Below are 57,671 nucleotides of genomic sequence, written 5' to 3'. Positions count from 1 at the left end.
TCCAGTTGTTTTCTACGTATCCATTTTGGCTAGGTAAAAGTATCTCATCCGAACCAACTGGTGATAATTTGCCGTAATTGCCTTTACTATAAGGCGTAGTTACTTTATTTATTGAATATGTTTTATATGTACCGCTATTTGTATCAAAAAGAGTCATACCTTTAGAGCAATCATATTCATCACAATTTATATAGGCATCATCATTAGGTTTATAACTGCTATATGCATTCATATCTAATATATGGGATTCATTCTTTGGATTATCCGGATCTGAAAAATCAAACTGACTATCTACTAACGTAGGCATAAATCCCCACTTTAGCCATGTCTTAACTTCCCCTCCATATTTGTCTACCATTTTTCCGTCTTTGTTTATATGAAGGCCAGATGGATTTGAATTTCCCGCGCAGTTATCGCCTTCGCAATACTCATCCGTTCTCGCTTTTAGCTTAATGTGTTGCTTGTTATAGCTAAATTTCAAGCTATCCCATAAAGGCGTTTCATCGAAATTCTCGTAAGTGAACGAATAGTTTTTTCTTTCGCTTCTATCGTTGGTATGTCGTATGTCATTAGTCAAGGCTCCCCAAGGAGTTTGCGTATTATAAAGAGCAAATTGATTCGACCAGTCTATTCCCTCTGATTTTATATTAGACTTATCGTATCCTAAGCTAAATCTATCGGTATCGGTAGGCTGAAAGCCAAATTTTACCAATGTGCTTTTTTTGTAAATTCTATAAGGATCAGGCTTTTCTCTAACTTTTCTTATAACAGTAGGATCATATTTTTTATATCCCCAGTTTTTTAGTTCATGTCCTTCTCTATCGGTGTGAATAGCCAAGAGATCAAACCACTTAAACCTAACTGCAGCTGCGTGGCTTTGCCAGTTTTGTCTATCCGCACTTTGATACCCGCGTTTAAATCCGTAATACCAATCCTTCTCCGTTAGATAATCTCTCGCATCCTTTGTCTCAAACGCTACTGAGCCACCTAGCGCGCCCGAGCCTCTTTTTACCGAATCTGCACCTTTAGTGATATCTACCTGTCTTACGTTTTCAACCTCAACGCCGTTTCTAGTATTATTAAAGTTTCCATATCCTTCAAATAGATCTTTAAAACCTTGCGAGCTTAATGTTTCTGCTTGGCGAAGTCCATCTATGCTTATATCTACGCGGTTTTCATCTACTCCGCGGATCGAGTAGCCACTAGCACCGAATCTTCCGCTTTCGACAACTGAAACGCCGGTTTCGTGACGAACCATATCTCTGCTATCGCTAACTTGCTCTTTAGCGAGTTGCTTGGCGCTCTTTTTAGTTTCGCCGACTTTTTTGGTAAGCGGGTCGCTTTCTACGTTTCCCGTAACATTGATCTGCCCTAAATTTTGGGAGCCACCTTCGCTATCATCCTGTGCAGCTAAAGTGGCCGCGCATAAACAAAGCGCCCCCCCCGCTGCAATAAAAAACCTAAATAAGCTCATTTTGATCCTTTTATAATACTATTTCTCATAGGCGTTATTAAAAAAAGCAGTATATTAGTGAAAAATTCTTTAAATTTAAATTAAAAAGAATTTTATTTATCATTTATAGTTATAGAACTTAATTAAATTTAAAGAATTCCCAGGTTTACGCCTTTATCTCTTAAATTTACATTTTTTAAAATTACAAATTTTTACTTTAAATTTAAAAGTATTTTTATGAAATACTAAACGATGACGGGTAAATAAATTTTGAAATTTTAAGTTAAAAAATTTTAAAATTTTATTATAAGCAAGCGGAATTTTATCTACGCACGTAGTATTTCGGGCATCATGGCGGACTGGCATTTTTACGAAGCCGCGCTCGGTAAAATTTATAAAATTTCGAATTTCCGTAAATTTACTGCGCGTTTGCGGCGCAAAATTCCTCATTTAGCATCTATAGGCTCGGGTTGCGCGCGGGCTTAATGCGTTGCTAGCCCTGGCGCAAACCGAACAGAACCGCGTTAGCTCTCCTTCAAAAGCTTGGTTAGCGCCGTGTCGCTTTCGTCGTGCTTGCGGATGTTTTTATAAATTTTATTGAAATAAATTTCTAAAAATTCCTGATCGTCGATCTTTTCTTCGCCCTTTTTCGGCGCGATCTTTCGGTACTCGCCGCTGCTTTGTAGCTCGAATGCAAGCTCGTTATCACTTAGCTGAAGTTTTAAAATTTCTTTGAGCTTGTTTTGCAAATTTTCGTTGTAAATCGGGCTCATTAGTTCCAGTCTGCGCTCCAAATTTCGCGGCATCCAATCCGCGCTCGCGATGTATAGGCTGGGCTGGGCGTGCGCGAAGTAAAAAATTCTAGCGTGCTCCAGGTATTTGCCGACGATCGAGATCACGCGGATATTTTCGCTAACGCCCTTAAGTGCGGGGCGCAAGCAGCAGATGCCGCGCACGATGAGATCGATCTTTACGCCCGCAGCGCTTGCTTTATACAGCGCCTTGATCATATCGCCGTCGACAAGAGCGTTCATCTTAGCGATGATCCTGCCGGCAGAGCCTTGCTTTTCCTCATTTTTTATCATCGCCAGGAGCCGCTCTTTGATCTGCATCGGCGACATAGAGAGGTTGTCCAGCTTGCGGTTTTTGTTGTAGCCCGAGAGGATGTGGAAGAAATTCGTCGTGTCCTTATCGAAGCGATCGCCGCAGGTAAAAAAGCTCACGTCGGTGTAAATTTTAGCGCTCGAGCCGTTGTAGTTGCCCGTGCCTAAGTGGATATAAAATTTTAACTTACCGTCCTCTTTTTTGATGATCTGAGTTACCTTGGCGTGGACTTTAAAACCCGTGATGCCGTAGATCACGTGCGCGCCCGCGTCTTCGAGCGCTTTCGCCCAGTGCAGGTTGTTTTCCTCATCAAACCTCGCCTTAAGCTCGACCATTACCGTCACCTGCTTGCCGTCGCTTGCGGCTTCGATCAGGCTTTGAACGATCGGGGAGTTTTTCTCCACGCGATACAGCGTCATGCGGATCGAGATGACTTTCGGATCCTTAGCTGCTTCTTTGATGAGCTTTTGGACAGGATCGAAGCTCTCGTAAGGATGGATCAGCAGGATATCCTCCTTCTCCATCGCGCTCATAACGGAGGTGTTTTCGTTAAAGGGGGGCAGCGTCTTTGGTAGATACTGAGGATGGGCTAGAAAGGAAAAATCCTTATTAGAAGCGATCTCCCAAAGCCCGTCCAGCGTAAGTGGCACGGCACATTCATATATATCTTTGTAAAAAATTTTAAGATGGGAATTTAGAAATTCTAATAGTTCAGCATCGGCGTCCTTTTCGATCTGAAGCCGTACGAAAGCCCCCTTGCGGCGCAGCTTAAGCCCCGCTTCCAGGATCATCATAAAATCGTCCGCTTCCTCCTCCTCGATTACGATATCTGCGTTTCGCGTGACGCGGAAGGCTGCGGAGCTGATGAGCTTGTAGCCGGGGAAAATTTCCTCCGCGTGGCGCTTTACGATAGTGCCGATCGGCACGTAGGTATTTTGCGCGACCTGCACGAAGCGCGGAATCACGCGCGGAATTCTAATCATTCCAAAATGCACCGACTCGGGAGCGCCCTCATCGCAGAGCTTGACCGCAAGGGAGAAGCTGAGATTATTTAGATGCGGAAAAGGATGAGTTGCATCCACTGCAATCGGGACGATGACGGGCATTATCTGCGAGAAGAAAAACTCGTCCGCCACGGGCTTTAGCTCGGGCTGCAGTTCGTCGTAGCTTTTGATAAAAAGCCCGTTTTTGCAAAGTTCCTTTTGGATGCCGAAATACTGCTGCTCAAGCTCGGTTTGTTCGTTTCTTAGATAGGAGCGGATCGCGCGTAGCTGCTCAAGAGGCGTCATCTCATCGTCCCCGCTGGTTATAACGCCGGCGGTGAAAAGCTGCTTTAGACCCGCCACGCGGATCATATAAAATTCGTCTAAATTCGTGCTGTAAATGGCTAGAAATTTTAATTTTTCAATTAGCGGGATATCCTTTTTGCATTGTTCCAGCACGCGAGTATTGAAGCGTAGCCAGCTTAGCTCGCGGTTTATAAAATTATTTTGTGTTTGCATAAAAACTCCTTTTTGAATATTAATTCTAAGATTATAGCCCAATTAAGATTAAATTTTAAAGTCCGAATTTCATGAGCTTGCAAGTGGGGCAATTTAGTATTTAAAATTCTGCTCTAATTCCCTATTTTTCCTAAATCCTTGCACATTTGCGCGTCGCCGTCTTTGCAGCCCAGCTTTAAATACCGCCTCAAATATAAAATTTGCTCTTCCTCCTCCTCGCTCATATCAAGCACCCATTTGCACGCCTCCTTTACATTACCCTTATCGCAAGCCTTCTTGCAAAAATTTTTGCCTTTATTTTTATCTACTTTAGCCCACAACAGCAGTCCGTAAGCGTAGCACGAAGGGTAATGCTCTCCGTTGCAGCCGATTTCATAAAATTTCATAACCTCATTTATATTCTCATTCTCTCTGTTTAACGATGTGGCAAAGTGCCCGCATCCTGCGGGATTTCCTGCATTGCAGGATTTTTTAAAATACTCTTTTGCCGCAAGCTCATCCTTTTTTACGCCCTCGCCGTAAAAATATAAAAGCCCGTAATCGTCGCAAAATTTCGCGTCTAGCTCGCAAGCTCTTTCGTAATATGTCTTGATTTTCGCGTGTTTTTCGTCCAAAGAAGTAAGCGAATACGCTTGTCCCATAAAAATGCAGCCTTTGGCATATCCCAAACTGCATGATTTTTCAAAAAATTCTAATGCCAAATCGTCGTTTTTTCGTGCGCAAGATTTATTATTTAGAATTAAAGCCGCCAAATAGCATGCTTCGCCGTCGCCGCTATTACATTTCTTTAAATTTAAATCGTAAATATCGCACGCAGGCGCCCCTAGAGAATAAATTTCGCTTACGCTCGCGGCTTTCAAAAACAGAACCGACGCTAGTACAAACAATAGTGCTTTCATTTTAATCCTTACGAATGATATAAATTTAAATTTAGATCGGCAGGCGACGTAAATTTTATCTCTTTGCTATCGGCTACGCTTTTGTTGGGTTCTGCCGCGGCTTGCGTTATTAAAGGCGCCAAAATTGCTGGATAAAATTCTTTCATTATCGCTCTTTGCCCTTCTTTGGATTCGCCATCTTTTACTCCTTTGTTGAATTTGCGTTGTATTTATCAGTTATTTCTTCAAATGCTTCTATCGCACACTTTACGGGATCGTGTTCCTCCTCATCTCGTAAGCAGTTTTCTAAAGCTACCTTTAACGCGCAAGATCTTAGTTTAAATATTCTTTCTTCTTCCAAGCGTTCTGAATACTTTTCGCAAGCTATAGTGTAGTTCATTACAGCCTTTTTAATGTTGCCTCTTAAACCTATATCATGAATTCCGAGGTTAAAACAAGAGGCTGCAACACCCGCCTTGCAGGATTTTTCTAAGGGCACAAAAGCCGCTTCGCGCATACCGAGTTCAATACCCAATATAGAACCAAGATCCGAGCATCCGATCATATCTCCGCCATCACATTTTTTAGATAAAATTTCTATTAGCTTAGTACAAGAGCTATATTTGCCGTTTCCTTTATAGCATTCGTTATAAAGATTTTCCTCTTCAGCCGTATGCTTACCAGCCATTACGATAGAAGCTAAAAATATCATAGAATAAAATACAAAATTAATTTTCCCCATACAATTTCCTTTCGACACCTTCAAAAATAATTTTACCTTTTTTTATAGGGTTACACTCTTTGTCTTTCAGGCAAGCTTTCAGTTCCTCGATATTTTTGCAAACTATATCTCTATCTTTAAGATCGCTATTACAAACTTTTTCAAGACTTTTAATTGCTGCTTGCATATTACCGTTTACATATATATCTAGCGTACCCAATATAAAACAGTGATATGTACTATTAGAATCACACAGCTTAATCAGATATTTCGTAGCTTCCTCTATTCGGCGTAATGATCGCAAAAGATCACTCTGTATAGCACATGAGCGCATATCACCGCCATCGCACTCTTTAGATAAAATTTCAACGAGTTTATTGCACGAACTATATTTTCCGTCACCGTAATCGCAGGATTTCAAAAGCGCTCTTTGCTCTTCGCTCCTCAAATCTTCTAACTTTTTAAACCTGTTAAAGACGATTGTGCCGCAGCAGGGATCGCCGAGAATACCGTTATAAACGCAAATAACGAAATTTTAAGATAAAATTTTTTCATTATTGCTCTTTGCCCTTCTTTGGATTTGCCATCTTTTACTCCTTAATTAAAAATTTTAATTTTGCATTATACTTTTAGCCGTGTAGTAAATACTTTCTATCACTTTCAATGGATTACATTCGCTATTGCTTAAACACTCTTTTAATTTATCTTCGGCCATGCAAGATACTTGTAGAAGTTTTTCATCTTTAAATGCCAAGCTTGCAAGCTTTTGAAAAACTAGCATACGCTCTATTTATATTATCTGTGCGCCCAAGCTCATCTGATCCTAATTTAAAGCAATAAAACGCCAAATCCGCATCGCAAGCTTTCTGTAATGGTGCGATAGACTCTTCGGTCTTGCCTATCTCATATAGCACATATCCGAGCTCTCCGCATTTTTCGGCATTGTCAATATCGCAATGCTTTGATAATATATCCGTTAGCTTCGTGCAAGCACTATATTTCCCGTCGCCCTTATTGCAAAGCGAATGTAAATTTGCTAAATCCTTTTCTTTAAAATCGAAACCTGCATACGCACACGAGAATGCCAACATCGCTATCAATACCAAACTTTTCATATCATTGCTCCACTATCCAGTTTAGAAGCTCTTTGCCTCTTTTTATCGGATTACATTCCGTATCTTTTAAGCAAATTTCAAGCTCGCTTTTAAATTTGCAATATTCCTCACTGCCATCAATTTTGGCATCGCAAATTTTATCCAAGCTTCTTATCGCCCTATCGATATTTCCCGTAGCTACTATATCCGTCGTCATTAACGAAACGCAAGATAACAGTAAATTTGCATCGCAAGCCTTGCTTAAAGGAGCGATAGCGTCTCTGTATCGTCCGAATGCAGATAAAAACTCTCCCGCAATCTCGCAGCTCCTAAAATCTTCATTATCGCATCTTTTGGTTAAAATTTCAGCCAGTTTCATACACGCGCTGTATTTCCCATCGCCGTCATCGCAAGAGATCGCTAAATCTTTTTCCTCTTGCGTTTTGAAGTCGTCTATGCTTACTTTTGCCGCCGCAGGGATGGCTATTAATACCGCCATAAACGTGAGTATATAAATTTTAAGATAGAATTTTTTCATTAACACTCCTTGTTTTAAGCGGCGATTATATATAAAAATTTTTAGCTGCTTCTTAAAATTTAAGAGGCGCGGTAGCGCAATAAGTGCGCCGTAATCCCGCCCGCCGCCCACACTTAAATGAAATTTTAAAATTTCGCCGCCCGCCGCCCGCTACGCACGAAAGCTCCATAATCCGCCGTAAAATTTCGCTCGCAACGGGTCTAAATCGCGCGGGCATAATCCGCCGCCTACCTCCCGTCTAAATTTAAAATTTCACTCGAAATTTCATCTATCGTCGCGTTGAAATCCTCCGCCAGCGCGCGCTTTAGCTCCTCTTTCGCCGCCATCATATCGCGCACGATCGCAGCTTCAAACTCCTCTCGATTAAGCGCCTCGTCGCCCTTAGCAAACGCAAAATCCAGCCCAAACCACGTAGCCACGGCAAACGCAGGCACGCATACCACCGCGCCCGGGCCGCATACGAGCCCTGCGCTACCGCTAGTCGCGCTGGCGCCCGCCTTGGTAATGGTCTTCGCGCCCGTTTTAGCCGCAGTTTTAGCGAGGCTCTTGCTTATCAGCTTTGCGCCCAGCACGCCGCCCAGCGCCCCTAGCCCCGTCCCGCTCGCGCGATACGCCTTGCTTTTTAGGCTGAAGCTCTGCGTGACGTTGAGATCAACTTTCGCGCCGTATTTTTTGAGCGTAAAATTTAGCGAGCTCTCATAATTTTTGACGTTCGCCGCAGCGATTTTAGCGATATTTTCGCCAAAATCTTTCGGAAAACTCTCGCTCACGAAGAGCGCAAATTTCTCATTCAGATACGCCCCCGCGTCATCGTCCCACACGCCGTGCCACAGCACCAGATAATCGCTCAGAAACGAGTAATTGAAATCCGCCATTTTCTGTGCGCTAAGCCTCGCGCCCTCGTCGTAAACGGCGTCGATGTAGCTATTCAGCGCGGATGCGGCGTTTGCTTCCGCGGCGAAGCGCGTAGCGTTTAGCTCGCCTCTTAGAACGTCCGCCTCGCGCGCGCTTAAGATCAGCCGCTCGCCGCTTTGCAGCACGATCTGCACGCTCGTTTCGACCGCGCTTTTAGGATGTGTGCTCTCCGCTCCGCTGCCTGCCGTGCGCGTCTGCGCGGCGCAGATCAAACACAGCGTGACGTAGGCAAGCGCAAATATCGTGCCGCTAAAGCGCCCTATTTTGGGCGCGGCTGCGGCTCGCGGCATAAAAAGCACGAAGGCGCAAAGATGCAAGATCGCGCAGTAAAAGAGGAAATCTCCCGCGCAGATCAGAAACAAAAGAGCGATTTTTAGCGCGCTAGGGCTCTGCGACAGCGCCAGCTCGAACAGCGCGTTTTTATAAAATTTCAAAGCGTAAATTTCATTTAGCAGAGCGGATTTGAAGTGCGCTTGCGGCGCGGTAGATTTTAAAATTTCAAAAATTTCAGCTACCGATGCGGGGCTTGGTGCGGAATTTTCAGCCAAATTATCGGCGGACGCGTTCGGCGTGGCGGGAGTTGGAGCTAAATTTAAATTTTGTACTGCGGCTGAGCTTGCCGTAGAATTTTTAGCGAAGGTTTGCGGCGCAGCGGCGGGATCTGCCTTAGAATTTTCAGCCGAGACCTGCGCTACCGTGACGGAGCCCGCTTTAAAATTTGCGGGCGAAGCGGTGAGATTTTTAGCGGCATCCGCTGCGGGCTTGATAATGCTATTCGCCTCGGAATTTCCAATAACTATGGCGGCGTTATTCGCAGCGGAATTTTTAGCGGCATTATCTGTTGTAAAATTTCCGACGGGCGCGGAAGCGTTGTTTGTCGCGAAGTCTTCGGCGGATGAAGCGGTGCGGGCGGGCGGAGTAAAATTTATCGCGGAATTTTGAGAGTGCGCGATAGTATCTGCGCCGTCCGCAAGCCGCAAATAGGCTAAATTTATGGCAAAATTTACCGCTACGGCAAGCGCGGCGAGCAGCAAAATGCTAAGTTTGAGCGATAAAATTCTAGGATTTTTAATCTCTTTTAGGCTGAGCTTAAGCACCGCCAGACGCATCAGAGCAAGAGCTGCAGGCAGTGCCGCGAGCGTCACGAATAGCTCTGCGCCGCGCAGATCCGCTAGGCCTAGCGCCAAAGTGGCGCTTAAGAGGATTGCGCCCGCGAAGGCTAAAACCCCGCTTATCAGCCTGCCTCTAAAAATTTTAATCAAAGTCCCGCCGCTGCGAAATAGCGCCGCATTGGCGCGCTGCTTCGCCTCGTAAAAAAAGCTAAATAGCACCCTAAATTGCGCGTAAGCCCAAAACGCCGCCAGCGCGCAAAAGCCCGCGTCACTGAAATCCTGCGCGTAAAGTGCGAAACAAAAAATGCTAACGATCAGCGCTAGCCTAAGCGCTATTTCACAGATCCAGCGGCGCGTCGTCGTCATCGAGCCTGTTTGCCTCATTGATCTTTGGAATGCCCATTTCTTCGATATTTAGAGGCGGTGCGGGTTTAAATTTCGCCTCGTCCTCTTGCGGTTCAAAAGGCGGCTCATCGCGCTCGCCATTTTCAAAATACACAGCGTCCTCTTGCTGCGTGTTCTTTACGCCTTGTGATATGCTCTCTACGCCTTGCTGTGCGCCTTTTATGCCCCGCGATGTGTCTTTTACGCCTCGCGGAGTGCCTGCTAAATTTTTATGCACGTCTATTTCTGGTACGACGCCGCCCGCTCTCGCATCATCTAAATTTTGCTCCTCAAATTCTTGCTTTTGCGGTGCGTTCTGTGCCGCGCGCTGTACCTCTGCCAAGCCCTGCTCTACGCTAAATTTAGACTCGCCGTCTATCTCCTCGCCGTCCTGCGCATCGCTTTGACCGAAGCTAGGCATCTCGTCAAAGTCGATATTTACACTGGAATTTCTGGCGCTCGCGGAGCTTTCATTTAAACTTACGCCGCTATTTTGCGCTTCGTTAAAATTTTGGGCTTCATTAAAATTCTGCGTTAAATTTTGCTGCAAATTCTGAGCTGCACCCTGCTGCGCCGTATCAAGACGCGGCGCAACAGGCTCCTCAAAGCCCTGATCTTGCAGCTGCGAGACGTAGTCGAGATTGTCGTTTTCGTTAAAGATCGCGCTCTCGCTGGGCTCGCCGCCGAAGCTCGTATCGACAAAGCGGGTAAATCTGCCCTGAAAGCCCACCTCGATCGTCCTACCCGCCTCGCCCGAGCGGTTTTTGCCGACGATGATTTCGGCTTTTTCCTGATAGTCGTTGCGCCTAAATACGGGCTCGCCCGCGTCCTTGCCCTCGGCCTCCAGCCGCGAAATGCGCTCGCGCTCCATCTGCTCTTTATAAACCTCGTCGCGATAGACGAAAAGTATGATGTCGGCGTCCTGCTCGATCGCGCCGCTTTCGCGCAGATCGCTTAGCATCGGGCGTTTGTTCGAGCGCGCCTCGAGCGAGCGGTTTAGCTGCGACAGCGCGATGATCGGGATGTTTAGCTCGCGCGCCAAGAGCTTGAGTCCGCGTGAAATTTCGGCGATTTGCAGGTGGCGCTCGGAGTAGTTGCTCGTGCTCGTCATAAGTCCGATGTAATCGATCACGCAAAGCTCGATGTTGGCATCCGCGGATTTGAGCTTGCGCAGCTGGGTGCGGACCTGGTGGATGTTCACGTAGCCGCTATCATAGACGAAAAGCGGCATATTCAGCACCGCGTCGCAAGCGTCGTTGAAGCGCGTCCAGTCGTCGTCGCTGAGCTTGGCGCTCATTATGTCGCTTAGCGGGATCGAGCTAAGCGCGCTTAGTATGCGATACATCAGCTGCACGGAGGGCATCTCGAGCGAGAAAAATACGACGCCTTTGCCGCTTTGCAGCGTTTTCATCATCAAATTTAGCGCAAATGCGGTCTTTCCCATGCCGGGACGGGCGGCGATAATGATAAGCTCGCCCGGTTTCAGCCCCTTCGTGCAGTCGTTTAGGAAGCGAAAGCCCGTATCCAGCCCCACGAGCTCCGAGCCTGCGAGCGCCTTTTGGCGTTTCAGCTCCTCTACCACGTCGGCGATAATCTCGTGCGATTTTTTGATGCCGCCGTGGCACTCCTCGTCGATGAGCTCGTAAATCTTAGAGCTGATTTTATCGGCGGTGTCTTTGCTGCGCACGGCTTCATTTACCATCGAAGGGATCTCGTGCGCGACCTTGATTAGCGAGCGCTTGATCGATTTTTCACGCAGCTCGAGCGCGTATTTTGGGGCATCGACCACGCCGCTAGTGGCTACGACCTCGGTAAATGCGCCATCGTCGTAGCGCTCGGCTAGCCATTTTTTAACGAAGCTCGGCGCGATCGGCTCGTTGTGCGAGGAGCACTTGACGATCGCCTCGTAGATATCGGCGTGCGGCTTGTAGAAAAAATCGCCGACCGAGATTATCTCGCTCAGCTCGCCGTATGCGTCCTCGTTTTGCAAAAGCGAGCTTAAGATCGCGCGCTCCATATCCAGATCGTATAAATTTGCAGGCACATTCTGCTTCGTTGCCATCGCTTCCCCTCGTTTCGCGCGCTTTTGCGCGTCTAAATTTTAAGCTCTATAAAATCGTAAATTTTAATCCACAGCCCCGGTACGCGCTTTTGAAAAGCGATGCGGCTTTGAACGCTCGTCGCGATCTTGGAACTATCGCGGCTTTGAAAGTTTTGTGCTTCCGAGAGCCCGCGAAGCTCGAAGCTTTGCGGCTCAAAATCTCGCTAGATCAAACAGCTTGCGATCTTAAAAGCTCGAACGCTTTTGAAACTTAACGCTACCAAAAGCCGCGCAATTTTAAGCTGCTACGCTCTTATGCCGCATATACCGCGGCGACTTTAAGGCTACACCAAAGGCTACGGCAGCGGATTTAAAATTTTGAAATTTCATAGAGCTTGAAATTTCGCTAGGGCTTAGAATTTTTTAAAATTTTAAGCCCGCCCATTAAAATTTAGCGCCTCGAGTTAGTGCGCCAAATTTTATGCTCACTCCGTAGCGAGCGAATGTTGCTAAATTTAAACCGAATGTCGCGACTTGAAATTTCCCAAGCGCCTTAAATAGTGGGCCGAAGCCGCGGCATTTAAATTTAACATTCGCCCGCTGTTTCGCAAAACAGCATGTCCGGCGCTTACGCGGCTCATCTAAGCGCAGGGCCCGCACGGCTGTCGTGAGCGTGAGCGCATTAAATTAACGCGACTGGTCTTGAACGCCAAATTTTAACTCTACGCAGCTGAGCCCTACGGTTTAAAATTTTGTGCCTTAAAATTTCACACTGCAAATTCTGCTCTATAAAATTCCGCTTCAAATCGCGAGGTTGAAATTTTAAAATGAAATTTCAAGACGAAATTCCAAAGCTACAATTTTAAACTCAAAAATTTCACACGAAATTTCAGCGCTAAAATTCCAAACCGAAATTCCAAGCCGCACTCCCCAAAGGCTCAAATTTAAAAGCGCCGCCTTAAGGATGAAATTTTAAAATTTCACGCCAAGACGCGCTGTACCTATAAACCTAAACGAACCGCGATGAGCCCAAGCGCGCCTTAAAACGCCAAGCAAACTATAACTAGCCAAGCGCGCCAAAATTCAGAGCCGAGCCGCCCAAGAGCCACGAATCATAGCGACATTTAAACTGCTAGGCGCCGCAGCCCTCACGCTCCTTCTCGAACCCGCACCTCGTCCTCGACCTCTTGCAAAAACCGCTCCACGAGCTTGCTCTCATCGAGTTTGGCGACCACTTCGCCGTGGCGCATCACGATGCCGCGCCCGTTGCCGAACGCGATCGCCACGTCCGCGCCTTTCGCCTCGCCGATCGCATTTACGACGCAGCCCATGACGCTGATATTTAGCGGCATTTTGATATGCGCGGTTTTTTCTTCGACGATTTTGATCGCGCTTAGTAGATCGCTTTGCAAACGCCCGCAGGTAGGGCACGAGATGATATTGACGCCGCTTTTTTGCACGCCCGCATCCTGCAGGATCGCGCGCGCGACGCGGATTTCCTCCTCAAGCTCGCCCGTGATACTCACGCGCATTGTATCGCCGATCCCCTCCATCAAAAGCGTGCCCAGCGCGATTGCGCTCTTGATGCTCGCGTGAAATTTCGTCCCCGCCTCGGTCACGCCCAGATGAAAAGGATACTCGCATAGCGGGCGCAGCGCGCGATACGCAGCCACCGTGCTCGGCGCGTCGGAGGTCTTAAGCGAGATCGCGATGTCGCTAAAGTCCTCATCCTGCAGCAGCGCGGCGTTATACAGCGCGCTTTGCACCATTGCCTCCACGTTGCGGCCGTATTTTTGCTCAAACTGCTCCTCGAGTGAGCCCAAATTTACGCCGATACGGATAGGCAGGCTGCGAGCTTTACACGCGCGCACGACCTCTTTAATGCGGTCCTTGCCACCGATATTGCCGGGATTTATGCGGATAGCATCGACGAATTCCGCAACCTGCAGCGCCAAGCGAAAATTAAAATGGATGTCCGCTACGATGGGAAGCGGCGAGCTTTTTTTGATCCGCGCGAGCGCGTCCGCGTCCGCTTTATCGAGCACGGCGCAGCGCACGATGTCGCAGCCAGCAAAATACAGGCGGTTAATTTGCTCTAGCGTGCCCTCCACGTCCTTGGTCTTAGAAAAGCTCATCGACTGCACGGAGATGGGCGCGCCGCCGCCGATTTTGACGGAGCCGACGGAGATTTGGCGGGTCGGATAGCGATTTTTCAAATTTAAGCCTTTAGAATTTTTTGCGCTATTTTATTCAAAACGGGGTTAAAATTTAATAATTCGCGCTCGCTAGCCGCCGTAGAATTTCGCCTGCAGGATTTTACCCACTAAATTTTACTTTCGCGCTTGCAAAAAATTTCATTTCGCCGCGAAATTTGAGTGAATAGAGTCTATAAAATTCCGCCATCTAATAAAATTCTAAAAATTCCAGTAGCAAGCGAAACTCTACAAAATTTGATGGCAAGTAAAATTTATCAAACCACGCAGCCAAGCAAAATTTCGCAAACTTGGCAGGCAAGCGAAATTTAATAAACCACGTAGCCAAGCAAAATTCCGCGAATTTAGTAGGCTAGGCAAGCGAAGTTCTCGACATAAAATTACGAAATTAAGCTCTTGAAATTTCGGCGAAATTTTACTTGCAGTATCGTCGCAGTGCCCGCTCGCGCAAAACTAGTGCAGTCTGGTTTATCCTAGCAGCGCGGCATGCAGCCGTGAAATTTCAAAGCGCATGGATGAAATATGAAAATTTTATCTTTAATTGCAGCAGTAGGGCATTTTTCGCACGGCGGCAAAGCCGAAAAAACGTCAGCCGTTCGTGTTTTTGCAATGCAAGCGCCCGTATCGCGATCTTACATAGGCAGCGAAATTGATCCGCCCAAGTATATGAAATTGCGTCGGCGTGCCGCCTAGGCTAGCGCACCAGCTCCATATTCACCTTGACCCTGCTCATCTTATCCTGCAGCATATCCATCACCGACTCATTGCGCGACGAAGCGTCATCCGTCGGGGCTTCGTGCTGCTGCCACTTGCTTTTCGGCGCGGCGGGGCCCCACTGCGACGAAAATATCAGCCCGCGCTTTTTCTCGGTCTCAGGCGCAGGCTCATAAGGCTGTGGAGCGGGCTTCGCCCAACGCTCATCATAACGCATCGCGGCACCTTGTCCTAGCGCATTACCCCGCTTTGGCGACGACATCTTACCAAGCGCGCTACCGCTAGGGCGCCCTATCGCACGGCTAGAGCGAGCAGATGTGGGAAGATAGGGCGCGCGGGCATTTTGACGAGCCGTATATTTCGTGGCGCTCGAATGAGATGCAGCTGCATGCCCCATAGCGCTAGAACGAGTTGCACTATAGACGCGGAGAGCTTGCGGCTGTGCAATTCGAGTCGTCGTTAATTTGCGAGCTTGTGTGTCTACGGTTTTGCCGGTCTGATCATCCGCGCCTCCGTGAGTTTGCGCGCTTACGCTTCTCCGCATATCTGCGCCTCTGTAAGTTTGCTCCGTATCGTGAGCGCTTGACGCCTCATCCTCATAAATACGAGTCTTTGGCAAACGCATCAGCGTCGCGACTAGGCTCTTGCTAGCTCCATTCTGACTGCCTGATTGATTAGCTGGGCTCATAGATGCTTTATTTCTCGCAGAATGCGATGCGAAATTTTGCCCAGAATTTTTAGTAAAATTTTTCACACTTTTTTGCGTGGAATTTTTAGCGAAATTCCTAGACGCACGCGTATTTTTTATGAACTTGGGATTTGAAAGGCTTTTAGCATTTGCAGGTTTTTTAGCATGCGGCTCGGCAGAGGATTTTACCGAGGTATTTTTACTCGGATGATCTTTGGCTCGCAGATTTTGAGATGAAATTTTAGATTTATAGTTTTGCAACGCGGCGGGCGATTTGTGGCTTTGCTCCGCGGCAAAAACGCTAGAGAAGCTCGCCAAAATGAACGCGATTAAAAAGATACGAGCTAAATTTTTCATCGTTTTCCTTTCAATGGATTTTAGGCGAAATTTAGCAAAGCTTAGATTAAGCCGCGTTAAATTTAATGAGTGAGGCTATAAAATTTCAGCTCTAATTCAAAGCCGTATCGCCAAACAAAAGCCCGAATAAAGGCTAAGCTTTAAAAATTCCGCAGCTAGGATTCTGTTTGGCAATAGAATTTTATCACACTAAAAATATGACGCCACGAAAAAATTTTATCTTGTAAGCGTTTAGGTGGGATAGCTGAAAATTTTAAAGTTTTAGAATTCTGCGCTTAAATTTTGAGTGGCAAGTCAGAATTTAAGGAAAAAAGCAAGCTCAAATAAAGTTTTTAAATTTAAAGGATAATGCGGCAAAACCGTAAATTTGCGGTGAGATACGAAATTTATAAGATCATGCAGTGACTAAAAATCACACCACTTAATCGTTAATTCATAATAAATCGCCGCGCTTCAGACGTATCTAAAACGCGGCACATATCATTTTAGCGGCGTGTAGCTACAATATCGCCGCACATAAGGCATTGCGGAACGCTGCAAAATCTCACAGCGCCACAGCAAGGCGTATAGGAGCGCCGAATGACGCTCCTATGGGACTACATCATTCCGCCCATGCCGCCCATTCCGCCCATATCAGGCATTGGAGGCATTGCAGGTTTCTCCTCTTTGATCTCGCTGACGGTCGCTTCGGTCGTTAGAAGCAGGCTTGCTACGGAGACCGCATTTTGAAGCGCAATGCGCTCGACTTTGACCGGATCGATGATACCTGCGTCAAACATATTGACGTACTCGCCATTTGCGGCGTTGAAGCCAAATTTTTTATCTGAGCCTTGCTCGACCTTATTAGCTACGACACCCGCGTCAAATCCCGCATTCTCGGCGATCTGGCGAAGCGGAGCGAAAAGCGCGCGCTTAACGATATCTGCGCCGATAAGCTCGTCGCCGCTTAGAGCTAGCTTTACGCTAAGTCCAGCTCTGATTAGCGCAGCGCCGCCGCCGATTACGATACCCTCGTCTACGGCTGCTTTGGTTGCGTTTAGAGCATCGTCCACGCGGTCTTTTTTCTCTTTCATCTCGGTTTCGGTCGCAGCGCCCACCTTGATAACCGCAACGCCGCCGCTAAGCTTAGCCATGCGCTCTTGAAGCTTCTCTTTGTCGTAATCACTCGTAGTCTCGGCGATTTGAGCTTTGATCTGCAAAACGCGCGCGTCGATATCTTTTTTCTTGCCCGCGCCGCCTACGATAGTGGTGTTATCTTTGTCGATCACGATGCGCTCAGCTTGTCCAAGATCGGCCATAGAAGCACTTTCTAGCGTTCTGCCAAGCTCCTCGCTGATGACGGTGCCGCCCGTTAAAATCGCGATATCTTCAAGCATCGCCTTTCTGCGATCGCCAAATCCCGGAGCCTTGACCGCGGAGATATTTAGCACGCCGCGAAGTTTATTTACGACCAAGGTCGCAAGTGCCTCGCCCTCGATATCCTCGGCGATGATTAGAAGCGGTTTGCCGCTTTTTTGAACCTGCTCCAAAACCGGTAATAGGTCTTTTAAATTTGTAATTTTTTTGTCAAATAGAAGCACTAGCGGCGAGCTTAGCTCAACTAGCATTTTCTCGGCATTTGTAATGAAATATGGGCTTAGATAGCCGCGGTCAAACTGCATTCCCTCGACTACGTTTAACTCATCGTTGATAGATTTCGCCTCTTCAACGGTTATGACGCCGTCCTTGCCGACTCTTTCCATAGCGTCTGCGATCAGATCGCCCACCGCGCTGTCGTTATTGGCAGAGATCGTAGCGACCTGAGCGATCTCTTTTTTGACACTTACTTTTTTGGATGATTTTTTTAGCTCCTCAATAACCGCAGCGCTAAATTTATCCATACCGCGCTTAACTTCGATCGGATTTGCGCCCGCAGTTACGTTGCGTAGACCCTCTTTAAAGATCGCGTGAGCTAGTACGGTCGCAGTCGTAGTGCCGTCGCCTGCTTGATCGTTAGTTTTGCTCGCTACTTCGCGCACCAAGGAAGCGCCCATATTCTCTAGCGTATCTTTTAGCTCAATCTCTTTAGCGACGGTTACGCCGTCTTTTGTGATCGCCGGAGCGCCGAAGCTTTTTTGGATTAAGACATTGCGACCGCGAGGTCCCATCGTAACTTTTACCGCGTCGTTTAGCTTTCTAACGCCCGCGTAAAGCTTGTTTCTTGCGTCGTCTGAAAAAATAATCTCTTTTGCCATTTTCAATCCTTTTTATTTAATTATGCCTAAAACATCTTCTAAATTTAAGATAAGAAATTTCTTATCGTCTAAGCTGATCTCGCTACCTGCGTATTTTGCAAACGCTACGGTATCGCCATTTTTGACGCCTTCACATTCGCTGCCGACGGCTACGATTTTGCCGGTCGAAGGCTTCTCTTTTGAAGCATTGTCGGGGATGATGATGCCCGAAGCGGTCTTTTTTGTTTCCTCCTCGCGCTCTATTAGAACGCGCTTGCCAAGTGGTTGAAATTTCATTTCAGTCCTTTCTTTGATTTGTGATTTCTAAAATTAGCACTCAATGTGTTTGAGTGCTAAGATTATATGCAAAATTTAAAATCTTGTCAATAGTTTATGAAAAATTTTTATAAAACTTTAGTGATTTAAACTCAAGTATTGAGATTTCAAACGTTAAATTTTAAGGGCTATAATACCCTCAAATTTTAAATTTTAAGGGGACGAAATGAAAATTTTCGGCATAATCGCAGGAATTTTAATCCTGCTTATCGTAGGCGCGGGCTGCATATTTTTCAGCGATTTTGGCAACAATCTTGCTAAGCCTTATATAGAAAATTTGATCAAAGAAAAAAGCGGCCTTGACGTGAAACTTGAGAAATTCGATCTAAATTTCGGCGATCTGGACATCAGCGCTAACGTAAATGACGCTGCAAATGTAAACGTAAAGGGCAAATACTCGCTTTTTGCGCGCTCTTTCGATCTTAACTACGACGCAAACGCGCACGATCTAGCCAAGCTCGGCATCAAAACGAGTGAAGGGCTAAGCCTCAAAGGGCAAATTTTAGGCGATCTTGGCAAATTCGGCGTCAACGGCAGCGGGCGGATTTTTGATAGCAACGTAAAATTTTTAGCAAATTTAAAAGACCTTAGTCCGCTTGATCTGCAAATCGACGCTAAGGGCTTAAACGTCGAAAAAGCCCTTGCCGTGGCCTCTCTGCCGATCTACGCCAAAGGAAATATCGACATTCTCTCAGACATCAAGGCTAGCAGCGGCGGCGCAGAGGGCAACGCGAGCGTCAAGAGTTCAAATTTGATCCTAAACGAATCTGCGTTTAAAGATATGAATATCTCCATCCCAAAGGGCGTGCAGATCACGCTAAACTCGGACATTACGGCGCAAAATGACGTCCTGCGAGCAGCAAGTAAGATCGATTCGACGCTAGGCAAGATCAGCGCCGAAAAGTCGGAATTTGATCTGAAAAGCAAAACTTTAAATTCCGATTTTAATCTAAATTTACCGGATCTAGCGAAGCTCGAAAGCCTTATCGGGCGCAAAATTTCTGGCGACGTTAAAGCAAACGGAAATTTAAAGACCGATTTTTCTACGCTTGAGCTTTCAAACTCGCAAATTTCAGCGTTTAAAGACGCGCTTAAAGCGGATGCGGAGGCTAAATACGATCTTAAAAACAAAAACGGCGAGCTGTCCGCAAAGCTAAACGCAAACGATCTAGCCGCGCTGCAAAACGTCCTGGGAGTGAAGCTGCAAGGCAAAGCAAACGGCGAGCTTAGCGCAGCTCTAGCGCAAAATGAGCTTAAAAATCTAAGCTTAAATCTAAACGCGATGGGCGGCAACCTGAATGCGAGCGGAAATTTAAGCGATCTGAAGCTTAAGGCGAGCAATCTAAATCTGGCTGTGCTTTCGGCTCTGTTTTATGGCAATGCGATCGGAAACGGCGCGATAAACGGCGATGCGAAGTTAAGCTTAAAGGACGGTATCAACGGTACGGCGCAAATTTCGCTCGCTAACGGCGTGATTTTTAAGAAATTTTTAGACGGCGCGACGGGCAAGAACTTCCCGAATGATCTAAAAGCGGACGCGCAGGCGCAGACAAATATCAAAAACTCCGTCGCGACCTTTAGCGCAAGCGCGAACTCCGATCTGGCGCAGCTTCAGAGCTTAAACGGCACTTACGAACTTAAAAACAAAGCGCTTAAGGCAAACTACGCGCTGCTGATCCCGAGCCTGCAGCGACTGGAGTTTTTTCTAAATCGCAGACTAAACGGCAAAATTGCCGCTACCGGTGAGCTTTCGCACGACGGCAAGAGCCTGTTTGCGACCGTAAATTCCAAGGTCGCGGGCGGTGAGCTGAACGGACAGATCGCGGGCGATGAAGTGAACTTTAAAATCCAAAATTTTATCGTCAAAGAGCTTACGACACTTCTAAATATCGACCACGTTTACGACGGCACTGGTAACGCAAATCTTACGTATAATACAAACTCGCACAGCGGCAAATTCGACGCGATCATCAACAACGGCCGCCTTCCTAGCGGCGGATTGATCGATAAAATCGGCAAAATTTTAGGCCGCGATCTAGGCGGCGAGGTCTATAACGACGCCAAAGTAAACGGCACGATCAAGCAAAATTTAATCAATTTCAACGCCGATATGAGCGCGCAAAAAAGCAAGCTAAACGTCACCGGCGGCACGCTGGATAGCAAAACGGGCGCGATTTCGGTGCCGGTTAAAGCAAATATCGAAAAGACCGATCTTGAAATAAACATCACCGGCACGATCAAGGAGCCGAAATACAATATCCAATCGGATTATCTAAAGGGCAAGCTCGACAAGCAGATCGGCAAGGGCATCGACAAGCTTTTTGGTGTGAAAAAGGACGATAACAGCAGCAAAAACGACGCAAAAAAGGAAAAATCTGACGCGATTAAGGGGCTGATAAATGGGCTATTTTAGCCCATTTGCTCCCATTTGGCGCTTAAAATTTATGGATACTGCTAAACGAGTGCGAAAATTGAAATTTTGAAATTTTGAAATTTCGCGCTAGCCGGCGTAGCTAGGGTCGCAAAATTTCAAAACTCGGCGGACGCTATTTATCGAAATTTTAAATCTCGTTTCGGTCTGTATTTTAATGACGCTCTGAATTTATCGCCGTAAACTTAGCCTGCTTGCGCCGCTATCCGCAATGAAATGCACGCCGCAAGCCTAGCGTCTTTTAAAGTGTTTCGTATCGATATTGCGCGCCGTGTTTTCTTGCTGCCGCTAAAATTTCGCGGCGCAACGTTTATTGCAGTTGGCGCCATGCTTGATAAAATTTACCCGCCATAATCGCAAGAAAAATGAGTGTCAAAGCTCCAAATACCATAGCCGTAAATTTATCATCCGTCGTAGCGTATTTGTCATATCTGAATTTCATCAGATACTCGCGCTGCGGAAGATCGACGCTCGCATTATAATCCAAAAATAAAACCTGATACGCCGTGCCGCGACCCTGAAACGGAAACGGACGGCTTTGATACCAAGCTTTAACTCGCTTGCCTTCCAGCCATTCGTATGCGATTAGCGAGATAGAAGGCTTGATATTCACGCCTTGCCACTCGTCCGCTCCTGAGCGCTTAAAATTAGCTTCAGCAATTGCTGCATTGAGCAAAATTTTATTTTTATAAAAAGAGGTTAAGTTATCCGTATCGCCATTTAAAAAGACTTTGATAAATTTGCGCTCGTCCGTAAAAATCTGCATATATTCGCGCCCATCATCGCTTCCGACATCTATGATTATTCCATTTGCGATTTTCAGATCATCTAAGCTTTTAGGATTCAAGCTAAAAAGAAATCCGTACCACATCGCCGCCAAATAAAATGCGATCATAAATAGATCAAACTTACGATCTAAGTTATACCAAATTTCGCCGAGCTTCATCGATCATTACATTGTAAGTTTCGCTGCAAGATACGGAATTTTACGGCTTTTATGATCGCGAGCTATGCTGCATCGCAAGCGCCTCCATCGCCCCGACGGGCAGAAATAGCACTACGCCCACGATTACCACTGGTATAGCCACGATGATGCCTAGCGTATCCAACAGGGCGTTGCCCTCGCAGCCCTCCGGCAAAACCTCGATGTTTGCGGCTATCGGGGAGCGCAGCCTATCGCTTGGCTTCATTATTTCGCTCAGATTTTTGATCTGCACGACGCGCGCGCGGAAGTAGAAAACAGCTTCGATCTCGCCTTTTTTCTCATCGATTTCGATGCGGTTCGCTAGAGCTTTGATTTTGGCGACGTCTGCACCGGCTGCGGAATTCAAAAATGCGCTGAAGCTACCGCGCACCTCGCCGTTTTTAGCATCGGTTACTTCGATCTGCACAAACTCGCGCTTAAGCCCCTTGGCGTATCCGCCATCGTAAAATTCCGAGATATTCTTAAGCGACGAACCGTTCGTTAGCACATAGCTGAGTTTCTCGCCTACGATGTATTCCTTGCCATCGTTTATGAAAAATGCCGTAATCTTTTCGGGCGTTTCATTTGCCCCAGGCACTACGTTTTGTTTGCACTGGCATCCCACAAGCAGGACAGCTAGTAAAACCGCGATAAATTTTTTCATGATGATCCTTTAAAAATTTTAAATTAGCGTATAAATTCCGCAACCAAAGCTCTATCTCAAAAAATTTCAGCGGTGAAATTTTACGTCGATACAATTTAGCCGTAGCCGAAATTTAGCCTCAAATGCAGGCTACTTCAGTGCCGCCTTGACCGCCTCGCTTAGGCGCTTGCCGTCCACGCTTGAGCCAAGCGCTTCTTTGGCGGCTTTCATCACGCGCCCCATATCCTTTGCGCCGCTCGCACCGAGCTCGGCGATTAGCGAGCTAACCTCGGCTGCAAGCTCGGCATCGCTTAGCTGCGCTGGCAGATAGGACGCGATGATCTCGATCTCACCCTGCTCTTTTTGCACCAGATCTTCGCGACCGCCCGCGCGATACTGCTCCACAGAGTCGTTTCGGCGCTTGATCTCGCTTTGAAGTATGCTAAAGACGCGCTCGTCGCTAAGGCTGATGCGCTCGTCCACCTCAACCTGCTTAAGCGCGGCGTTAAGCATCCGCAAGCTGTCTCTGCGGAAGTGATCGCCGCTCTTCATCGCCGTTTTAATGTCTTCTAAAATTTGCTCTCGCACACCCATTTTCTACTCCTTGAGATTGAAATTTCGGTGGTAATTGTAGCAAATTTAAAATTTGGCTCGGGTAAATTCAAGAGGATGAATTTTAAAATTTTAAAGATTTAGCGCGATTTGCGGCTAAGCTTAAAGCTCGCGCTGATATAGTCCGCGGCAAAGACTCGCGCGCAGCTCCCCTTTGCGGAAAAAAGCTCGCGCGAAGCGCGCTAAATTTAAAAAGCCTCGTAAGAATATAAAATTCCTACGAGGCAAAGCGAGTAATAGAAGCTCGCGAAAGCTCTATTTAGCGCGTGAGAATATCATTCGCACGATTTGAAGCAAGAAGCACACGCTTCCTACCAAAAAGATCGTATCACCGATGATTCGCGCCCAGCGGAGCCCATAGAGGCTATCTTTTTGCAAGAATTCCGCACTTCTTGCGTACCACATACCCACATCGATCGCCGCGAACGCCTGCAAAATTCCAACCGGTAGAAGCGAGATTAGCACCATCAGAAGCAGACCTGCATTTAGCGCCCAAAAGCCGATCTTCATCAGCGTATCGTCAAAGCTTTTTTGCCTGTAGATATACAGCGCCACGAGCCACACGAAGCCGAGCGCTAAAAAGCCGTATACGCCAAATAGCGCCGTATGAGCGTGCACTGCGGTGGTATTTAAGCCCTGAATGTAAAACAGCGCAAGCGGCGGGTTGATTAAAAAGCCGAAAACGCCCGCGCCCAGCATATTCCAAAACGCCACGGCGATGAAGCAGTAAAGCGGCCATTTTAAACGCTTAGCCCAATCCTGCGCGAATTGAAGCTTGTAGTAATGAAACGCCTCTGAGCCCAAAAGCACCAAAGGCACGACCTCAAGCGCCGAGAAGCTCGCACCCACAGCCATTATCGGCGTAGTGGTGCCCGCAAAATAGAGGTGGTGGAAGGTACCAGGAATTCCGCCGATTAGGAAAATCGACGCGCTAGCAATCGAGGTGTAGGTGGCAAATTTCTTGCTTACTAAGCCCAAGGACGCGAACACGAACGCCAAAGACGCCGTTGCGAAAACCTCGAAAAATCCCTCGACCCAAAGGTGCACGACCCACCAGCGCCAGTACTCCATTACAGGGATCGGCGAGCGCTGTCCGTAGAATAGTCCTGCGCCGTAAAAAAGCCCCACGGCGATAACCGAAGCGGTAAAGATCGCTAATAAATTCTTATCACCCTCGGCTCTAAAGCCCGCGATAAAGCCGCGAAGCACGAGCACCATCCAGATTACAAGGCCCACGAATAGTATCAGCTGCCAAATTCTACCGAGGTCTAAATACTCGTATCCTTGATGTCCGATCCAGAAGCTACTGCTTGGATCCATCTTGCCCGCAATCGCCATGTATTCGCCCGCGAAGCTGCCGACGACCAAGAAAAGAAGCGCGTAGAAAAGCACGTCCACGCCGAGCTTTTGAAATTTCGGATCCTTGCCGCCGTTGATGATCGGAGCCAAAAACAATCCTGCCGCTAAAAAGCCCGTAGCGATCCAGAAAATGGATGCCTGCACGTGCCAGGTGCGCGCTAGCGAGTAAGGGATATACTGCGAAATATCAAGCCCGAAAAAGGACTGACCCTCGATCGTATAGTGCGCAACAAAGCCGCCGATGAAGGCTTGAAATGCAAACAATGCAATCGCTACGAAAAGGTACTTGCCGAGCGCCTTTTGCGACGGCGTAAGCGCTAAAGCGGCGATCGGATCGGCGTTTAGCTTTGCAGGAGCCTCGAAATCCTCGTCCTTTTTGCCGTAGAAATTTCCAAACCATACTAAAAGACCGATGCCGGTAAGCAAAATAACGAGGCTTGCGATCGTCCAAACGACGTTTTCCGTGGTAGGGACATTGTCTATCAGCGGCTCGTGCGGCCAGTTATTGGTATAGGTCGCCTCTCCGCTCGGACGATCCGTAGAAACGGCCCAAGCAGTCCAAAATATGAAATCCATAAGCTCGGCGCGATGCTGCTCATTTGCGAGCGTGTTTTCCTTCATCGCGTAATCCTCGCGAAGCTTTTTAAAGCGCGGATCGTTTCCGAAAACGCCCATGTACTCGTCTTTTACGACCGCCATAGCCTTTAAGCGATCATCGCTTAGCTTAACGGCGCCGTCTTTTACGGTATTAGTGCGGTACTCGGCCTTGGTAAGAGCCTTGATCTGAGCCTTTTGTTCATCATTTAAAGCGTCAAATTTAGCTCCGAAGCGCTCCTGCGCCTTGATATCCATAAACGCGACTAGCTCCTTATGCAGCCAATCTGCACTCCAATCGGGCGCCTGATACGCGCCGTGACCCCAGATAGAGCCTACCTGCATACCGCCGATGCTCTGCCAGGCCTCCTGCCCGCGGTAAATACGCTCGGTGCTGATTAGCTCGTTGCCGCTAGCATCGGTAAATTTTACCACCGGCGGAGACTGCCTATACACCTCGCCGCCGTAAAAACCCAAGAAACTAAAGCCCACGATGAGCACCGCTACAAGCGCCATCCAGAGCTTCTTAAATTCTGCCATTTTCACTCCTTTAACTGAAATTAGGAGAGAATTCTACCCATTTAAATTTCTATAAGCATTGAGGTCCGTCAATAAAAAGATAAAATTTATCTGCTTAAGCTGGAATTTATTAAAATATACTGAAATAAAGGGTTTTAAAAAATTTTATATAAAATTTATATCTATAAATCTATTCCTGATCTCAATATTATCAAGATTTAGATTTAGTTTGTCTTTTAAATACTTTTTCAAATTTACTCGTTCATACTCACTTAACATAGTTAGCGGAATGGCAAAATAATTACTATGAGTACTATCTAATAAAATTAGAACATTTAAATTTATGCTATCTATTCTTCTTAAAATTTTAAGTACACCGAAGCAAAGAAGATTTATCGGATGCAAAGCGTACAATAAAATTAGCAAAAGAAATTTTTTAAACCTAGTTATATTGGCATTGTATTTGCAAGCGTCTTCAATCACGAGTCCAGAAAATTTATAAATAGCGATTTTATCGAAATTAGAAGCCTTTACACTTTTATGTACCGAATATACATCGTTATAATTTTTGCATAAAGAATTATATTCTATTCTATCGGAATAGAAATTTAAAAATTTATGTTTATTAATAAATAAAATTCCCACTAAAAAAGTAACAGCTCCTAAAAATTGATATGCCCGAGCACTTCCTCTGCAGAAAAATAGAAATATAACTAAAAATACAGCTAATGTTAAATAACATTCTGTGCTGATTTTAGTCCAATAATCTTTGATCATAAAAAGAGGCATTTCAGATTTATGATTTGAAAACTCCATGAAATAATACCTGAATCTTTTAAAAATTTAGTCATCATTTTACTATTGCTCAACTTAAATTTATTATAAATCAATCTTTTTATACTATACAATTTTAAAGTTGGTATTTTTACCAAAAGAGCCTTTACTATTTTTAATCTTTATAAAATTCCAATACCAAAATCCGTCGTTCGCACACTCCTAATCTATAATTTAAATTACGCCTAAACTAAATTTACAATGATCCGTCGCTGCTACTTTCGCGAGGTTTAGGAAGCGGCGAAATTTTAGTGTAATACTCGTCTTTGCCGTTGTACTGGCGGCTAAAAACGCCGTCTGGGACGGTGAAATTGCGCCTGGTTTGCGGATATTCTTTTAAATAGGCATCTAAAAATTTTGCAAATACCGGTGCTGCAGTACGCCCGCCACCCTCGACCTTTCGCATGGGTTTATAATCGTCATTGCCGTACCAGATGATGATCTGCAGATCGGGCGTAAAGCCGCAAAACCACGCGTCTATGCTATCGTTTGAGGTGCCTGTTTTGCCTGCTATGTCGATGCCCTGTACGCGTGCGCGAGTACCGGTGCCGCGCTGCACGATATTTTTTAGCAGCGTAGTCATCAGATATGCCTGTTCAGGGCGCAGCACGCGACGTCGCTCAGGCTCTATAAAGCGAGTTTTGCCGTCCTTATCAGTAATCGAAACGATAAATTTTGATTTTGCTGTAATTCCAAGCCCCGGAAACATCGAATACATTGTGGAGTATTCAAGCGGCGAAATTCCGTAGCTGCCGATAGCCACCGATAGAGCGGGCGGGACGTTTTTAAAGCCGAACTCGCCAAGCTTTTTTACCGCGCGATCAACGCCAATAGATTGCATCAGATTGATCGAGGCAAGGTTGCGCGAGCGAGTTAAAGCTTCTTTGATCGTGATGTAGCCGCTGTAAGTCTTGTCGTAATTTTTCGGCTTCCACGTTTTATCGCTGCCATCGTCGAATTCTCTAGCTATATCGGGAACTTCGGTCATCGTCGAGTAGCCCATATCAAGGGCGATTTGATAGACAAAAGGCTTAAAGCTGGAGCCGGTTTGGCGCTGGGATTGGCTGGCGCGATTGAAATTTGATTTCGAGTAATCCACGCCGCCTACTAAGGCTAAAATTTCGCCATTTTGCGGATGCGTGACGACCATAGCGCCATTTACATTGCTTGCATTAGCGTCTTTGTTGCGCTTTAAAATTTCATTGTAGCCGAAAACTAATGCCTCTTGCGCCATCGCTTGCGCCTTTAGATCAAGGCTCGTATCTATGCGGTATCCGCCCGTGCGGACGTCCGGTAGAATTTTTTCGGCTTCTTTTATGATCTCATCTACGGCATACGGCGCTACGTTTTGCGTGAGCGTTTCGTTGTAGATCGTAGGCTGCTCGTTCATCGCAAGCTCATATTCGGTCTTATTTATCCAGCCGAGCTCATGCATCCTATAAATCACGTTATTGGCGCGCGAAAGCGACAAATCCAGGTGCTTAGTAGGATCGAAGCTGCTAGGAGCTTTCGGCAAGCCCACTAAAATCGCGATCTCTTTAAGGCTTAAATCTTGCAAATCCTTTTTGAAATATCCTAAAGCCGCCGTGCGGATGCCGTAATATCCGTGCCCGAAATATACTTCGTTGAAGTAACGCTCTAGAATTTGTTCCTTACTTAGGGCGTTTTCTATCTTAAGCGATAGGATCGCTTCTTTGATCTTGCGATCAAGCTTCTTTTCGCTCGAAAGAACTAAATTCCGCGTGATCTGCTGTGTAATCGTGGAAGCCCCTTCGACGAATTTCATCGCTTTGACGTCCTTAATAATCGCCCTAAAAATCGCCTCGACATTCACGCCGCCGTGTTCGAAAAACGCCGTATCCTCGATAGCTACGAGCGCCTCGATCACGCGGCCTGGAATCTCGTCGAATTTTACGTAAATTCTATTTTGTTCATTGAAAACGTTGGCTATCAAATTACCGTTGCGATCATAAATTTTAGTCGTAAGCTCGGGATGATAATCGATGATCGAGTCCGATTCCAAGCGGATTTGCGAGTAAAAATACAAAAAAATCCCGCCTGCGGCAAACGCACAAACTGTAATAAAACTAAATAAAACTCTTACCATACAAACCTCTTTAAAATTTTCAGATCAAGCCCCATCGCCGTGAATTTTGACCCACGCGAGCTTTTGATATATTTTTCATTAAAGCCCTCGATACTCATCGCACCCGCCTTGCCGCGCCAATCACCGCTAGCGATATAGCCTTTTAAATCCGCTTCAGTAAATTCCGCAAATTCAAAGCTTGCGACGCTAAGTGCCGAAAGCTCTAACGCCTTACTACAAAAAATCATCGCAGTATAAACGGCGCAGCTAGCACCGCTTTGAGCTCGCAGCATCCTTAACGCGTCCGCTTCATCCCGCGCCTTGCCTAAAATTTTACCGCCGGCAAGCACGGAGCTATCGGCAAACAGCACTCTATCATAATTTTTATAAATTTTAAAAAACTGCGTTTTCTTAGCCAAGACAACGCGGTAAGCATAGGTGCGTGCATCGTCCTTACTAATGCCGCTTTCGTCGAAATTAAAAGGAATTTGCGTAAATTCTACGCCGTTATCCTTTAGAATTTGCGCTCTAGTAGGCGAACTGGAAGCTAAATAGATCATCAAAACTCGCCCACCGTCACGCCTAGATAAACGCAAATCAGCGTGACTACGATATTTAGCGGGATGAAATATTTAACGACGATGATTAAATGCTCATTCGCCTCAAGCTCATCTCCCGCATCCAAAGCTCGCTTCAAAGATAAAATTTTATAATGCATGTAGATAAAATTTAGTAGTATAAAGCCGGCGCCAGCCCATAGCGTCGCAATCGCGCCTTTTACCATAGGATCTGAAAATTTAAAACCTCCGCCATCCGCAAGAAAAAATCCACTTACGCAAACGATCACCAAAAATAGCGCAAAGAACTGCTCATAGCGTTTCATATATCGCAAAATTTCTGCAAATTTTATATCCTTCGCATCTACTTGGCTTTTACTGCTTAAATTCATAAAGATCCGCACGATCAAAAATACGCAGATCTGCGCGCAGACCAAAAAAATCACGCTTAAAATGTGAATCAGCGGCAAAATTTGCGAGGCTTTGATGAAGCCGGTATCGATTTCGTTCAAATTTTACCTTTTGCGTAAGAGATCGCCTCTTTGATCGCTTCTTCGATTTTTAGCACGTCCCTGCCGCCTGCGGTCGCAAAATCATCGCGTCCGCCGCCGCCACCGCCTAAAATTTGCGCCGCGAGCTTAACCCACTCGCCAGCTTTAATCGGCGCGTTTTTAACACCTGCTGCGATTGAAATTTTGCCGTCGGTGTCTACTTGCATCAGCATTATCGCCGCCTTTTCGTGGCTATTTTTAAACTCATCTATCATAGTTTTTATATCACCGCTTTCGACTGAGGCTACGCAAAGTTTGGTATCACCGATATTTAGAAAAGCCAGTGCATGAGAACTGCTTGCATGCTTGATCTGATCTTTTAGCGATCTGATCTCATCTTTTAATTTCTCAATCGCGCGGAGAGGCTCAATCCCTTTTAGCTCCGCAGAAATTTCAGCAAGCTTAGCGCGATTTTGAAGCGCCAAATTTAAAGCCGCGCGCGAACAAACTGCCTCGATACGCCTAACGCCCGCACTTACGCCGCTTTCTTTGACGATAAAAAACGACCCTATTTCGCTTAAATTACGCACGTGAATTCCGCCGCAAAGCTCCTTACTAATCTCTCCGAAGCTCACAACGCGCACTTTTGAGCCATATTTTTCGCCAAAAAGCGCAATCGCGCCGCTGTTTTTAGCATCATCTATATCCATAATCTCAGTTTTTGCCGCACAGCCCTTGCAAACGGCGTTATTTACAAATTCCTCGATTTTAGCTAGCTCCTCGTCGCTAAGTGCCTTAGGATGCGAGAAGTCAAATCTTAAGCGGTCTGCTTCGACTAAGCTTCCTGCTTGAGCGATATGAGCCCCTAGCACCGCACGAAGCACCGCGTGTAAAAGGTGCGTCGCGCTGTGATGACGTGCAATCTGCTCACGCTCCTCAGAAACCTTAAGCCCGACGATATCGCCGATTTTCAGGTTACGATTAAGGCGCAAGTGGGACAAATTTAACCCATAAAATTTCTGCGTATCAAACACATCGGCTATGGACTCCACTTCGCCGCTATCGCCAGTCTGACCGCCACTTTGTGCATAAAACGGAGTGACATCAAACATCGCCCAGCCGATATCGCCGGCTTTGAGCTCATCCACTTCCGCAAAATCCTCGTTAAGCAGCGCTAAAACCTTGCTCGTGCGGCTAAGCTCTTCGTAACCGCTAAATTTATTCTCACCAAATTTCTCTAGCAGTGCCTTAAAATCGCCACGGACGTTTTTATCGCCACTGCCCTTCCATGCGGCTTTAGCTATCTGCCTTTGCTCGCTCATAAGCGCGTCAAATTTAGCTTCATCCACGCGCAAATTTTTCTCGCGCAGCATATCGGCGGTCAGATCGAGCGGAAAGCCGTAGGTATCGTATAGTTTAAACGCGACCTCGCCGCTAAAAACTTCTTTAGTGCGCGCAAGCTCCTCGTTAAAAAGCTCGATGCCGTTTGCCAAAGTGGCGAAAAACCGCTCCTCTTCGAGTTTAATCTGCTCCTTTACGGCTTGCTTTTTCTCGTTCAGATAGGCATAGTGCCCGCCCATCAGCTCGCATACTTTATCCACGAGGCGATACATAAAGGGCTCTTTTATACCGAGCAAATAGCCGTGGCGAACGGCACGGCGCAGAATTCTACGCAAAACATATCCTCTACCCTCGCGATTAAAATTCGTTCCCTGTGCTAGCAAAAACGTAACCGAGCGGATATGATCGGCGATGACGCGATAGCTCGCGCCGCTTTCATAAACGTAAGGTTTGCCGCAAAGCTTTGCAACCTCATCAATTAGTGGCATGAAAAGCGAGCTGTCGTAGTTGCTAAACTTGCCTTCTTTAATCGCTGTGACGCGCTCAAGCCCCATGCCCGTGTCTATGCTAGGCTTTGGAAGCGGGCTAAGCTTGCCGTCTTTGCTACGCTCGTACTGCATGAAAACTAAATTCCAAATCTCTAAAAAGCGGTCGCCGTCGCCGCCCATATAATCCTCGGGCGAGTGAAAATGCTCCTCACCCTGATCGTAAAAAATTTCGCTGCACGGCCCGCATGGCCCGGTATCGCCCATCGCCCAAAAATTATCGTGATCGCCGAAGCGATATATGCGCTCCTGCGCTATGTGGCGCGCCCAGAACCCAAACGCCTCATCGTCCTTTTCGTGCACAGTGACGTAGAGTTTGTCTTTTGGAAGCTTTAAAATTTCAGTGATAAACTCCCACGCATAGGCAATCGCCTGCTCTTTGAAATACTCGCCGAAGCTGAAATTTCCAAGCATCTCAAAAAACGTATGGTGGCGCGCGGTATAGCCGACGTTGTCTAGGTCGTTGTGCTTGCCACCCGCGCGGATGCAGGTCTGACAGCTCGTGCGGATAGGCGGGATCGGGCGCGGAACGGCTCCTGTAAATATGCTTTTAAACGGCACCATGCCCGCGTTTGTAAACAGCAAGCTATCATCATCTGGCACCAGCGGCGCACTAGGAATGATCTGATGCCCCTTGCTTGCAAAGAAATTTAAATATTCGCTTCTAATATCCATGATTTGTCCTATTTCAAGTTAAATTTTAAAGGTGCATTTTAGCTAAATTAGATTTTAAAAATTATAAATTTTAACCATTCTTAGTTATAATGGCGCGAAAGATTAAATTTAGGGCATGGCGATGAAAAAAAAGATAGCGATCATAGGCATGGGCGAGCTTGGTCAAAAGCACTTCAGCGAGCTAAGAAGGAGCGATTATTTCGAGCTTGTAGCACTTTATCATAAGGGCAGCAGTGAAAATTTCGGCCCGCGCTATCCGATCTTTGATAATCTAACCGATCTTTTTAATACCGCTAAGCCCGATGCGGTGGTCATTACGGCTCCCCCGCCATCGCATAAAGAGCTGATTTTAAAATGCCTGCCGTTTACCAAAAATATCTTTGTAGAATCCCCACTCGCACAAAGCCTAGCCGAAGCTAGAGAGATAAACTACGCAGTCACCACTAACGGTACACGCCTAGCCGTAGGCTACTCCGACCGCTACAATCCTGTCATCGTATCCTTGCTACGCGAGCTTGCCAAGGGGGATAAAATTTTTTCGATGAGCTTCGTAAGCGGCTTTGCAAACGACGATAGAGCGGATATCGTCGCCAATGCCCTTTTTAGAGATATCGATCTTGTGCGGCTGCTTTCTCACAGCGAGATCGCCTGCATAGAACTTAGCAAAAATATCTCTAAAGAGCGCACTCTAGCCGCATGCGCGACGCTTCACACAAAAAGCGGCTGCTATTGCACGCTAATGCAGTCCAATCTCTATCCGATCAGGCGCCACGGTATAGAGATTTGCACCGACAGCGGTGTGTATTTCGGCGATCTAATCTCAATAACTCTTTTTAAAATTACGCCTGACGGGCGCGTAAATCTGCGCGTCGATCGCGACGATTTTTCGCTACGCCGCGAACACGAAGCGTTTTGCGCGATGTGCGACAGCAGCACTAACGCAGGTCTTGCAAGCGTAGAGGATGCGATAAAAATCAGAGAAATCATCTCATGAAAAAAGCCCTAATTTTACTCAACATGGGCGGTCCGAACAATCTGAGCGAGGTTGAAGTTTTTTTAAAAAATATGTTTAACGACCCCTTTATTTTGAGCGTTAAGAGCGATTTTTGGCGTAGCGTTTTAGCCTCACTCATTGTAAAAAGTAGAGCGGCGGCGGCGCGCAGCAACTACGAAAAATTGGGCGGGCGCTCGCCGATATGCTCCATCACCGAAGCGCTTTGCGAGCGGGTAAATTTACTCGCGCGAGCAAAATTAGGCGCGGGATTAAAATTTGAAAATGCAGCGGATGCGGGCGCCGCGAATGAGCCGCCGCAGAGCATCCCGACACAGAGCGAGGTGCTGCAAAATGAAGCGCCGCAGGATGAAAAACCAATAGACGAGCTGGTTTGCGATTATGCGATGAATTACACGCCGCCCTTTGCGGAGGACGTGCTTAAAAAATATGCGGATTTTGACGAGATAATTTTGATGCCTTTGTATCCGCACTTCTCAAAAACGACGGTGCAATCGAGCCTGTGTTCTGCCGAGGCAGCACTTAAACGGCTCGGTACAAAAAATTATAAAACCATTGACATCTTCTACGACATCGCCGCTTACAACGAAATTTTACTAAATTTAATTGCCGGATGCGTCGCAAAATTTAGCGCGGATGAAATTTCGCAAATTTCGCTTATATTTTCTGCGCATTCGCTGCCGGTAAAAATGATCACCGCGGGCGATCCTTACGAGGCACAGGTAGAGGCACACGTAAAAATTTTAAAAGATCTGTTGGCTACGCGCGGGATTAAATTTAAAGAGATTATTTTGGCGTATCAATCGCGCCTTGGCCCCGTAAAGTGGCTAGAGCCCAATATCGCGGACGTCTTGCGAGATCTGCAGAGCAAAAAAGCGCTGATATTCCCGATCGCGTTTTGTGTGGATAACTCCGAGACCGATTTCGAGCTGGATATTTTTTATAGGGCCCAGGCGCGCGAGCTGGGTTACGAATACTACGAAGTGTGCAAATGCCCGAACTCCCGCGAGGATTTTGCGAAATTTATACTCGCGCAAGCGCTGTAAATTTAGGAATTAAATTTAACTTTTCTATTCGAATTTTTTATACTTTTGCGGAGTTTGCAAGCCTAATACAATGCCGATAAAATCGGCGAAATTTTATCTTTTTTTAAACAATCTCCGCTTATTATATCGCCATATTTATTTTGAAAATACTTTAAATCAAAATTAATCTCTAACATTTTTTGGCAAATCAGAAAAATATTCTTATAACAATTTAAGACTACCTGTAATAGGTGCCCATTTTATCAACGCTTTCTCTACTCATCTACATCTCCTTTATTAAAATTTGATTACATAAAATAATTTACTTTATCAATAATATCGATATTAAGCTTATTTAAAAAATATTCTCTTACCTCTTTTGTATCTTTTTTTGAAACCAAAGGAACTATCTGTTTTCCGGTTCTTGTTTTAATGCATAAATATCCTGGATTATAAAATTCAAATTTTTTATTTTGGAGTATCGAAAAAAGGAATATTGGCAAAAATCTAACGACAAGTATAGAAACGATAAAAATAATTTCTTGATAGCCAAAACCTGACAATAGGGAAATCAAACACAAAATAAAACATAAAACATTTATTTTCAATTTATAGTTTTCCTTGATAAAATTATCATTGTTTATTTTAAAAATTTCCAACCCGCTTGATATGTTTTTAAAATATGTTATGTGCGAATTGTTGATAATAATATCATTTTCTTTTGCAAAATAGCAATACAAGGCGAACAGGCACAAAAATAAAACACTTAAAATAAAAATTGAATTTTGATTATATAGCAAATATGTTCTACCGCCATAATATAAATCTATCAAACCTTTGTTATATAAAATTTTTATGAAAATAGACGGAATAATGATTGCTATGATGATATAAAACTGCAAGTGCATAATGTTGTAATTTTTTATAACTATCGGATCTTTGTCGTAGTCTCTAGCCCCAGTTTTAGAATTTTTATTAGAAGCGGCATCATCGGAATTTGAATTTTGAAATTTTCTACAGCATTCTACGTTTAAATTTAGTTTATCTGAATTTTGATCGTTAGAATTTAAAGCTTTAGAATTTGTACTGTTTAAATCCAAGGCATTAAAATTTGAAGCATTTAAATTTGAGCTAACGGATTTTGAAGCATCAAAATTTTGAGCATTAAAATCTTCTTGCAAACCTTGCTCTAAATTTTGATGCCGTTCGTTTAGAATTTTCTTTAGCTCTTTGAGCCTTGCTTCATTCATCCTTATCCCCGCTAAGCTACTGATTTAGAAGTCTAAATTTAAACCCCAAGCAAATCTCAGAGCTTTCCTTGCGCGCCTTTATAGACGTTTTTCACGTCGTAAACCAGCGAGCCCGTGTAATCAAGCTCGAAAAATTGCTTATGCGCCACGGCGATTACGACGCAGTCGAATTTACGCAAATCAGGCTTTTGCAGCAGATCGATGTCGTAGTATCTCTTGGCGTCGGCGGCGCTAGCCCAAGGATCATAGACGCTTACTTCGCAGCCGAAATTTTTAAGCTCGTTTATCATATCCACGACGCGCGTATTGCGGGTGTCGGGGCAGTTTTCTTTAAACGTAAGTCCTAGGATCAAGACCTTTGCGCCCTTTACCTTTTCGTCGTATTTTATCATCATCTTGACGACCTCCGTAGCGACGTAGCTTCCCATATTATCGTTAATGCGGCGGCTTGAGAGGATGATTTCGGGGTGATAGCCCACCTCGGTCGCCTTCTGCGCCAGATAATACGGATCGATGCCGATGCAGTGTCCGCCCACGAGGCCCGGACGGAAGCTTAAGAAATTCCACTTCGTAGCCGCCGCGTCGATGACGTCGTTGGTATTGATACCGAGCTTGCCGAACAGGATCGCAAGCTCGTTGATAAAGCCGATATTGATGTCGCGCTGGGTGTTTTCGATCACCTTCGCGGCCTCGGCGACCTTGATGCTGCTAGCGCGAAAGGTGCCGTTTTGCAGGATGCTAAGATAGACGCTATCTACGACATCCAAAGCCTCCTGGGTGCTTGCCGAGACGATCTTTTTGATCTTCGTGACGGTGTGAATTTTATCGCCCGGATTGATCCGCTCGGGCGAATATCCGCAGAAAAAATCGCGGTTAAATTTAAGCCCGCTGACTCGCTCTAAAACCGGTACGCAGTCCTCCTCCGTAGCGCCCGGATAGACGGTGCTTTCATACACGACGATGTCGCCCTTTTTAAGCACGGCTCCGACGCTTTCGCTAGCTTTGATTAGCGGCGTAAGATCGGGGCGATTTAGCCTATCTACGGGCGTCGGCACGCACACGATATAAAAATTGCTCTGCCTCATATCATCTAGATTTGCGCTAAATTTAAGCCCGTTTTGAATCGCCGCAGCAAGCTCCTCGTCGCTAAGCTCCAGCGTGCGATCGTGCCCGCCGCGCAGCTCGTCTATGCGCTCTTGCGAGACGTCAAAGCCCACGACCTCGTGTTTCGCGGCAAACGCCGCCGCTAAAGGAAGCCCAACGTAGCCAAGCCCGATTATCGCTATTTTCATTTTTCCCTCATTTGCTTTCATGTTTTCCTCTTTTCTTTGCGTTAAATTTCATCGTTAAATTCCGCAGCCAAACTCGCTAAATTTCATACCCGCGCAGACATACGGCGCGAATTCATAGCGCTGCGTCTTAAAAATTTAAAGCTATAAGCTCACTCGCCATTTTGCTTGCATTATTTGCGCAACGGCAAATTTAAAATTTTGCCTTGATACGGAATTTTACGCCGCACCGAATCCCACATCGCGATAAAATTCCATCTTCGTGCCGTTAAAATTTACGCCACGAAATTCTATCCCGCCAAAATTCCGCGCCGTAGAATTTAAACGTCGCCAAGCCTTACGAAGCCGCACCGAATTCCGCGAAATTTAAACGCTGTAAAATTTCAAAAAACCTCGCGAAATTTAGCAAATTTAATCTTTAATTTCAACTGCTTCATCCTTGATCTCGACCTTTTGCGTAGCGTTTGCGTCGGCTGCGGGCTTTAGATAGCCCTCCTCTATCAAAATTCCCACTGCCCGCTTAAAGATCGGCAGCGCGTTTTGAGCAGCGTAATAGCTGCCCCTTTTAGGCTCGCGCACCAAAACGCCGATCGTGTAGCTGGTATCTGCGTCGTTGGCAAAGCCGAAAAACGAGCTGTTATAGGCGCTCGAATAGCCGCCTCCCTTAGCGATACGCGCAGTGCCCGTCTTACCGCCGATTTGCAGCCCCGCTACTCGACCCTTGCGCCCAGTGCCGCTCTCGACTGTCTTGATTAAAATTCCTTTGATTACGTCAGCTGTAGGTTTAGAGATTACCTGGCGGGTTTCGCTTTCGTTGACGATGTAAGTTTTGCCGTTATTTTCTAGATTTTCGACTAGGCGCGGGCTAATCATGACGCCGCCGTTGTTAAAGACGGTATAGGCATTGAGCATCTGAAGGAAAGTCATCTGCGCGCCGTAGCCGTAGCTGATCGTGGCTTTGTAAATTTTATTATTCAGGCTTTTGATACTAGGTATATTTCCGCTTTGCTCATATGGCAGATCGATACCCGTTTTTTGCGACATACCAAAATTCATAAGCCCATCATAAATAGCCTGCCCCTCCAGCCGCTCTGAAATTTTAATCATTCCAATATTTGAGCTGTGGATGATGATCTCCTCGCCGCTCATCTGCTTAGCCGGGTGCGTGTCGCGGATCGTGCGAGTACCAAGCTTATAGCTGCCGTTATAGGTATTGATGATCTCGCCCGGTTTGACGGCTTTGGCGTCGTAGGCAATTGCGAAAATTATCGGCTTCATAATCGAGCCCACTTCGTAGGCGTATTCGCTCGCGGTAAAATTTAAATTCTTAAGATCGTTTTTTGTTATATTTGAGGGATCATAGCGGGCATTGGTCGCGAGGGATAAAATTTTGCCCGTTTTGGAGTTCATAATGCCCACAACGATTTCTCGCGCATCGTAATTATCAGCGCCCTCATCGCTTAGGCGCTCTATCTTTCTTTGCAGCGTTAGCGGCACGCTTAGGCGGACATTATAGCCGTCGATCCTGCCCGTTTTTTTGCTGCTGCGCTCTAGAATGATGTTGCCGCCGATATCGCGCGGGCCCACGATAAACTCATCTCTAACCGGCGCTAGATAATACTCATAGTACTTCTCGATCCCTTTGATGCCGCTAACCTTGGTGATACCATCAACCTCTTTTTTATTGATATAGCCAATTAACGGAGTGAGCGAATCACCGACATTGTAGCTGCGCTTCTCGCCGCTTTCGCTCACGCTCATGCGGATAGGCGGATTTAGCCTGCCGTTTGAGCCTATGAAGCTAACGAATACCTTTTTTAAATTTAGCTTATACGCAAGCTCTTTTAGATGCACGGCGGTTTTGGCGTCGATTTTATACGACAGCACGGTCGTGCCGCCAGAGCCCTCGATCGCGCTTTTGACGCGCTTTTCACTATCGCCCGTGTAGATGCAGTATAGCCGTACGAAAAGATCAAGCTTGTTTTTATCGATGCTGCGCGCATCGACGCTAACTTTGTAGAGTTTGACGGAATTTGCCGCGACGTAGTTATCCTCTGCGATTATCGCGCCGCGGATCGCGCTGTTGGTTTCATTGACATCCAGGCGCGGTAGCTTGCGCTCAGTGCTGCCCCAAAAATATAAAATCGCCAAAAATACAAAAAGCGCCGCCGGCACGAATATAAACATCACGATAATCATACCGACCGAGGAGCTTTTATCTCTTTGCCACATCTTATTTCTTTAAAATTCTAAATTCCGCGTATTTTTTACGCTGCTGCATTTCAAGCTTTGACTCAATGCTGCGCTCCGCGCGGAACTTTAAGATCCGCAAAGCGCTCAAAGCCGCTATCTTGCGCACTAAGCTCAGCAAATAGAGCGAGGAATTCCGCTCGCGGCATCTCTTTAGCACCCATAAATTTCAGATGCTCGTTCATAATCTGACAATCGATTAGAAAGCCGAAATTTGCAAGCACCTCACAAAGCCTAATCAGCGCAACTTTCGAAGCATTGCTCTTTAGGCTCAGCATACTCTCGCCGCAAAACACACGCCCAAAAATTAGTCCGTATAGCCCACCCACAAGCTCGCCGTCCTCGTACGCCTCGACGCTGTGAGCGTAACCGTCTGCTGCCAAACGCGAGTAAGCCTGCACGATCTGCTCGCTGATCCACGTGCCGTCGCTCTCTTTTTTTCGTACGTCTTTGCAGCGCTCGATGAAGCCCTTAAAATTCGCGTCAAATTTCACTTCATATCGCTTAAGATAGGGCTTAATGGACTTTTGCACACGCACTTCGCACGGATCAAGCACTGCACGCGGATCGGGCGACCACCATAAAATCGGCTCATCCTCGTTAAACCACGGAAATATCCCTGCACTATAAGCACTAAGCAAGCAATCCTCGCTCAGATCGCCACCACTTGCAAGCGGCGCAAAATCGGGCGCATCCATAGGATCTGGAAAATCGTAAAACCGAGCCATTATTTAACGACACTGCTTTGAGCTAGTGCGGGTTGCTTTTTTTCTATCTGCGACAAAGGCGTAGAAGCAAAGCTAAAGCTTAGCTCGCCATCTTTTACGCTCACGCTAACCAAGCCGCCCTCTTGCAGCGCGCCAAAAAGCAGCTCGCCGCTTATATGATCGCTGATCTGAGAGCTGATCTCGCGCTTTAAATTTCGCGCTCCAAACTCGTCTGAATAGCCACGTGAGATAATCAAATCTTTTGCTTCCTTGTTTAGACTAATCTTTACGTTCTTTAGCTGCGACTCCAGCTCACCGATAGTTTTATCCACGATCTTTTCTAAAATTTCGCCGCTTAAGCGGTTAAAATTTATGATTTTATCGATGCGGTTGCGAAATTCCGGCGCAAAGAAGCTTTTTATGGCGCTATCTACTTTATAGCTCTCGTCCTTCGTAAATCCAACTTGCGGCGCTTCTTTCGTGCCTAAATTCGACGTCATTATTATGATAGTATTTTTAAAATCGGTCATAACGCCGTTGTTATCGGTAAGACTTGCGTTATCGAAAATTCCTAAAAAAATATTCGTCATGCTAGGATGAGCTTTTTCTACCTCATCAAATAAAATGACGCTGTAGGGGTGCTTTTTAATGTTATTCGTTAAAATTCCGCCATTTTCAAAGCCCACGTATCCAGGAGGTGCTCCGATGAGCCTAGAGACGCTGTGAGCTTCCATATATTCGCTCATATCATAGCGCTCAAAATGCACTCCAAGCTGCGCGGCTAAGACCTTGGCTAGCTCACTTTTGCCCACACCGCTGCTACCTGCAAATAAAAATACGCCGATTGGGGAGCTTGCGCCTCCAAGCCCGGCGTAAGAGCGCAAAAGCGCCTTGCAAAGGCTGCTAACCGCCTCGTCTTGACCGAAAATTTCGCGCTTGATATTGGCTTCCAGATTTTTTAGTACCTGTTTATTATCGACACTACTACTTAAATTTGCGATATTTGCGCTAATCGAAAGCGTATTTACTAAATCGTCCTTGCTGATTTCAAGCGGAGCTTCGTGCGGCTTAAATGCAAAGCTAGCGCCCACCTCGTCGATGAGATCAATGGCGCTATCGGGAAGGAATTTATCGCTTTGATATTTTTTAGCAAGCGTTACGCTATCACGCAAAATTTCGTCGCTAAATTTCACGCCGTGAAATTCCTCATATTTTTTGGCTACGCCTTTTAAAATTTCGACGCTATCGTCAATGCTAGGCTCGCTTACATCGATCTTGCAAAACCTGCGGCTAAGCGCTTTATCCTGCGAAAACGAGCGGTATTCGCCGTATGTAGTAGCGCCGATGACCGATAGCTCGCCGCTTGCAAGCGAAGGTTTTAGGATATTTGACATATCAAGCTCGTTGCGATTGCCCGTGCCTGCGCCAACGATCGTGTGAATTTCATCGATAAATAAAATCGCGTTTTGATTGGCGCTAAACTCGTCTATGAGATCCTTTAGCCTCTCCTCAAACTCCCCGCGCAGCGTAGTACCTGCGATTAGCGCGCCAGCATCAAGGGCGTAAATCACCTTGTTTTTTAGCTTTTCTGGCACTTCGCCGAGGACGATTTTTAGCGCGATACCCTCGATGATCGCTGTTTTACCAACTCCTGCTTCGCCCACTAAGATAGGATTGTTTTTCTTGCGGCGACAGAGGGTTTGCAGCGTCTTTTCGATCTCTTTTTCGCGTCCGATGAGTGGATCGATCTTACCCTCAAGCGCAATTTTATTGAGATTCGCTGTATAAAGTGAGCTAGGCGAGTCTTTTTTAATATCGCGCTCGTTTATGGCGTCCTTTTCGCCCTCAAACGCAGGCTCAAATTCCGTATTCTGCCACTGCCTGCGACTTTCGTCGTAATTCATCGCATGCGTGATATCATCGATATCGTATGAGTTTAGCTTAATCGCTGCGGCTTCGTCGCGAGAAACGACCTCATCGCGGTGATCGAAAGCAGATTTGTACTTTCGCACGATAAGCTCAAAAATCGCGGCATTGATACCGTAGTGATTTAAAATTTTAGTGCAGTCGTTTTCCTTATCATTTAAAATTTTAAGCATAAAATCAAGCTCGTTTTTAGGCTCTTTGGCATTATTTAATTCAGTATAGAACTGCTTAAATTCTATCGTCTGCGCCGGATCCTTGCCGCTTGATTTAGGCATCATATCCAAAAGCCCGCCCAGATTATCCAAGATATTTAGGTAGTTAATATCCGGAATTTCTTTGGCGATGAGCCCGTGAAAGGGCTTATTGTATTTAAAAATCGCGTAAACTACGTGCGAAGTGGTGATATATTCGTCCTCGCCGTCGTTTGCGACGCTGATTGCTTGTTCAAAATGTTTGTTTAAAAAAAATCCTATCATTGCTTTCCTTTAAATTTAATCCTCTTCGATCTCACATCTAAGAGGGAATCCTGCGGCCTTTGCCGCTTGTAAAACCGCTTGTTGCTTGCACTCGGCTATCTCTTTAGGATACGCGCCGCAAACCGCGCGACCCTGCTTATGAACTTTCATCATTAAATCTACGGCGTCGTTAAAGTTTTTGGCGAAAATCTCCATCAAAATATAAACCACGAAATCCATCGTCGTCACGTCGTCGTTTAGCAAAATCACCTTATACGGACGAGGCACGAAAGATTTTGTTTTGGCGCGAGTGTGAATCTGCACACCGGTTTTAGTTGCCATTTTTTATCCTGGCGATATCGCTTTTTATCACATCAGTATCGACCATGCCTAAGTAATACGGCTTGCCCCGCTCATCACCCTCGTTAATGTCGGTAAGCCTTTGATATTTTCCGTCTTTAAGTACTACTTTAAAAGGGATCGAAAGCGCATGGCGATAACCGATGTCGCTTAAAATTTGACCCACTATACGCTCGTTTTGTTTCGAATTGGAGATGAAATAATACGCATTGAACTTTTTCGTAAAATTTTCGATCACCTGCGCATCGGTAATATCCTCAAAATAAATCAAGCCGACCATCAGAAAATCCGCGGAATTTTTTAGCTGAAAGTCCATCAGATGCGGCGCTTCGATGCGGCACGGCTGACAGTATGTACCAAAAATATCAAACATTAAAATTTTATCGCTGTCCGCAAGCTTAAAGCCCTTTTCTGTGCGCTCGATCGTTACCTCACCGCCTACGACGCTTTTAAGCGTAAATCGTTCGCCCGTTTTAAACGGCGTAAAAGCTACCTCCTCGCCACTTTCTCCGCCAATACGCTCGCCATTTTTATCTTGAGCGGAATTTTTTGCCATCTGATTCTCGCTCGCGGCAGGATTCTCGCCAGCAGAGCCCGTCTTTTTCTGCGAATCATCTCCGCAGCCACTTAAAACAAAAATTGTCAAACATGATAGTAAAAATTTCTTCATTGCATTTCCTTCGGGTTTAAATTTAAGCCCGCATTTTAACCAAAGTTTTGTGAATTTAAAATGAATGCTTGTCGTATCGCTTCATCGCGCTTTGCGCTTCGCGGTCGGCTTCCTTGCGCTTTAGCGATTCGCGCTTATCGTGCAGATTTTTGCCACTAGCCAAAGCGATGCGCGCCTTTACGCGGTTTTTATCATTCAGATACAGCGACAAAACCACGATGGTAAGGCCCTCTTTGCTAACCGCGCCAAGCAGTTTGTCGATCTGCTTTCGGTGCATCAAAAGCTTTCGCGCCGCCCCTTCATCGGGACGAAAATGGGCGTTGGTGCTTTCAAGATAGCTGATATGCGCGTTTAGCAAAAACAGCTCGCCGCGGATCACGCGACAAAAGCTATCTTTGAGATTGCCCCTACCCGCGCGCAGAGCTTTGACCTCGCTGCCCTTTAGCACGATGCCCGCTTCAAAGCTTTCAAGTATCGTAAAATCGTGAAATGCCTTGCGATTTTTACTCAGTTCTTTCATCTTTTTCCTTCTAAATTTGACCCTAAGCTTAGCCCGTTTTTGCTTAAATTTAAAAGCGGTCGCGACGGAATTTTAAATTTTATCTTTTAAATTTTAACCGTGCGCCTTGGAATTTTTATTTTAAGAAAAACACGCTACTGCCGCTGCCGCTTAGAAACATATCGCGATACTTGCTCATCTGCGGATATAGCTTTATGCACGGCGCGAAAAGATCGTTTAGCCGGGGGCCGCCGTATCGCGCTAGCAGCTGCTCGCTGCTTAGGCTAAGCATCTGCCGAGCCTGCGCGGCATTTATGTTTTGCATAAAGCTTGCGCGAAACTCGTTATAAACCGCCGCCGTGGAGCAAAAGATCGCGGGCGTTAAAATTTCGATCGCGGGCAGGCGGTCCTCGAAAGGCTCGATGATCTCGCCGATGCCGCGCACGTTTGCGACCTCAAGCCCGCTAACAAAAAACGCGACGTCCGCGCCGATATTTTGCGCGATCGCGATGAGCCGCTCGCGTGGAATTTTTAAATTTAATTCCTCGTTCGCAAGCCGCAAAAACGCCGCCGCATCGCTACTGCCGCCCCCAAGACCCGCGCCGATCGGAATACGTTTTTTAAGAACGATCTTGTGCGAGCCGAAAAATTCCGCAAGCTCACGCGCAAAGCCCGCCTGCTCGAGCGCCGCCTTGGCTTTTAAAATTATATTATCCGCGATCTGCGCGGCGTCGCATTCAAGCGCAAAGCCGCTCGCGCGCTCGAAGCTTATCTCATCAAAAAGCTCCCTACGCAGCACGAAGCGCGAGGCGATCTCGTGGTAACCGCCGCGCGTGCCGACGACTTTTAAAAAAACATTGATCTTTGTATAAGCCTTCAAATTTTACTCCTTCTGTGCTTTGGCGCGCTTGCGTTAAATTTCAGCCTGCGACATGCCCATCTATAGCGCGATTAAATTCCGATCCGCGCGCGAGTTAAATTTCAGCCTGCGGCGCGCCCCGTCCAGTGCGATTAAAATTTCAAAACCGCGTGCCGTGAAGTGCGCACCGCGGAATTTAACCCGCGATCGCAGCGCCCGATACGTAAATTTATAAGGCGCGGAATTTAAATCCGCAACGCACGCAGCTAAATTTCAACTCGCAGCGCAAATCTATCTTAGCGATTAAAATTCCGAGCTAGCAAAATTCTAACCGCACCGCTGCACGCCGCACTAGGTCATAAATTTAGTTTAGCGATACGCCGCCCGCTACAAAATCAAACCCATCGGCACAGACTACGCATTACCGCAAGCCGAAATTTCATTCGACAAAAGCTGCTTGCTGCGCCGCAATAAGCCTAACCTGCGCGCTTTTTAAATCGCGAAATTTTAATCTCGCAGTGCGTCGCCGTCGCGCGGCAAAAAGCAAATCAAAACGCCGCTTGGTCGCGTTTAAATTTAACCCCATGGATTTATTCCTTTTCACAAGCGAACGTCGCCTGCCTAGTCGCACGTTTAAATTTACGCCGCCCGATGCCGATTTTGCGATCTGTGCGCAACGAAAAAGCGTGATCTCTCACTCGCTGCTCCGCACGATAAAATTTAACCGCGCAGGGAGGCGTGCTATGCTAGCAAATTTAAAACGCGCCCTATTTATAACCGCTCAAATTTCAAGCCAGGGCCGCCCGATCAAAATTCCGTCGCAGGCTGGAGCCGCTGATTAAAACGCGCCGCCCGCGATCGGAACGTCATTCCACAGATACCTCACCTCTCCCGCGCTAATCTCGATGATCGAATAAAAATCGCCGCAGATAAGCAAATAGCGCCCGTCCGCGCGGCTCGCCAGATCCTTTGCAGCGAGCTTCTTGCCCAAGATCACGTCGCGCGCATCGCCGTCGTAAAAGTTCGGCTTAAGATCCAAAAACTCGAGCGGATTTAGCGCCGCCTCGTCCGCAAAGCGCGGATCTTTCAAATCAAAAGCCCCCTCGCTTTCCCGTCTAAGCGCACTTAGCGTACCCGTAACGCCTAGCTTCTCGGCAAAAATTTGCGCAAAAGAGCGCACGTATCCGCCCTCGCTAAGCGCAACGCGAAAGCTTACGAAGGGGTGAGCGTAACTTAAAATTTCGGCATCAAAAACCCGCATCGAGTTCTCTTTCAAGCTCACCTCTTCGCCCGCGCGAGCGAGCTTGTATGCGCGCACGCCGTCAATTTTCTTGGCGCTGAAGGCGGGCGGGATAAATTTTATCTCGCCGCGCATTTGCGCCATCGCGACGTCTAAAACCTCGCGCGAAAGCGGTGGAATTTGCTCCACGCGCCCTATGTTTTCGTTATCGCCGCTTGGGCTTTGCGCGCCCAGCCACAACGTCGCAGTGTAAACTTTTGGCTCCTTTTTCAAAAACCTAAAAAAGCGCGCGTATTGCCCAAATGCCACGATCAGCGCGCCGCTTGCGAAGGGATCGAGCGTGCCGCTAAAGCCAGCCTTTTTCACGCCGTATTTGCGCTTAAGAGCGCTTAAAAATTTATTGCTGCCTATGCCCGCGGGCTTGTCCGCCAAAAACAATCTATTCATAAGAGCCGATCTTTTCTACGAAATTCGACATTATTACGCGCGAAATTCCGCCGAAATTTATAGTGAGCCGATCGCCGTTTACCGCCGTGATCTGTCCGATACCGAAGAGTTTGTGTTTGATCAGCTCGCCCTTGCTAAAGCCGCTGCTTTGCTCGCGTGGAGGCTCTTTAGCCACCAAACCCGCCTCGGCTATAAACCTGCTCGCATCAAGCCTCTCGCGCTTGCCGCGATAAAAGCGGCTAGCGGCAAAGCTAAGCGTAAGCGTGCGTTTGGCGCGCGTAATCGCTACGTATGCGAGCCTACGCTCCTCCTCGATGTCATTGCTGTCACCCAAAAGCGGGAAAAAGCCCTCCTCCAGTCCGATTACGAAAAGGTGCGAAAACTCAAGCCCTTTGCTCGCGTGCACGCTCATTATATTTATCGCATCGCCCATGATCGCGTCTTGATCGCTAAGAAGGCTCAGCTCGTTTAAAAATTCCGCCAGATCAAAATCGGGCTTATTGCTAGCTTCGTCCTTTAGCATAGCCAAAAACTCGTCGATGTTCGCTACCCGATCAGCACCGTCCGGAAGCGAGGCATAGTAAGCCTTTAGCCCGAAAGCGGGCTCCAGCGCGTCTATTTTTTTGATCGTATCGGCTAGCGCGGAGATAGAAGCGATGCCGCTTTTAAGCTCCGCTAGAGCCTGCGCCGCCTTGGCGCTAAGCCCCGCATCAGGCTCGCTAAAAGCGTCAAATAGACTGATAAGTCGCAGGCGCGAAAGCTCATCGAGCTTTGCCAGCGAGACCTTGCCGATGCCGCGCTTGGGCACGTTTATGATCCGCCTCATCGAAAAGTCGTCGTGCTCGTCATTTGCTAAGCGCAGATAGGCGATCGTATCCTTGATCTCGGCGCGCTCGTAAAATTTCACGCCGCCTACCATTTTATACGGGATTTTGGCTCGATTTAGCCCCTCTTCCAGCGCGCGCGAAAGAGCGTTTACGCGGTAAAGCACGGCGATTTGAGAGGGCGCTACGCCGCTTGAAAGCAGCTTTTTGATAGCTTCTGCGATCTTTGCCGCCTCGATACTCTCCTCGTCCGAACGCAAAATTTCGATCTTTTCGCCGCCGCCGTTCATGCTAGTAAGGCTCTTGCCGAGGCGGTTTTTATTATGCGAGATAAGCTCGTTGGCGGCATTTAAAATTTCATCCGTAGAGCGGTAGTTCTGCTCGAGCTTGATAAATTTCACGTTTGAGAACTGATCTTTAAAATTTAAGATATTTTCTATCCGTGCGCCGCGCCAGCCGTAGATACTCTGATCATCATCGCCCACCACCGCGAGGTTTTCATGCGTGGTACAGAGCTTTTGCAGCAGCTTGAATTGAATGTCGTTGGTGTCCTGATACTCATCCACCGTGATATAGGCGTAACGGCGCGAAATTTCATCGCATAGCCGCTCATTGGCGCTTAAAATTTTATAAGGCAATATCAGCAGATCATCGAAATCCACCAGATTATTCGCCGCCAAATACGCCTCGTAGCGCTTGTATGCATCAGCGCAATGCGCGTAAAATCCGCTATACATCCTGCTTAGCTCGTCCTCTTCGCCCTTTAGAAGCTCGTCGATATCTTTGGGGCCGATCAGAGAATTTTTGTAAGTTGAAATTTTAGCCGCCAATAGCGACGTGGGCAAATTTATCTCAAAGCCCTTGATGATCTTTTTCTTATCGTCAGTATCGATTACTTGGAAGTTTGCGCTACGCCCAAGCTCACTAATATGAAATTTCAAAAACAAAAGCCCAAATTTATGAAAGGTGCACAAAAGCGGCACGCTGCTTAAATTTAGCCCGCTTATCAGATTAAGCGCTCGCGAGCGCATCTCGGCGGCGGCTTTGTTCGTAAACGTAAGCGTGAGAGTATTTTCCGCAGGCACGCCGTTTGATAGCAGATAGGCAAGGCGCGCGGTGATCGTTTTGGTTTTGCCGCTGCCCGCACCCGCTAAGATTAGCATCGCTCCGTCCACGTGGCTCGCAGCCTCGCGCTGAGCGGGATTAAGACCTTCTAAAATATCACTCATTTTGAGAAAATTTTACGCGATTTTTCACGCTTAAGCCACTCGGATTCGGGACGAGAAAAATTTACCGCGATGGGCTTGCCGTCCACGACGATCTGCAAGACCGCATAAAACGGCACGCTAAGCGTGCTTGCAAAATCCTGCGGCCCAAAGCCCGCCTCGAAAACCAGCTCATCCTTGCTAAGATGCGCGCTAGAAAGCGTGTATTCCTCCAGCTGCAAAAAGATCGCGGGCATTTTGAAGCTTTTTAAAATTTCCTCCGGCAGCGGCGGGTCAAATTTTATCTGATCCGTCCTCGCAACGATGCCAAATCCATATCCAAGAGCCAAAACGTAATCCAAAACCGCGCCTATATTTGCACTGCTCGCAGCGATAAACTTATCGTCTTTTAAAATTTTATCTATCATCCTAACCCCTCACAAACTCATCTACAAGCGCCGCGACCTGCTCTATGCCGATGCGCCAAAACTCGCTTTTATTGATATCAAAGCCGAATTTCGCCACTAGCTTTTGCGGCTCGTCGCTGCCGCCCGAGCTTAAAAACTCGGTGTAAATTTGAACGAAATTTTCGAGCCTACCGCTCTTATACAACCCGTAAAGTGCGAGCACCAAAAGCTGCGCGTAGGCGTAGGAGTAGCAGTAAAACGGCGAGTGGATGAAGTGCGGGATGTAGCTCCACCAACTTTTGTAATGATCCTGCAAGATTAGCTCGCCCGCAAACATCTTGCGCGACTCCTCCATCCAAAGCTCATTAATACGGTCTACGCTTAGCTCATCTGCGTTTGCATGCACGCGCCGCTCAAAGGTCGTAAATCCGATCTGGCGGTAAAGCGTCGCGAAGATATCTTCGATCTTTGCCGCGAGCATCGCTCTTAGCGCGGTCTTATCGCTTGCGATCTGTGAGGGCGTATCCGTATCGCGCGCAGCAAGCTCGCACGAACCCGCAGAGTCTTGCGAGGCGGCATGTTTTACGGCGTGCTCGTTTGGAATTTCACCGCCCTGAGCCTCTTGCGAAACGCTGCGTTTAAAATTTTGCGAGTCGTTTAAATTTGAAAAATTTTCGCGCATATAATCAAACACCAGCATCTCGCAAAATACCGACGCAGTCTCCGCCGTCGTTAGCGGCGTGAAGGAGTTGAAATAGCCCACGCCGTAGCTTAGATACTGATGTATCGCGTGCCCCAGCTCGTGCGCGAGTGTAAATACGTCGCGGCGCTTGCGCGTGAAATTTAAAAGCACGAAAGGGTGCGTATCGCGCGAGCCCGAATGCGAAAACGCGCCACTTTGCTTATTTTGCGCGGGCATCGCGTCAATCCAGTTTCGCTCAAATGCGATCAACGCAATCTGCTTAAATTTCGGGCTAAATTTTTCAAACGCCGCAAGCACGATCTGCTTAGCCTGCTCGAAGCTAAACTCGCTCTCATCGCCCACAAGAGGCGCGTATCTGTCGTAATCATACAGCGTGTCGTAGCCTAAAATTTCGCGCTTTTTGGCGTAAAATTTGCCGACCAGAGCGAAGCTTCGCTCCGCCTCTGCGATCAGCGCATCGACGCTTGCGATATTTATCTGATTTTCCTCATGCATCACCGCCTCGGCTTTATCGTAGCCCCGCAGCTCGCAGCGAATTTTAAGATCGGTTTTGATCATATTGTAGATGTAACCAAGCAGGTGGGAGTTTTGCTCTAGCACCGCGCTTAGCGAGGCTGCGGCGTCCTTTCGCATCTCGCGATCGGAGCTATGAAGCAGGCTTAAAATTTCCTCCTCGCCGAGCTTCTGTCCGCGAAAATCAAAGCTCATCCGCGCCATGCTCTCGTCAAAAAGTCGCGAAAACGCCTCGCCGCTTACTGGCGAAGTTTTTAAAAGCACGCTTTCTTGCGGCAGGCTTAGCTGGTGGGCTTTGCGCCGCTTAAGCAGACTCAAATAGTATCTGAATCTCCCGCTTCCTGCGATAAACTCGTCCTGTTTTGCGGCGTCAAGCTCGTTAAACTCAAGCTCGAAAAAAAGTAAGCTCTGAGAAATGTCGTTGCAAGCTTGCTCTGTCTTGGCCTGCTGCGCCCCGAGACTTGTATCTCGCGCGAATCTTAGATGCGCAAAGCTCATTATCTTGCCGATCTGCTCGCTGATGCCCTCATAAAGCTCAAGCGCGCCTAAAAACTCCTCCGCGCTAAGAGCGTGTAATCCGTCTTTAAATTTAGCTTCAAAATCCCGAGCCTGCGCAGCTGCGCTATCTATCGCGCCGCTGAATTCCGCTTCGTTTGCAAACAGCTCGCCTAAATTCCAATTCATCGATTTCCTTTTAAAATTTTTGGATAATTTTATCAAAAAAGAATAAGTAAAATTTTAAAAACCGCAAAATCCGCTGCTCTAGCGGAATTCGCGGTAAATTTTAAGGTGAGTTATTTTTGCATACTTTGCGACGCGATCGCCGTAAAAATCACGTCAGTAGAGCTATTGATCGCGGTTTCTACCGAGTCTTGAATCACGCCGATGATAAAGCCGATCGCGACGACCTGCATTGCGATATCATTTGAGATATTAAAGAGCGAGCACGCAAGCGGTATCAGCATCAATGAGCCGCCTGGCACGCCGCTAGCGCCGCACGCACCGACCGCCGAGACCACGCAAAGCAGTAGCGCCGTCCAAAAATCAGGGCGCACGCCGAGCGTATGAGCCGCAGCAAGCGCTAAGATCGCGATTACCACCGCAGCGCCCGCCATATTTATCGTAGCTCCCAAAGGGATCGAGATCGAGCTTAGCTCGTCGCTGATGCCGAGCTTTTTGCATAAATTTAAATTTACGGGGATATTCGCCGCCGAGCTGCGGGTGAAAAACGCCGTGAGGCCGCTTTCGCGCAGGCAGGTAAATACGAGCGGATATGGATTTTTCTTAATCACCGCAAAGACGATGAGCGGATTTACCACGAGGGCTACGAACGCCATCGCGCCTACTAGCACGACTACGATTCGCGCATATCCAAGCAGCGCATCAACGCCGGTTTGATACACGGTAGAAGCTACTAGACCGAAAATTCCAAACGGCGCGAGCTGGATTACGAACTGCACGATTTTAGTTACCGCTTCGCTCAGATCGGTAAAAATTTTCTTTGTTTCATTAGTGCAAAATTTAAGCGCGACGCCAAGACCTATCGCCCAGGTTAAAATTCCTACGTAATTTCCGTGCGCGATAGCGTTTAGCGGATTATCTACGACCTTAAAAAGCAGATCTTTTAGCACGATCCAAACGCTCGCAGGGACCGCATTTTCCGCCGCGCCGACATTACTTAGAGCAAGCTGCGTCGGAAATAAAAAGCTGGCTGCTACCCCCACGCACGAGGCTAAAAAGGTGCCTACGATATATAGAACAACCACGCGTTTTAAGCCGCTTGCGCTACCGTATTGTTTATTTACGATCGAGCTTAAGATCAAGATAAAAACTAAAATCGGAGCTACCGCTTTAAGGGCACCTACGAATAAATTTCCTAAAATTTCCGCAAAAGCTACTACGTTTATTAAAAACGAAGTGTGCTCTGCCGCAATATCGCCCGCCGTCGAACGCGCAGCAAAGCCCAAAATAGCTCCTATTATCAAGCCTGTAACTATGCGCAGAACTAGATTTTTATCTTTGTAGCTAGCTACTAATTTTTGAATCGAACTCATTTTTTACCTTTCAATCAAAACGTCGTTTGAAATATATCGAAATTTTATTTAAGCACATTTAAATTTGGGCGAAATTTCGCAATTTTTAGTTAATCTTAAAACCTCGTTCGATAAAATGGCGCGAAATTTTAATCAGGAGCAGATATGTATCTATTCACAAGCGAAGTAGTAAGCCCCGGACATCCCGATAAATGCGCCGATATCATCGCAGACAGCATCGTGGATGAAATTTTAAAGCAGGACCCCAACGGGCGCGTCGCGGCGGAGGTTTTCATCGCGGGCAAACACGTAGTAATCGGCGGCGAAGTAAACGCTAAGATCGATTTTACACATGATGATTACCGCCACATCGTAAAGGGCGCGCTTAGCGAGATCGGCTACAACGACAACCCTCATTTCACACGCGCGCAGTGCCTGCATCCGCAGGATCTGCAAGTGGACGTATTTTTAAACCAGCAAAGCCCCGACATCAACCAAGGCGTCGATCAAGAGGGCGGCGAGATCGGAGCGGGAGATCAGGGCATAATGTTCGGCTTCGCAAGCTGCGAGACGAAAAATTTTATGCCGGCGGCGATCACCTACGCGAGGCTTCTTTGCGATCACGTTTATGCCTACGCAAAATCCCATCCCGACGAGCTTGGCGTAGATATTAAGACGCAGGTTACGGTCGATTACGGCACGAAGAGCAATTTTGAGGAGTGCAAGCCGCAAAGTATCCATACGATCGTGGTTTCAGCGCCATGCGTCGAGAGTATGAGTATCGAGCGCGTCCGAGATCTGATCGGAAATTTAATCGATTCGGCGGGACTTCCGAAGGAGCTTTACGACAAAAGCAAGACGATCATCTACATCAACCCGACCGGCCGCTACGTAAATCACAGCTCGCTTCACGACAGCGGCCTAACGGGGCGCAAACTAATCGTCGATAGCTTCGGCGGCTACAGCCCTATAGGCGGCGGCGCTCAAAGCAGTAAGGACTATACCAAAGTCGATCGCAGCGGGCTTTATGCGGCGCGCTACATCGCCAAAAACATTGTCGCGGCGGGGCTTGCGAAAAAATGCATCGTCCAGCTCAGCTACGCAATCGGCGTCGCAAAGCCCGTCAGCGTCAGCGTCGATTGCATGGGGACGAATTTAGGCGCGGCGAGCGACGATGAGCTATCCGCTTTCGTGCTTGAAAAATTCCCGCTCACGCCGCGCTGGATTATCGATAAATTCGGTCTTGATCGCCCAGGCAAAGGAAGCTTTCTCTACGCCGACGTCGCCGCGCGCGGACAGGTCGGAAACGACGAATATCCGTGGGAGCAGCTTGACGGCGTGGAGCTTTTTAAGGCTTTGAAATAAAATTTTACGCTTTGCAGTAGCGCCTTTTTAGCTTACGACATTCGCTAGGCTTGCAGCAGCGAGCCTAGCTCAATATTCTACGCGGCTTTTGCATGCCGCGTAGTTTTATCGCATCCCAAGAAATAGCGTTGCGGCAAAATTCTCCATCAAAATTCTAAGCCATGAAATTTAAGAGTTCTAGCAGGTAGAATTGAATTTTAAAAATTTTAGGCGCAACTCGCACAAAATTTTAAAATTGACGCAGTGAAATCCCAAGGCTAAGCCCGTCTAGTTTAGTGATAAATTCTAACTAGAGCAGGCTTTAAAAATTTACACGCAAGCTTTTAAATTCGCAATCGCTTAAAACGAAATTTGACCTACAAAATTTTTTCTAACGCGCTTTTTACTTAATCTCCGAAAGACAAAATTTTAAATTCTCCCTACTTGTGATGTTTAAGCGTGTAGATTTTAAAATTTTGCCATTTTATTTGAAGTTTGCCGCTTTTATTTAGCAAGAAAACCCCCGAAGCAAATTTCATTTAAAAGCGGCATTTGCAAGATAAAAGCGCTAAAATTTTAAAATATGGAATTTATGAACGCTACTAATTTAAAATCTCAGATTGGCACGCTTCGCCAAAGCTCCTCCGCTAACTACGCGAAATGAAAAAGCAAGATTAAATTCTCTCTCGCTCAATGTCACCCGCAAGCAAGCACGGCAAAATATCAAGATTAAATAACATAAGAGATAAAAGAATAAGACAAAAGGAGGAGGCTTAAAGCTTTCTAAAATTCTAGCCTTGTGCGGCGGCGACCGAGCAGCTTTTAAATTGGACTTTAAACGCAATGATGCAAATTGCACGCCTTAACTTAAATGCTAAAGCAGCGATAAAATTTTATCGCTGCTTTCATAAATTAAAATTTTAAAGATACTCCGAGCTACGCAGCTGCAATAAGCAAATCGCCTGCATTTTAATCACCTGCGCCTCGCCTAAATTGCCGATCAAATTTAAGCCGCATACACCTTTATCTGGCGCTTAGTTTAGCCGCGCGGCATAAAAACGCAGCTAAAAAATGAAGCGCTATTTCGTCTGATTATCCTCGTTTTTTGGGGCGGCGGTGCTTGCATTTATCTCGCTGGCTGCGTTATTTACGGGCTCAGGAACAGAGATTTTTTTCACCGAAGCAGTGAAATTCTGCTCGGCTTCAACGTCGCCCGTTTTTTCGATATATGTAAAATCGCCCATCTTCGTCCACGTTCTAGCTTTAGCTAAAAACGCCTTTTGGCTCTCCCAAATCTCTTTGAAATCGGGATTTTTCTCGCTTTCTTCGGCTAAAATTTCATCCGTCGCCTTGCGAAGCGCACGCATAATCTCAGGCGAAAAAGAGCGAATCTGAACGTTCGGATATTTCTTTTTGATCTCGTCCCAAATTATTACGTTTTTATAAAACGTCTCGTTTTCTGCGTATTCGCGCGCCTTTGCGATCGAAGCCTCTAGGATATTTTGCAAATCCTTAGGAAGCTTCTGCCAAGTTTGTAGATTTATCACGATCTGCTGCTCGCTAGCGGGTTCTTGCCATCCTGTATAATAGTAATTTGCAACCTTGTGAAAGCCTAGAGGTATATCAAAGCTAGGACTTGCCCACTCGACCGCATCGATGGTGCCCATCTCTAGCGCCATATATAGCTCACCTACCGGTATCGTAGCGACTGCGACGCCAAGACGGCTCATAACCTCCCCACCAAAGCTTGGAATTCTAAATTTAAGCCCTTTTAGATCGTCTAACGTATTAATCTCTTTTTTAAACCAACCACCCATCTGCATGCCGCTATTTAGGATATTAAAAACCTTTAGATTGCTTTTAGCATAGAATTTATCCGCTAGCTCCTTGCCTCCGCCGAAGTAATACCAAGCGTGCTGTTCGTCTTTCGTCATACCAAAAGGCACGGTCGTAAACAGCATATTCGCGCTATTTTTGCCTTTATAATAGTAGCTCGCAGTATAGCCTAAATCGTATTGTCCGTTTTTGACCATATCATAGATCGCAAAAGGTGCTTTATGTTTGCTAGGCGCGTCGATACTGATTTTCAGCCTGCCATCAGACATACTATCTGCAAGATCTGCCATACGCTTGGCGACATCGCCTACGATAGGCATACTAAGCTCGTAAGTCTGAGCTAGCTTAAGGCGATAAACTTTCTTATCCGCGCCCCACAGCGACGTGGCTATAATCAAACTTAATCCGACAAGAATCGATTTTTTCATATACTACTCCCAAAATGAAATGGTGCGAATTTTATATAAAATCATCTAAATTCACGCTTTTATAACTAGCTTTTAAGCGAAATTTTCGCACAATTGCAGCCAAATTCGATAAGGAAAGGGCATGCAAGAAAAACATTACGACGTAATCATCATAGGCGGCGGTATCACTGGCAGTGCGCTAGCATATGTATTGGCAGAATTTAGCGGGATCAAAAATATCGCTCTACTTGAAAAATACGAAGGGCTTGCGACGCTAAATTCTAAAGCCAGCGCAAACTCTCAGACGATTCATTGCGGCGACATCGAGACCAACTACGACCTGCAAAAAGCGACCGAAGTCAAGCGCAAGGCGGATATGATCGTGAAATATTGCCAAAAGCATGGATATGAGAATAAATTTTTATTTCAGGGGCAGAAAATGGCTCTTGGCGTGGGCGAAAGCGAGGTAGAGCTAATTAAAGACCGCTTTGAGAAATTTAAAGAGCTTTATCCGTATCTGCAGCTTTTTGACAAGGAAGAGCTCAAAAAAATCGAGCCCAAGCTAGTTTTTGACGGGCGCGGCGAGGAGCGAGCGGAGGATATCGTCGCAATGGGCGTGCAATCGGGAGTTTACACGACGATCGATTACGGCGCGATGGCGAATTCTTTTGTGCAAAACGCTAAAAACGTGGAAGGCAAAACCTGCGATCTGTACCTAAACACCGAAGTGCAAAACATCACTAAAGTAGGCGATAAGTTCTATATCCGCACCGCAAATAGACTCTCGCTAAGCGCTGATTTTGTAGTCGTAGATGCAGGTGCTCACTCGCTGTGGCTCGCACACCGCATGGGGCTAGGGCTTGATCTTAGCACGATCTGCATCGCGGGCAGCTTCTATCTAACCAAGCAAAAGCTTCTAAATGGCAAGGTTTACATGATGCAAAACCCAAAGCTTCCATTTGCCGCGCTTCACGGCGATCCGGATTTGCTCGCAGGCGGCTGCACGAGATTTGGCCCTACCGCGCTTACGATGCCGAAGCTCGAGCGCTACAAGGGCTGTCGTTCGGTGCCGGAATTTTTTCAATCATTAAATTTTGACATGGACGTAGCTAAGGTCATTTGGCAAAATTTTGGCGATAGCGAGGTAAGGGACTTCTTAATCCGCAATATAGGCTTTGAGATACCGATTTTAGGTAAAAAGCTTTTCGTCAAAAATGCGCGCAAGATCATACCTAGCATCCGCGAGGAGGATATTTACTACGCCAAGGGCTTTGGCGGCGTGCGCCCACAAGTAATCTCACACTCGCAAAAAAAGCTGCTTTTAGGCGAAGCTAGAATAGGCGAAAATCCGGGGATTATCTTTAATATGACCCCAAGCCCCGGCGCTACGAGCTGCCTAGGTAACGCGCTTCGCGACGCAAAAGGTGCCTGCGAATATTTGGGAGCGAGCTTTGATGATGCAAAATTTGACGCGGAAATGATGCAATAAAGAGGAATTTTTAAATTTCGCTCGGGCAAGAATTTTGAAATTTTACTTCGGCGAGGACTTTAAAATTTTGCTCGCGCTTTACGTATATAGGAGATTTTAAAAAATTTCATTCAAACGCGAATTTTTAGAATTTAACCTGCACCGCATATTATGAAATTTTAAAATTTCACCATGCCGTAGAATTCTGAAATCCTCCCGCGCCATAAAATTTTAAAATTCCTTCGTCTAACGAATTTTAAAATTTAGAAATTTCAAAATTTTGCGTAAAATTTCGCCTAATGCGGCGATAAATTTTAAATTTAAAGGAGAAAAGATGCTTAAAAAAACCAAAATTTTAGCGACCATCGGACCTGCCAGCGACAGCGAAGAGATAATGAGCGCGATGGTAAAGGCGGGCTGCAACGCCTTTAGGATGAACTTCAGCCACGGCACGCACGAGTATCACGAGGCAAATTTAAACAAAATTCGCGCCGTAGAAAAGAGCCTGGGCGTGCGCGTGGGCGTCTTTCAGGACATCAGCGGCCCAAAGATCCGCGTCGGCAAGCTCGAGGAAAATTTTAAACTAAAAACGGGCGATAAAATCACCTTCCTTCCTCGCGAAATCATCGGCAAAAAGACCGCCCCTGGCGAATACGAGCTGTGTATCAACCACCCTGAAATTTTGCCGTTAATGAAGGTGGGCGAGTTTATCTTCCTCTACGACGGCTCGATCCGCGCCAAGGTAGTCGCGGTAAGCGAGCAAGGCGTGCGAGCGGTGCTCGAAAACGACGGCTTTTTAAGCTCGAATAAGGGGGTAAACTTCCCAAACACCCGCCTAAATATCGACGTCATCACGCAAAAAGACCTCGCAGATCTGCGCTGGGGCGCAGCGCACGGCGTAAATTTCGTAGGCATCTCCTTCGTGCAGTCGCAAAACGACATCCTGCGCGTGCGCGAAATTTTAAACTCGCTGGGCTCAAAAGCTAAAATTTACGCCAAGATCGAGAAATTCGACGCGGTCGAAAACA

General features: G+C 46.7%; 46 protein-coding genes (2 of these 46 only partly in view). 8 read left to right on the top strand and 38 right to left on the bottom strand.

Annotated features, from left to right (window positions below; all coding sequences use genetic code 11):
• The 11 genes from Q0380_RS10395 to ispG form a co-directional block, all read right to left on the bottom strand.
• Window positions 1-1,474: the beginning of a TonB-dependent hemoglobin/transferrin/lactoferrin family receptor gene (locus tag Q0380_RS10395; protein ID WP_298963476.1), read on the bottom strand. 1,517 nt of this gene lie to the left of the window's left edge; only the first 1,474 of its 2,991 coding nucleotides appear in the window; its start codon is at window positions 1,472-1,474; its stop codon lies off the left edge, out of view.
• Between the two features lie 503 nt (window positions 1,475-1,977).
• The gene (locus Q0380_RS10390; RefSeq protein ID WP_298963474.1) at window positions 1,978-4,059 is read right to left on the bottom strand and encodes an RNA degradosome polyphosphate kinase; all 2,082 of its coding nucleotides are present in this window, start codon (window positions 4,057-4,059) and stop codon (window positions 1,978-1,980) included.
• Window positions 4,060-4,172: 113 nt separating this feature from the next.
• Complete coding sequence (locus tag Q0380_RS10385; protein WP_298963472.1) at window positions 4,173-4,958, bottom strand: hypothetical protein; 786 nt, start codon at window positions 4,956-4,958, stop codon at window positions 4,173-4,175.
• Between the two features lie 8 nt (window positions 4,959-4,966).
• Entirely contained in the window at window positions 4,967-5,104 is a 138-nt protein-coding gene (locus tag Q0380_RS10380; RefSeq protein ID WP_298963470.1) for a hypothetical protein, read from the bottom strand.
• A gap of 35 nt (window positions 5,105-5,139) precedes the next feature.
• Window positions 5,140-5,679, bottom strand: a complete 540-nt coding sequence (locus tag Q0380_RS10375; RefSeq protein WP_298963468.1) for a hypothetical protein — start codon at window positions 5,677-5,679, stop codon at window positions 5,140-5,142.
• A complete protein-coding gene (locus Q0380_RS10370) occupies window positions 5,666-6,079 on the bottom strand; it encodes a hypothetical protein (protein WP_298963466.1) in 414 nt (137 codons plus the stop codon). The genes Q0380_RS10375 and Q0380_RS10370 overlap by 14 nt, the downstream gene beginning before the upstream one ends.
• 322 nt (window positions 6,080-6,401) lie before the next feature.
• Window positions 6,402-6,773 (bottom strand): hypothetical protein, encoded by a 372-nt coding sequence (locus Q0380_RS10365; protein ID WP_298963464.1) that lies wholly within the window; start codon window positions 6,771-6,773, stop codon window positions 6,402-6,404.
• A 1-nt stretch (window position 6,774) separates the two neighbouring features.
• Window positions 6,775-7,290 (bottom strand): hypothetical protein, encoded by a 516-nt coding sequence (locus tag Q0380_RS10360; RefSeq protein WP_298963461.1) that lies wholly within the window; start codon window positions 7,288-7,290, stop codon window positions 6,775-6,777.
• A 227-nt stretch (window positions 7,291-7,517) separates the two neighbouring features.
• Window positions 7,518-9,701 (bottom strand): hypothetical protein, encoded by a 2,184-nt coding sequence (locus Q0380_RS10355; RefSeq protein ID WP_298963458.1) that lies wholly within the window; start codon window positions 9,699-9,701, stop codon window positions 7,518-7,520.
• Window positions 9,655-11,763 (bottom strand): replicative DNA helicase, encoded by a 2,109-nt coding sequence (locus Q0380_RS10350; RefSeq protein ID WP_298963455.1) that lies wholly within the window; start codon window positions 11,761-11,763, stop codon window positions 9,655-9,657. Before Q0380_RS10350 ends, Q0380_RS10355 begins: the two co-directional genes overlap by 47 nt.
• Before the next feature lie 1,127 nt (window positions 11,764-12,890).
• Entirely contained in the window at window positions 12,891-13,958 is a 1,068-nt protein-coding gene (gene ispG, locus Q0380_RS10345; RefSeq protein WP_298963452.1) for a flavodoxin-dependent (E)-4-hydroxy-3-methylbut-2-enyl-diphosphate synthase, read from the bottom strand.
• 159 nt (window positions 13,959-14,117) lie between these two features.
• Here ispG and Q0380_RS10340 point away from each other — a divergent pair, with 159 nt between their 5' ends.
• Complete coding sequence (locus tag Q0380_RS10340; RefSeq protein WP_298963449.1) at window positions 14,118-14,267, top strand: hypothetical protein; 150 nt, start codon at window positions 14,118-14,120, stop codon at window positions 14,265-14,267.
• Between the two features lie 210 nt (window positions 14,268-14,477).
• Window positions 14,478-14,648, top strand: a complete 171-nt coding sequence (locus Q0380_RS10335) for a hypothetical protein (protein ID WP_298963446.1) — start codon at window positions 14,478-14,480, stop codon at window positions 14,646-14,648.
• A 1-nt stretch (window position 14,649) separates the two neighbouring features.
• Here the strand turns inward: Q0380_RS10335 and Q0380_RS10330 are convergent, their stop codons facing one another.
• From Q0380_RS10330 to groES, 3 genes are all read right to left on the bottom strand, one after another.
• Window positions 14,650-15,714: a hypothetical protein gene (locus Q0380_RS10330; protein ID WP_298963444.1), complete on the bottom strand. Its 1,065-nt coding sequence runs from the start codon at window positions 15,712-15,714 to the stop codon at window positions 14,650-14,652.
• 596 nt (window positions 15,715-16,310) lie between these two features.
• Window positions 16,311-17,948 (bottom strand): chaperonin GroEL, encoded by a 1,638-nt coding sequence (gene groL / locus Q0380_RS10325; protein WP_298963442.1) that lies wholly within the window; start codon window positions 17,946-17,948, stop codon window positions 16,311-16,313.
• A 12-nt stretch (window positions 17,949-17,960) separates the two neighbouring features.
• Window positions 17,961-18,224, bottom strand: a complete 264-nt coding sequence (gene groES / locus Q0380_RS10320; RefSeq protein WP_295151472.1) for a co-chaperone GroES — start codon at window positions 18,222-18,224, stop codon at window positions 17,961-17,963.
• Between the two features lie 205 nt (window positions 18,225-18,429).
• Between groES and Q0380_RS10315 the strand changes: the two genes are divergently transcribed.
• Window positions 18,430-20,676 carry a hypothetical protein gene (locus tag Q0380_RS10315; protein ID WP_298963440.1) on the top strand — a complete coding sequence of 749 codons (2,247 nt, stop codon included), beginning with the start codon at window positions 18,430-18,432 and terminating at the stop codon, window positions 20,674-20,676.
• A gap of 328 nt (window positions 20,677-21,004) precedes the next feature.
• Here the strand turns inward: Q0380_RS10315 and Q0380_RS10310 are convergent, their stop codons facing one another.
• From Q0380_RS10310 to alaS, 9 genes are all read right to left on the bottom strand, one after another.
• Entirely contained in the window at window positions 21,005-21,640 is a 636-nt protein-coding gene (locus Q0380_RS10310; protein ID WP_298963437.1) for a hypothetical protein, read from the bottom strand.
• Between the two features lie 49 nt (window positions 21,641-21,689).
• Window positions 21,690-22,322, bottom strand: a complete 633-nt coding sequence (locus tag Q0380_RS10305; protein WP_298963435.1) for a hypothetical protein — start codon at window positions 22,320-22,322, stop codon at window positions 21,690-21,692.
• A gap of 129 nt (window positions 22,323-22,451) precedes the next feature.
• Complete coding sequence (locus Q0380_RS10300; protein WP_298963432.1) at window positions 22,452-22,895, bottom strand: GatB/YqeY domain-containing protein; 444 nt, start codon at window positions 22,893-22,895, stop codon at window positions 22,452-22,454.
• A gap of 273 nt (window positions 22,896-23,168) precedes the next feature.
• Window positions 23,169-25,406 (bottom strand): nitric-oxide reductase large subunit, encoded by a 2,238-nt coding sequence (locus tag Q0380_RS10295; protein ID WP_298963430.1) that lies wholly within the window; start codon window positions 25,404-25,406, stop codon window positions 23,169-23,171.
• A gap of 144 nt (window positions 25,407-25,550) precedes the next feature.
• Entirely contained in the window at window positions 25,551-26,201 is a 651-nt protein-coding gene (locus Q0380_RS10290) for a hypothetical protein (RefSeq protein ID WP_298963428.1), read from the bottom strand.
• 214 nt (window positions 26,202-26,415) lie between these two features.
• On the bottom strand, window positions 26,416-28,326 hold the full coding sequence (locus Q0380_RS10285) for a transglycosylase domain-containing protein (RefSeq protein ID WP_298963426.1): 1,911 nt from the start codon (window positions 28,324-28,326) through the stop codon (window positions 26,416-26,418).
• Window positions 28,320-28,865 (bottom strand): septum formation inhibitor Maf, encoded by a 546-nt coding sequence (gene maf, locus Q0380_RS10280; protein WP_298963425.1) that lies wholly within the window; start codon window positions 28,863-28,865, stop codon window positions 28,320-28,322. Before maf ends, Q0380_RS10285 begins: the two co-directional genes overlap by 7 nt.
• Complete coding sequence (locus Q0380_RS10275) at window positions 28,865-29,374, bottom strand: hypothetical protein (RefSeq protein ID WP_298963422.1); 510 nt, start codon at window positions 29,372-29,374, stop codon at window positions 28,865-28,867. The genes maf and Q0380_RS10275 overlap by 1 nt, the downstream gene beginning before the upstream one ends.
• Window positions 29,371-31,914 (bottom strand): alanine--tRNA ligase, encoded by a 2,544-nt coding sequence (gene alaS, locus Q0380_RS10270; RefSeq protein WP_298963420.1) that lies wholly within the window; start codon window positions 31,912-31,914, stop codon window positions 29,371-29,373. Before alaS ends, Q0380_RS10275 begins: the two co-directional genes overlap by 4 nt.
• Window positions 31,915-32,035: 121 nt before the next feature.
• Between alaS and Q0380_RS10265 the strand changes: the two genes are divergently transcribed.
• Both Q0380_RS10265 and hemH read left to right on the top strand, forming a co-directional pair.
• Entirely contained in the window at window positions 32,036-32,908 is an 873-nt protein-coding gene (locus Q0380_RS10265) for a Gfo/Idh/MocA family oxidoreductase (protein WP_298963419.1), read from the top strand.
• A complete protein-coding gene (gene hemH / locus Q0380_RS10260; RefSeq protein WP_298963416.1) occupies window positions 32,905-33,972 on the top strand; it encodes a ferrochelatase in 1,068 nt (355 codons plus the stop codon). Before Q0380_RS10265 ends, hemH begins: the two co-directional genes overlap by 4 nt.
• Window positions 33,973-34,259: 287 nt before the next feature.
• Here hemH and Q0380_RS10255 read toward each other — a convergent pair whose 3' ends face one another.
• From Q0380_RS10255 to sstT, 14 genes are all read right to left on the bottom strand, one after another.
• Window positions 34,260-35,201 (bottom strand): hypothetical protein, encoded by a 942-nt coding sequence (locus tag Q0380_RS10255; RefSeq protein WP_298963413.1) that lies wholly within the window; start codon window positions 35,199-35,201, stop codon window positions 34,260-34,262.
• A gap of 56 nt (window positions 35,202-35,257) precedes the next feature.
• Complete coding sequence (locus Q0380_RS10250) at window positions 35,258-36,493, bottom strand: nucleotide sugar dehydrogenase (RefSeq protein ID WP_298963409.1); 1,236 nt, start codon at window positions 36,491-36,493, stop codon at window positions 35,258-35,260.
• A 408-nt stretch (window positions 36,494-36,901) separates the two neighbouring features.
• Window positions 36,902-38,722 carry a penicillin-binding protein 2 gene (locus Q0380_RS10245; RefSeq protein ID WP_298963406.1) on the bottom strand — a complete coding sequence of 607 codons (1,821 nt, stop codon included), beginning with the start codon at window positions 38,720-38,722 and terminating at the stop codon, window positions 36,902-36,904.
• 62 nt (window positions 38,723-38,784) lie between these two features.
• The gene (gene aat, locus Q0380_RS10240; RefSeq protein ID WP_297943152.1) at window positions 38,785-39,468 is read right to left on the bottom strand and encodes a leucyl/phenylalanyl-tRNA--protein transferase; all 684 of its coding nucleotides are present in this window, start codon (window positions 39,466-39,468) and stop codon (window positions 38,785-38,787) included.
• The gene (locus Q0380_RS10235; RefSeq protein WP_298963403.1) at window positions 39,468-41,849 is read right to left on the bottom strand and encodes an AAA family ATPase; all 2,382 of its coding nucleotides are present in this window, start codon (window positions 41,847-41,849) and stop codon (window positions 39,468-39,470) included. Before Q0380_RS10235 ends, aat begins: the two co-directional genes overlap by 1 nt.
• A gap of 15 nt (window positions 41,850-41,864) precedes the next feature.
• Window positions 41,865-42,170: an ATP-dependent Clp protease adaptor ClpS gene (locus Q0380_RS10230; RefSeq protein ID WP_291936640.1), complete on the bottom strand. Its 306-nt coding sequence runs from the start codon at window positions 42,168-42,170 to the stop codon at window positions 41,865-41,867.
• Complete coding sequence (locus tag Q0380_RS10225) at window positions 42,160-42,858, bottom strand: TlpA family protein disulfide reductase (protein ID WP_298963400.1); 699 nt, start codon at window positions 42,856-42,858, stop codon at window positions 42,160-42,162. The genes Q0380_RS10230 and Q0380_RS10225 overlap by 11 nt, the downstream gene beginning before the upstream one ends.
• 55 nt (window positions 42,859-42,913) lie before the next feature.
• Window positions 42,914-43,378: an SsrA-binding protein SmpB gene (smpB, locus tag Q0380_RS10220; RefSeq protein WP_177386608.1), complete on the bottom strand. Its 465-nt coding sequence runs from the start codon at window positions 43,376-43,378 to the stop codon at window positions 42,914-42,916.
• Between the two features lie 115 nt (window positions 43,379-43,493).
• Window positions 43,494-44,237, bottom strand: coding sequence for a 4-(cytidine 5'-diphospho)-2-C-methyl-D-erythritol kinase (locus Q0380_RS10215; protein WP_298963397.1), 744 nt, complete (start codon window positions 44,235-44,237; stop codon window positions 43,494-43,496).
• Between the two features lie 817 nt (window positions 44,238-45,054).
• Entirely contained in the window at window positions 45,055-45,903 is an 849-nt protein-coding gene (truB, locus tag Q0380_RS10210; protein WP_298963395.1) for a tRNA pseudouridine(55) synthase TruB, read from the bottom strand.
• Window positions 45,896-47,956 carry an ATP-dependent helicase gene (locus Q0380_RS10205; RefSeq protein WP_298963393.1) on the bottom strand — a complete coding sequence of 687 codons (2,061 nt, stop codon included), beginning with the start codon at window positions 47,954-47,956 and terminating at the stop codon, window positions 45,896-45,898. Before Q0380_RS10205 ends, truB begins: the two co-directional genes overlap by 8 nt.
• Window positions 47,953-48,360, bottom strand: coding sequence for a hypothetical protein (locus tag Q0380_RS10200; RefSeq protein WP_297960736.1), 408 nt, complete (start codon window positions 48,358-48,360; stop codon window positions 47,953-47,955). The genes Q0380_RS10205 and Q0380_RS10200 overlap by 4 nt, the downstream gene beginning before the upstream one ends.
• A 1-nt stretch (window position 48,361) precedes the next feature.
• Window positions 48,362-50,239 (bottom strand): M3 family oligoendopeptidase, encoded by a 1,878-nt coding sequence (locus tag Q0380_RS10195; RefSeq protein WP_298963391.1) that lies wholly within the window; start codon window positions 50,237-50,239, stop codon window positions 48,362-48,364.
• A 110-nt stretch (window positions 50,240-50,349) separates the two neighbouring features.
• Window positions 50,350-51,609, bottom strand: a complete 1,260-nt coding sequence (gene sstT, locus Q0380_RS10190; RefSeq protein WP_298963389.1) for a serine/threonine transporter SstT — start codon at window positions 51,607-51,609, stop codon at window positions 50,350-50,352.
• 144 nt (window positions 51,610-51,753) lie between these two features.
• Between sstT and metK the strand changes: the two genes are divergently transcribed.
• Window positions 51,754-52,953 carry a methionine adenosyltransferase gene (metK, locus tag Q0380_RS10185; RefSeq protein ID WP_298963385.1) on the top strand — a complete coding sequence of 400 codons (1,200 nt, stop codon included), beginning with the start codon at window positions 51,754-51,756 and terminating at the stop codon, window positions 52,951-52,953.
• A 1,058-nt stretch (window positions 52,954-54,011) separates the two neighbouring features.
• On the opposite strand, the gene dctP is transcribed toward metK, so the two are convergent.
• Window positions 54,012-55,196: a TRAP transporter substrate-binding protein DctP gene (dctP, locus tag Q0380_RS10180; RefSeq protein ID WP_298963383.1), complete on the bottom strand. Its 1,185-nt coding sequence runs from the start codon at window positions 55,194-55,196 to the stop codon at window positions 54,012-54,014.
• Window positions 55,197-55,317: 121 nt separating this feature from the next.
• Between dctP and Q0380_RS10175 the strand changes: the two genes are divergently transcribed.
• Window positions 55,318-56,664 carry an FAD-dependent oxidoreductase gene (locus tag Q0380_RS10175; RefSeq protein WP_298963381.1) on the top strand — a complete coding sequence of 449 codons (1,347 nt, stop codon included), beginning with the start codon at window positions 55,318-55,320 and terminating at the stop codon, window positions 56,662-56,664.
• A 313-nt stretch (window positions 56,665-56,977) separates the two neighbouring features.
• Window positions 56,978-57,671: the 5' end (the start) of a pyruvate kinase gene (pyk, locus tag Q0380_RS10170; RefSeq protein WP_298963379.1), read on the top strand. The gene runs 776 nt beyond the window's last position; 694 of the gene's 1,470 nt are visible here — the first part of the coding sequence; the start codon lies at window positions 56,978-56,980; the stop codon falls past the right edge of the window.

Source organism: uncultured Campylobacter sp., assembly GCF_937959485.1.
In the GTDB taxonomy this organism is placed as follows: domain Bacteria; phylum Campylobacterota; class Campylobacteria; order Campylobacterales; family Campylobacteraceae; genus Campylobacter_B.
The sequence above is the reverse complement of the archived record's forward strand: the minus strand, read 5'-3'. Positions and strand labels throughout refer to the sequence as shown.

Coding starts and splice junctions, on each gene's coding strand:
- Q0380_RS10390 (WP_298963474.1), bottom strand. CDS start 4,059: ATGCAAACACAAAATAATTTTATAAACCGCGAGCTAAGCTGGCTACGC.
- Q0380_RS10385 (WP_298963472.1), bottom strand. CDS start 4,958: ATGAAAGCACTATTGTTTGTACTAGCGTCGGTTCTGTTTTTGAAAGCC.
- Q0380_RS10380 (WP_298963470.1), bottom strand. CDS start 5,104: ATGAAAGAATTTTATCCAGCAATTTTGGCGCCTTTAATAACGCAAGCC.
- Q0380_RS10375 (WP_298963468.1), bottom strand. CDS start 5,679: ATGGGGAAAATTAATTTTGTATTTTATTCTATGATATTTTTAGCTTCT.
- Q0380_RS10365 (WP_298963464.1), bottom strand. CDS start 6,773: ATGAAAAGTTTGGTATTGATAGCGATGTTGGCATTCTCGTGTGCGTAT.
- Q0380_RS10360 (WP_298963461.1), bottom strand. CDS start 7,290: ATGAAAAAATTCTATCTTAAAATTTATATACTCACGTTTATGGCGGTA.
- Q0380_RS10355 (WP_298963458.1), bottom strand. CDS start 9,701: ATGAGGCAAACAGGCTCGATGACGACGACGCGCCGCTGGATCTGTGAA.
- Q0380_RS10350 (WP_298963455.1), bottom strand. CDS start 11,763: ATGGCAACGAAGCAGAATGTGCCTGCAAATTTATACGATCTGGATATG.
- Q0380_RS10335 (WP_298963446.1), top strand. CDS start 14,478: ATGAAAATTTTATCTTTAATTGCAGCAGTAGGGCATTTTTCGCACGGC.
- Q0380_RS10330 (WP_298963444.1), bottom strand. CDS start 15,714: ATGAAAAATTTAGCTCGTATCTTTTTAATCGCGTTCATTTTGGCGAGC.
- groL (WP_298963442.1), bottom strand. CDS start 17,948: ATGGCAAAAGAGATTATTTTTTCAGACGACGCAAGAAACAAGCTTTAC.
- groES (WP_295151472.1), bottom strand. CDS start 18,224: ATGAAATTTCAACCACTTGGCAAGCGCGTTCTAATAGAGCGCGAGGAG.
- Q0380_RS10315 (WP_298963440.1), top strand. CDS start 18,430: ATGAAAATTTTCGGCATAATCGCAGGAATTTTAATCCTGCTTATCGTA.
- Q0380_RS10310 (WP_298963437.1), bottom strand. CDS start 21,640: ATGAAGCTCGGCGAAATTTGGTATAACTTAGATCGTAAGTTTGATCTA.
- Q0380_RS10305 (WP_298963435.1), bottom strand. CDS start 22,322: ATGAAAAAATTTATCGCGGTTTTACTAGCTGTCCTGCTTGTGGGATGC.
- Q0380_RS10300 (WP_298963432.1), bottom strand. CDS start 22,895: ATGGGTGTGCGAGAGCAAATTTTAGAAGACATTAAAACGGCGATGAAG.
- Q0380_RS10295 (WP_298963430.1), bottom strand. CDS start 25,406: ATGGCAGAATTTAAGAAGCTCTGGATGGCGCTTGTAGCGGTGCTCATC.
- Q0380_RS10290 (WP_298963428.1), bottom strand. CDS start 26,201: ATGGAGTTTTCAAATCATAAATCTGAAATGCCTCTTTTTATGATCAAA.
- Q0380_RS10285 (WP_298963426.1), bottom strand. CDS start 28,326: ATGGTAAGAGTTTTATTTAGTTTTATTACAGTTTGTGCGTTTGCCGCA.
- maf (WP_298963425.1), bottom strand. CDS start 28,865: ATGATCTATTTAGCTTCCAGTTCGCCTACTAGAGCGCAAATTCTAAAG.
- alaS (WP_298963420.1), bottom strand. CDS start 31,914: ATGGATATTAGAAGCGAATATTTAAATTTCTTTGCAAGCAAGGGGCAT.
- Q0380_RS10265 (WP_298963419.1), top strand. CDS start 32,036: ATGAAAAAAAAGATAGCGATCATAGGCATGGGCGAGCTTGGTCAAAAG.
- hemH (WP_298963416.1), top strand. CDS start 32,905: ATGAAAAAAGCCCTAATTTTACTCAACATGGGCGGTCCGAACAATCTG.
- Q0380_RS10255 (WP_298963413.1), bottom strand. CDS start 35,201: ATGAATGAAGCAAGGCTCAAAGAGCTAAAGAAAATTCTAAACGAACGG.
- Q0380_RS10250 (WP_298963409.1), bottom strand. CDS start 36,493: ATGAAAATAGCGATAATCGGGCTTGGCTACGTTGGGCTTCCTTTAGCG.
- Q0380_RS10245 (WP_298963406.1), bottom strand. CDS start 38,722: ATGTGGCAAAGAGATAAAAGCTCCTCGGTCGGTATGATTATCGTGATG.
- aat (WP_297943152.1), bottom strand. CDS start 39,468: ATGGCTCGGTTTTACGATTTTCCAGATCCTATGGATGCGCCCGATTTT.
- Q0380_RS10235 (WP_298963403.1), bottom strand. CDS start 41,849: ATGATAGGATTTTTTTTAAACAAACATTTTGAACAAGCAATCAGCGTC.
- Q0380_RS10230 (WP_291936640.1), bottom strand. CDS start 42,170: ATGGCAACTAAAACCGGTGTGCAGATTCACACTCGCGCCAAAACAAAA.
- Q0380_RS10225 (WP_298963400.1), bottom strand. CDS start 42,858: ATGAAGAAATTTTTACTATCATGTTTGACAATTTTTGTTTTAAGTGGC.
- smpB (WP_177386608.1), bottom strand. CDS start 43,378: ATGAAAGAACTGAGTAAAAATCGCAAGGCATTTCACGATTTTACGATA.
- truB (WP_298963395.1), bottom strand. CDS start 45,903: ATGAATAGATTGTTTTTGGCGGACAAGCCCGCGGGCATAGGCAGCAAT.
- Q0380_RS10205 (WP_298963393.1), bottom strand. CDS start 47,956: ATGAGTGATATTTTAGAAGGTCTTAATCCCGCTCAGCGCGAGGCTGCG.
- Q0380_RS10200 (WP_297960736.1), bottom strand. CDS start 48,360: ATGATAGATAAAATTTTAAAAGACGATAAGTTTATCGCTGCGAGCAGT.
- Q0380_RS10195 (WP_298963391.1), bottom strand. CDS start 50,239: ATGAATTGGAATTTAGGCGAGCTGTTTGCAAACGAAGCGGAATTCAGC.
- sstT (WP_298963389.1), bottom strand. CDS start 51,609: ATGAGTTCGATTCAAAAATTAGTAGCTAGCTACAAAGATAAAAATCTA.
- metK (WP_298963385.1), top strand. CDS start 51,754: ATGTATCTATTCACAAGCGAAGTAGTAAGCCCCGGACATCCCGATAAA.
- dctP (WP_298963383.1), bottom strand. CDS start 55,196: ATGAAAAAATCGATTCTTGTCGGATTAAGTTTGATTATAGCCACGTCG.
- Q0380_RS10175 (WP_298963381.1), top strand. CDS start 55,318: ATGCAAGAAAAACATTACGACGTAATCATCATAGGCGGCGGTATCACT.